At 31.8% G+C, this 43,746-nt stretch carries 50 protein-coding genes; 4 read left to right on the top strand and 46 right to left on the bottom strand.

Going from position 1 to position 43,746, the window contains the following annotated elements; genetic code table 11:
* Positions 1-377: 377 nt before the first annotated feature.
* The 6 genes from HMPREF2881_RS11315 to HMPREF2881_RS11290 form a co-directional block, all read right to left on the bottom strand.
* Positions 378-1,442, bottom strand: a complete 1,065-nt coding sequence (locus tag HMPREF2881_RS11315) for an Mrp/NBP35 family ATP-binding protein (protein ID WP_002448502.1) — start codon at positions 1,440-1,442, stop codon at positions 378-380.
* A 91-nt stretch (positions 1,443-1,533) separates the two neighbouring features.
* Entirely contained in the window at positions 1,534-2,001 is a 468-nt protein-coding gene (locus tag HMPREF2881_RS11310) for a SepA family multidrug efflux transporter (RefSeq protein ID WP_002448546.1), read from the bottom strand.
* Positions 2,002-2,078: 77 nt separating this feature from the next.
* On the bottom strand, positions 2,079-3,419 hold the full coding sequence (sdrM, locus tag HMPREF2881_RS11305; RefSeq protein WP_002488635.1) for a multidrug efflux MFS transporter SdrM: 1,341 nt from the start codon (positions 3,417-3,419) through the stop codon (positions 2,079-2,081).
* A gap of 187 nt (positions 3,420-3,606) precedes the next feature.
* The gene (locus tag HMPREF2881_RS11300) at positions 3,607-4,290 is read right to left on the bottom strand and encodes a PAQR family membrane homeostasis protein TrhA (protein WP_002448539.1); all 684 of its coding nucleotides are present in this window, start codon (positions 4,288-4,290) and stop codon (positions 3,607-3,609) included.
* A 16-nt stretch (positions 4,291-4,306) separates the two neighbouring features.
* A complete protein-coding gene (locus HMPREF2881_RS11295; RefSeq protein WP_002448545.1) occupies positions 4,307-5,494 on the bottom strand; it encodes a UTP--glucose-1-phosphate uridylyltransferase in 1,188 nt (395 codons plus the stop codon).
* 105 nt (positions 5,495-5,599) lie between these two features.
* Positions 5,600-6,118 (bottom strand): metal-dependent hydrolase, encoded by a 519-nt coding sequence (locus HMPREF2881_RS11290; protein ID WP_002448517.1) that lies wholly within the window; start codon positions 6,116-6,118, stop codon positions 5,600-5,602.
* 176 nt (positions 6,119-6,294) lie between these two features.
* Here HMPREF2881_RS11290 and HMPREF2881_RS11285 point away from each other — a divergent pair, with 176 nt between their 5' ends.
* On the top strand, positions 6,295-6,609 hold the full coding sequence (locus HMPREF2881_RS11285) for a heme oxygenase (protein WP_002448399.1): 315 nt from the start codon (positions 6,295-6,297) through the stop codon (positions 6,607-6,609).
* Between the two features lie 59 nt (positions 6,610-6,668).
* Here the strand turns inward: HMPREF2881_RS11285 and HMPREF2881_RS11280 are convergent, their stop codons facing one another.
* The 6 genes from HMPREF2881_RS11280 to HMPREF2881_RS11255 form a co-directional block, all read right to left on the bottom strand.
* The gene (locus HMPREF2881_RS11280) at positions 6,669-7,985 is read right to left on the bottom strand and encodes a YjiH family protein (protein WP_049417826.1); all 1,317 of its coding nucleotides are present in this window, start codon (positions 7,983-7,985) and stop codon (positions 6,669-6,671) included.
* Positions 7,986-8,273: 288 nt separating this feature from the next.
* Positions 8,274-9,239: a FecCD family ABC transporter permease gene (locus HMPREF2881_RS11275; protein WP_002448568.1), complete on the bottom strand. Its 966-nt coding sequence runs from the start codon at positions 9,237-9,239 to the stop codon at positions 8,274-8,276.
* The gene (locus tag HMPREF2881_RS11270) at positions 9,236-10,267 is read right to left on the bottom strand and encodes a FecCD family ABC transporter permease (protein WP_002448608.1); all 1,032 of its coding nucleotides are present in this window, start codon (positions 10,265-10,267) and stop codon (positions 9,236-9,238) included. Before HMPREF2881_RS11270 ends, HMPREF2881_RS11275 begins: the two co-directional genes overlap by 4 nt.
* A 12-nt stretch (positions 10,268-10,279) precedes the next feature.
* Positions 10,280-11,278, bottom strand: a complete 999-nt coding sequence (locus HMPREF2881_RS11265) for an ABC transporter substrate-binding protein (protein ID WP_002488632.1) — start codon at positions 11,276-11,278, stop codon at positions 10,280-10,282.
* Positions 11,279-11,469: 191 nt separating this feature from the next.
* A complete protein-coding gene (locus HMPREF2881_RS11260; protein WP_002448614.1) occupies positions 11,470-12,531 on the bottom strand; it encodes an alanine racemase in 1,062 nt (353 codons plus the stop codon).
* Complete coding sequence (locus HMPREF2881_RS11255; protein WP_002488626.1) at positions 12,532-14,289, bottom strand: IucA/IucC family protein; 1,758 nt, start codon at positions 14,287-14,289, stop codon at positions 12,532-12,534.
* 213 nt (positions 14,290-14,502) lie between these two features.
* Here HMPREF2881_RS11255 and HMPREF2881_RS11250 point away from each other — a divergent pair, with 213 nt between their 5' ends.
* Complete coding sequence (locus tag HMPREF2881_RS11250; RefSeq protein ID WP_002488622.1) at positions 14,503-16,446, top strand: IucA/IucC family protein; 1,944 nt, start codon at positions 14,503-14,505, stop codon at positions 16,444-16,446.
* 111 nt (positions 16,447-16,557) lie between these two features.
* Here the strand turns inward: HMPREF2881_RS11250 and HMPREF2881_RS11245 are convergent, their stop codons facing one another.
* The 6 genes from HMPREF2881_RS11245 to HMPREF2881_RS11220 all read right to left on the bottom strand — a co-directional run bounded on the left by HMPREF2881_RS11245 (position 16,558) and on the right by HMPREF2881_RS11220 (position 21,930).
* Positions 16,558-17,106, bottom strand: a complete 549-nt coding sequence (locus HMPREF2881_RS11245; RefSeq protein ID WP_002448598.1) for an Asp23/Gls24 family envelope stress response protein — start codon at positions 17,104-17,106, stop codon at positions 16,558-16,560.
* A 78-nt stretch (positions 17,107-17,184) separates the two neighbouring features.
* On the bottom strand, positions 17,185-17,421 hold the full coding sequence (locus HMPREF2881_RS11240; protein ID WP_002448488.1) for a DUF2273 domain-containing protein: 237 nt from the start codon (positions 17,419-17,421) through the stop codon (positions 17,185-17,187).
* Positions 17,422-17,433: 12 nt separating this feature from the next.
* Positions 17,434-17,970 carry an alkaline shock response membrane anchor protein AmaP gene (gene amaP / locus HMPREF2881_RS11235; protein WP_002448415.1) on the bottom strand — a complete coding sequence of 179 codons (537 nt, stop codon included), beginning with the start codon at positions 17,968-17,970 and terminating at the stop codon, positions 17,434-17,436.
* 168 nt (positions 17,971-18,138) lie between these two features.
* Positions 18,139-19,713: a BCCT family transporter gene (locus HMPREF2881_RS11230; protein ID WP_002488619.1), complete on the bottom strand. Its 1,575-nt coding sequence runs from the start codon at positions 19,711-19,713 to the stop codon at positions 18,139-18,141.
* A gap of 163 nt (positions 19,714-19,876) precedes the next feature.
* Positions 19,877-20,890, bottom strand: coding sequence for a zinc-binding alcohol dehydrogenase family protein (locus HMPREF2881_RS11225; RefSeq protein WP_002448522.1), 1,014 nt, complete (start codon positions 20,888-20,890; stop codon positions 19,877-19,879).
* A gap of 32 nt (positions 20,891-20,922) precedes the next feature.
* Positions 20,923-21,930 carry an NADP-dependent oxidoreductase gene (locus HMPREF2881_RS11220; protein ID WP_002448412.1) on the bottom strand — a complete coding sequence of 336 codons (1,008 nt, stop codon included), beginning with the start codon at positions 21,928-21,930 and terminating at the stop codon, positions 20,923-20,925.
* A gap of 139 nt (positions 21,931-22,069) precedes the next feature.
* Here HMPREF2881_RS11220 and HMPREF2881_RS11215 point away from each other — a divergent pair, with 139 nt between their 5' ends.
* A complete protein-coding gene (locus HMPREF2881_RS11215) occupies positions 22,070-23,071 on the top strand; it encodes an LLM class flavin-dependent oxidoreductase (RefSeq protein WP_002448346.1) in 1,002 nt (333 codons plus the stop codon).
* 278 nt (positions 23,072-23,349) lie between these two features.
* Here HMPREF2881_RS11215 and HMPREF2881_RS12125 read toward each other — a convergent pair whose 3' ends face one another.
* The 9 genes from HMPREF2881_RS12125 to HMPREF2881_RS11170 form a co-directional block, all read right to left on the bottom strand.
* Positions 23,350-23,586 carry an alpha/beta hydrolase gene (locus HMPREF2881_RS12125; protein WP_227945054.1) on the bottom strand — a complete coding sequence of 79 codons (237 nt, stop codon included), beginning with the start codon at positions 23,584-23,586 and terminating at the stop codon, positions 23,350-23,352.
* Positions 23,587-23,645: 59 nt separating this feature from the next.
* Positions 23,646-25,058, bottom strand: coding sequence for a 6-phospho-beta-galactosidase (gene lacG / locus HMPREF2881_RS11205; RefSeq protein WP_025987241.1), 1,413 nt, complete (start codon positions 25,056-25,058; stop codon positions 23,646-23,648).
* A gap of 15 nt (positions 25,059-25,073) precedes the next feature.
* Entirely contained in the window at positions 25,074-26,825 is a 1,752-nt protein-coding gene (locus HMPREF2881_RS11200; RefSeq protein WP_049420255.1) for a lactose-specific PTS transporter subunit EIIC, read from the bottom strand.
* 5 nt (positions 26,826-26,830) lie between these two features.
* The gene (locus HMPREF2881_RS11195; protein WP_002448512.1) at positions 26,831-27,145 is read right to left on the bottom strand and encodes a PTS lactose/cellobiose transporter subunit IIA; all 315 of its coding nucleotides are present in this window, start codon (positions 27,143-27,145) and stop codon (positions 26,831-26,833) included.
* Positions 27,146-27,164: 19 nt separating this feature from the next.
* Positions 27,165-28,142, bottom strand: a complete 978-nt coding sequence (gene lacD, locus HMPREF2881_RS11190; protein ID WP_002455020.1) for a tagatose-bisphosphate aldolase — start codon at positions 28,140-28,142, stop codon at positions 27,165-27,167.
* A gap of 3 nt (positions 28,143-28,145) precedes the next feature.
* The gene (locus HMPREF2881_RS11185; RefSeq protein ID WP_002488608.1) at positions 28,146-29,078 is read right to left on the bottom strand and encodes a tagatose-6-phosphate kinase; all 933 of its coding nucleotides are present in this window, start codon (positions 29,076-29,078) and stop codon (positions 28,146-28,148) included.
* 12 nt (positions 29,079-29,090) lie between these two features.
* Positions 29,091-29,606, bottom strand: a complete 516-nt coding sequence (gene lacB / locus HMPREF2881_RS11180; protein ID WP_002488633.1) for a galactose-6-phosphate isomerase subunit LacB — start codon at positions 29,604-29,606, stop codon at positions 29,091-29,093.
* 15 nt (positions 29,607-29,621) lie between these two features.
* The gene (lacA, locus tag HMPREF2881_RS11175) at positions 29,622-30,050 is read right to left on the bottom strand and encodes a galactose-6-phosphate isomerase subunit LacA (RefSeq protein ID WP_002455017.1); all 429 of its coding nucleotides are present in this window, start codon (positions 30,048-30,050) and stop codon (positions 29,622-29,624) included.
* Between the two features lie 231 nt (positions 30,051-30,281).
* Positions 30,282-31,037 carry a DeoR/GlpR family DNA-binding transcription regulator gene (locus tag HMPREF2881_RS11170; protein ID WP_002448463.1) on the bottom strand — a complete coding sequence of 252 codons (756 nt, stop codon included), beginning with the start codon at positions 31,035-31,037 and terminating at the stop codon, positions 30,282-30,284.
* A 205-nt stretch (positions 31,038-31,242) separates the two neighbouring features.
* Here HMPREF2881_RS11170 and HMPREF2881_RS11165 point away from each other — a divergent pair, with 205 nt between their 5' ends.
* Entirely contained in the window at positions 31,243-31,974 is a 732-nt protein-coding gene (locus HMPREF2881_RS11165) for an NAD-dependent protein deacylase (protein ID WP_002488646.1), read from the top strand.
* Between the two features lie 219 nt (positions 31,975-32,193).
* Here the strand turns inward: HMPREF2881_RS11165 and rpsI are convergent, their stop codons facing one another.
* The 19 genes from rpsI to rplF all read right to left on the bottom strand — a co-directional run bounded on the left by rpsI (position 32,194) and on the right by rplF (position 43,724).
* Positions 32,194-32,586 carry a 30S ribosomal protein S9 gene (rpsI, locus tag HMPREF2881_RS11160; RefSeq protein WP_002448344.1) on the bottom strand — a complete coding sequence of 131 codons (393 nt, stop codon included), beginning with the start codon at positions 32,584-32,586 and terminating at the stop codon, positions 32,194-32,196.
* A gap of 19 nt (positions 32,587-32,605) precedes the next feature.
* Positions 32,606-33,043, bottom strand: a complete 438-nt coding sequence (gene rplM, locus HMPREF2881_RS11155) for a 50S ribosomal protein L13 (protein WP_002448612.1) — start codon at positions 33,041-33,043, stop codon at positions 32,606-32,608.
* A gap of 250 nt (positions 33,044-33,293) precedes the next feature.
* The gene (gene truA / locus HMPREF2881_RS11150) at positions 33,294-34,097 is read right to left on the bottom strand and encodes a tRNA pseudouridine(38-40) synthase TruA (protein ID WP_002448347.1); all 804 of its coding nucleotides are present in this window, start codon (positions 34,095-34,097) and stop codon (positions 33,294-33,296) included.
* Positions 34,098-34,101: 4 nt separating this feature from the next.
* Entirely contained in the window at positions 34,102-34,908 is an 807-nt protein-coding gene (locus HMPREF2881_RS11145; RefSeq protein ID WP_002448411.1) for an energy-coupling factor transporter transmembrane component T family protein, read from the bottom strand.
* Entirely contained in the window at positions 34,898-35,761 is an 864-nt protein-coding gene (locus HMPREF2881_RS11140; RefSeq protein WP_002455011.1) for an energy-coupling factor transporter ATPase, read from the bottom strand. The genes HMPREF2881_RS11145 and HMPREF2881_RS11140 overlap by 11 nt, the downstream gene beginning before the upstream one ends.
* Positions 35,758-36,570, bottom strand: coding sequence for an energy-coupling factor transporter ATPase (locus tag HMPREF2881_RS11135; protein ID WP_002448370.1), 813 nt, complete (start codon positions 36,568-36,570; stop codon positions 35,758-35,760). Before HMPREF2881_RS11135 ends, HMPREF2881_RS11140 begins: the two co-directional genes overlap by 4 nt.
* 301 nt (positions 36,571-36,871) lie before the next feature.
* Positions 36,872-37,243: a 50S ribosomal protein L17 gene (rplQ, locus tag HMPREF2881_RS11130; RefSeq protein ID WP_002448491.1), complete on the bottom strand. Its 372-nt coding sequence runs from the start codon at positions 37,241-37,243 to the stop codon at positions 36,872-36,874.
* A gap of 21 nt (positions 37,244-37,264) precedes the next feature.
* Positions 37,265-38,209 (bottom strand): DNA-directed RNA polymerase subunit alpha, encoded by a 945-nt coding sequence (locus tag HMPREF2881_RS11125; RefSeq protein WP_002448356.1) that lies wholly within the window; start codon positions 38,207-38,209, stop codon positions 37,265-37,267.
* Between the two features lie 82 nt (positions 38,210-38,291).
* Positions 38,292-38,681, bottom strand: a complete 390-nt coding sequence (gene rpsK, locus HMPREF2881_RS11120; RefSeq protein WP_000101625.1) for a 30S ribosomal protein S11 — start codon at positions 38,679-38,681, stop codon at positions 38,292-38,294.
* Between the two features lie 23 nt (positions 38,682-38,704).
* A complete protein-coding gene (rpsM, locus tag HMPREF2881_RS11115; protein ID WP_002448629.1) occupies positions 38,705-39,070 on the bottom strand; it encodes a 30S ribosomal protein S13 in 366 nt (121 codons plus the stop codon).
* 22 nt (positions 39,071-39,092) lie between these two features.
* Entirely contained in the window at positions 39,093-39,206 is a 114-nt protein-coding gene (gene rpmJ, locus HMPREF2881_RS11110) for a 50S ribosomal protein L36 (RefSeq protein WP_001829709.1), read from the bottom strand.
* A gap of 31 nt (positions 39,207-39,237) precedes the next feature.
* Positions 39,238-39,456 carry a translation initiation factor IF-1 gene (gene infA, locus HMPREF2881_RS11105; RefSeq protein ID WP_001829792.1) on the bottom strand — a complete coding sequence of 73 codons (219 nt, stop codon included), beginning with the start codon at positions 39,454-39,456 and terminating at the stop codon, positions 39,238-39,240.
* A gap of 199 nt (positions 39,457-39,655) precedes the next feature.
* Positions 39,656-40,306: an adenylate kinase gene (locus tag HMPREF2881_RS11100; RefSeq protein WP_002448556.1), complete on the bottom strand. Its 651-nt coding sequence runs from the start codon at positions 40,304-40,306 to the stop codon at positions 39,656-39,658.
* An 18-nt stretch (positions 40,307-40,324) separates the two neighbouring features.
* Entirely contained in the window at positions 40,325-41,617 is a 1,293-nt protein-coding gene (secY, locus tag HMPREF2881_RS11095; protein WP_002448596.1) for a preprotein translocase subunit SecY, read from the bottom strand.
* Positions 41,617-42,057 carry a 50S ribosomal protein L15 gene (gene rplO, locus HMPREF2881_RS11090; protein ID WP_002448533.1) on the bottom strand — a complete coding sequence of 147 codons (441 nt, stop codon included), beginning with the start codon at positions 42,055-42,057 and terminating at the stop codon, positions 41,617-41,619. The genes secY and rplO overlap by 1 nt, the downstream gene beginning before the upstream one ends.
* A 19-nt stretch (positions 42,058-42,076) precedes the next feature.
* Positions 42,077-42,256, bottom strand: coding sequence for a 50S ribosomal protein L30 (rpmD, locus tag HMPREF2881_RS11085; RefSeq protein WP_001096576.1), 180 nt, complete (start codon positions 42,254-42,256; stop codon positions 42,077-42,079).
* 16 nt (positions 42,257-42,272) lie between these two features.
* Positions 42,273-42,773 carry a 30S ribosomal protein S5 gene (gene rpsE / locus HMPREF2881_RS11080; RefSeq protein WP_002448405.1) on the bottom strand — a complete coding sequence of 167 codons (501 nt, stop codon included), beginning with the start codon at positions 42,771-42,773 and terminating at the stop codon, positions 42,273-42,275.
* Between the two features lie 20 nt (positions 42,774-42,793).
* Positions 42,794-43,156 (bottom strand): 50S ribosomal protein L18, encoded by a 363-nt coding sequence (rplR, locus tag HMPREF2881_RS11075; protein WP_002488605.1) that lies wholly within the window; start codon positions 43,154-43,156, stop codon positions 42,794-42,796.
* 31 nt (positions 43,157-43,187) lie between these two features.
* Positions 43,188-43,724, bottom strand: coding sequence for a 50S ribosomal protein L6 (gene rplF / locus HMPREF2881_RS11070; protein WP_002448579.1), 537 nt, complete (start codon positions 43,722-43,724; stop codon positions 43,188-43,190).
* Positions 43,725-43,746: the final 22 nt, after the last annotated feature.

Below are 43,746 nucleotides of genomic sequence, written 5' to 3'. Positions count from 1 at the left end.
TGACATATTGTCATTCAGTTTTCAATGTTCATTTAAAATGTAATCTATCAAATTATATCAATTTCAATTTCGAAAGTCAATAACTAATTTTGATTACTTTTAATATTTTATATCGTTTTCCAAGATTTCGCAATGGTAAATTTTACACCGAATTTACATTTTTTAAAATGTATTAACATTTCTTGAAAACGACTTTTATATCTTATCAAACAATTCATTTAGTGTCAACAAATTATTTTAATAATTTTATTTTTGTTTTAAGCAATTCTTTTAACTTGCTCACAAAAAAATATTCTATCAGAATTTTTATATTTTGCAATAGAAAAAGCGCTCGAAATGATATTTTTTTCGAGCACTTTTACACTAATTTTTATTTATTATTTTATTGTTGCAGCAATTACTTTTTGCGCAATTGTTTTATAGATTTTTCCTAATCGATCTTCTTCTTGATAAATAGATGGTGAAAAGTCATTAGGATTCCAAGAAGGTTGTTCAAGAGGTAGTTCTCCTAACAATTGGGTATTTAGCTCGTCCGCAAGTTTACGTCCTCCACCTTTACCAAATACATACTCTTTTTTTCCAGTTTCTTTACTTTCGAAATAACTCATATTTTCAATAACACCTAAAATAGAATGCTCTGTATGCTTAGCCATAGCTCCAGCTCTTGCTGCTACAAATGCTGCTGTTGGATGTGGTGTGGTTACTATTATTTCTTTACTACTTGGTAACATTGAATGAACGTCAAGAGCTACATCCCCTGTTCCAGGAGGTAAATCAAGTAATAAGTAATCTAACTCTCCCCATTTAACTTCAACAAAGAAATTCGTCAACATTTTTCCTAACATAGGGCCACGCCAAATAACTGGTGCATTTTCTTCAACGAAAAATGCCATTGAAATCACTTTAACACCATGACGTTCTACAGGAATAATCTCTTTTCCTTGAACACCAGGCTTTTCATCTATACCCATCATATCTGGAACACTAAAACCATAAATGTCAGCATCTATGAGTCCTACTCTTTTACCTTCTCTTGCTAATGCTACTGCTAAGTTTACGGCTATAGTTGATTTTCCTACTCCCCCTTTACCAGAAGCAATTGCAATAAACTCCACTGGATTATTCTGTGACAATAATCCCTCAATTGTCTTAGGTTTTTCTTTTTCTTTTCCTGTATATTTTTCCACAACTTCAGCAGGTAGTTCCTCAAAACGAATGCCCACTGTATTTGCACCATTTTCTTTTAAAGCTTTAACCACTGACATTTGCAAATCAAGCTGTGGTTGTCCACCTAATTGAGCCATAGCAACTTTAACACTTACATGTTGAATTTCTTCTTTTATTTTTACTTCTACAATTCCCTTTGTTTCTTTTAAAGGCACATTAATAATTGGATCTTTTAAGTTTCCCACTATTTTTTCCACTTGTTCTACCGTTAACAACTCATTATCCCCCTTAAGTTTCTTTATATTCATATTTTAACAAATTTACTTACAATCTGTGCTGAATTTATCAAGAATTTATAACTTATATCTACTTCTTATCATTCAAGTCTTCGCTATCTGGATAAAAAATCATTTTACATAAATATAGTATTCCAATAATTAATGCAATAACCCAAAATTCAATTTTAATATATACGTAATGAATATGAATAACAAAATAGAATAGGATAGTCGTAATTACATATGAAATTAAATGAAATAGTGTTCCATTAAAATATGGATTATTAGGTAATTGTTTTCTAAAGTAATCCATTAAATGCTCAATAGCAAATAGCAAAAAGTATCCAAATACTATATAGCTACCGTAATATACTAAATTGCTGAATAAATCCCTATTGTATGTAAAAAATCCTAATTTTAAAAAAATAAGAATTCGACTTAATCCAAATAACCCAAATCCTAAAAATATTAAAAATATACAACCTGATAGAATAAAAATAATAAGAATAAGAAGAGCCGGAAAGATACCGTTAAATTTTTGATTAGAAAATTTCATTCCTCTCTTTCCTCCTCTTTTCATCAATAATACTTTATAATGATACTTTATCATTTATATATAGTAACTTAAAATTATTATTTTATACTTTCTTTATTCTCTTTAAATAAAAATACCCACATTAAAATTAATATAAGCGCAACAATTGTGATTACAGTTAATATATTATAAAAGTTACCTCCTAATAAACCAAATTGAAGTGCATATAATGACCCCATCAATGTAGATCCTATAGATGATCCTAAATTTTTAGTTAATGCATAGAATGACATCATTTTTTTCATATATTTAGGACTTGTTTCTTCTTGCACAATTACACTGTCTTTAGTATAAACGAAACCAAAACTCAATCCTGCAAGAATCACAGCTCCCGCAATAATAAGAGGAATATGAAGTCCAAATACTAAAATCATATTACTTAAAATTAATGATATGAAAGCTCCGATATATAATTTTTTTCTTGAAAATTTTGATTCTACCTTAGCTAAATTGAAGTTTAAAGCTAACCATGCAACAGAAAGTGGAAATATAACTAATCCACTTTGTATTGGAGATAATTTTAAATAATCTTGTAAATAAACAGGTATATATAAGTTATACCCCATTAGACATATTGCTATAAGTAAATCAGTTATAAATACCAGTGAAATTGATTTATTAAATTCACTTATTGGTAAAAAAGGCATATTTTTTTTATTTTCATATTTGAATAAAACGAATAATATAACTATTGCTAGTATAAATGCAATAATATTAAAAGTAACACCTGTTTTATTTAATAAACTAAACATAAGAAGTCCGATAAATATATAAAACAAAGATAATCCTTTTGCATCAAAGTGTATGTGTTGTACTTCCGCTTCTTCTGGAAAATGAAAAGTAAGAAAAGCTAAAACAATAGCTATCAATGCTATGGGTATGTTGATATAAAACAACCAATGCCATGTTGCAACTTCTAATATTCCACCACCTAATAACGGTCCAAGAATACTTGAAATTCCCCAGACACTTCCAACGATGCCCATTATTTTGTAACGAAGCGGAATTTCAAATGCTAGTTTTGGTACAATTTGAGTCAAAGACATCATAACTCCTGCGCCAAGTCCCTGTATGACTCTTGAAATAATTAACATTGTAAACGTTTCACTCATACCTGACATAAAACTTCCAATACCAAATAATAGTATGCCGACTACAGCTATATATAGAATCTTAAATCTTGTGAGAAGTTCACCCACAATAGGATTTGCTACAACAAGTGCTATAAAATAAACGGTAAAGACTAATGGCACTGCTGTACCAGCATTCAAATCTTTACGAATGGTAGGCAATGCTAGTGAAATAATTGAACTTTCAATTGCTGCCATAAACATTGTTAAAACCAAAGTCACTACAATACCTATTGATTTTAATTTCATCTTTGCCCTCCTATGTATTTAAAAAGTTCATAATATAGAATATTCTTAATTATATTCGTAAACAACTTTAATGTATTATTAAAAAAAGAAAAAACAGGGTAGAATTCTTTTTGAATTCATAGTCCTGTTTCTAAATAAGCACTTAATAAACTAAGTTATTCTCAATGATATGACCTTTCAGCTAGGTCTACATAAAATATACGATTCCTATAAAATGAAAGAGTGATGCGATAACAATAAAAATATGCCATATCATATGAAAATATGGACGGTTTTTTTGTGCATAAAACCATGCTCCAATGGTATAAGAAAGACCACCTAATACGATAAATAAAATAAATAACCAAGATGTTCTAATAATAATCACAGGTAAAAATATAATGCCAACCCATCCCATAACTAAGTATACGATTAAGCTTAATTTGGGATTTACATGAGTTGAAATTGACTTATATAGAATACCCCATATTGTTGTTCCCCATAATAACAAAAAGACCAGCCATCCTAACCAACCTCCAACAACTGTTAGTAAGACAGGTGTATACGTTCCAGAAATTGCTACATATATCATACTATGGTCAATAATTCTTAATATATACTTATGCGATGTATTATTTTTCATTGAATGATATACAGTAGAAGAAATAAACATCATGAAAATACTAATAACAAAGATAGAAACACTAATAGAACTTAGTGTTCCATACTCATTATAACTATGTACTGCTACATAAGGCAGTAAAAATAAAGTCATTAGTGCAGCAACACCATGTGAAGTTGCATTACCAATTTCCTCGCCAAAAGATAGTGGAATGATGTCTTTAAATGATTCAATTACATTATCTTTTGTATGCTGAGATGATTTAGACATCGTATTCCACCATCCTTTAAATTACATTCATTCGTTTTAAATCATCAGTTGCAGTTTCTACACTGTCTTTTCCCTCTTTATTTTTCAAAGGTGAAAATTCTTCTTTTCTTGGAACTTGTAATGTAATAAAGCTATTCGCATATCGGAAAATATCAAAATAAAATAGTTCAAATTTTAAAGATGTTTTTTCAATTAAACCAAAGTCATCATCCAGTTGTTTCAATTTTTTAATGGCTAAATGATATGGTAAATCATTATTTACCACTTGATTTATAAACGATAACTTAAATGCGTGAATGCCAATATTTGCATTATCAAATGTATTCGCTACATTTTCATCAAGTTCTGAGTATTCAAGTACAGTATCTTTATTATCTTTACTAACTAATCGTCCGACACTTTCACCCTTTTTAGGTTGAATAGATTTAGATGTGATATCTTTATCATTTACTACTGTAAACCCTACAAATACAGGATCAAGAACCTTTACTAACACATTATCAATATTATTTAAGAAAATGAACTTTACGCCATCTTTCTCCATTTTATCTAAATAACCATAATGCTCTAGCGATTTAAATATCCCGCCATTACCATTAGGTGTTTCCATAATATAGCCTTTTTCATTAAAAATAAGTCTACCATTTTCACTTAGAGCCACAATGTTGTCTTGTTTAAAAAAGTGAATACGTTCTGGGTTATAACCAAAATAATCATGGTTTTCAAAATAACGTAATGTTTCCTCATGATTAATATCACTAGTCATAATATACCAATTAATACAATGTCCTGTTTCATTTTTTAGATGCAATAGTTGTCTTGCTTGAAGTTCAAATAAGCTTATACCTTCAATTTCAAAAGAACCTTTAGGTCCCTTATAACCTAAACGTGTGCCCTGACCACCAGCCATAAGAACAACAGCAAATTCTCCATTTCTTATTGCTTCTATTCCTTTATGTTCATAATATTCACGATCTTGCTCCGTGAATGCTTCCTTAATTTTATAATCAACTTCAGAAACTGCAGTAACATCTGTAATTGTTTTACGATTAACATATAAACTTTGATAAAGTTCTTGAATAAATTCTAAATCTAATGAGTTCACTTTTTCATCTAATTGTTCTTTTTCATTACTACTCATCATTTTCTCATATTCAATTAAATGTTCTTGATTGTATTTTTCTAATTTACTTTGATCTAGCATTACTAACTCTCCTTATAGATAGTTCGTGTCATTCAAATATATTTATCATATTAATTATAAATTTGATATTAAGACAAGAAAGATGATCCATCATATTCATTGATATCATCCGGACAATGAATGGCTCACATATTTCAAGATTTCATTTATAAACTCTTGAAATATTATGTATATTGCTCCAATACTAAAAGCTGTTGATAAAGATGCATCTAAAAAACCACCAGTTTTGAAAGTAAAAGGAAACTTAATCGATAAAGGTATTGGATAAAGTAACTTTACCCCTCTAGGTGTCAACATATCTAGTATAACATGAGAAGCCATTGCACCGATAATAGTAACTAAATAATAAGTCGGAGTTTGAATTAAAATAAGTAAAAAACCTATCATACCTAAAAATAACAATGAATGCGTAAATGTTCGATGTCCGAAGATAGTACTAACGAGCAAACTAAGAATTTTAAATTGTCTTCCAATCTTACTTCTTGTATGACAAATATCTGGAAGTAAACTTCCTGATATTGCTAAACAAATTACTGTTACAGTAGAAAATAGATCTGTATGATAATGGTCAACTGTTATTGCTCCTACAAGCAAACCAGCAGCTACATGCGTTTTTCCTGTCATTTATCTTCTCCTTTATTAAAAATATGTTAACATAAATAGCCTTAAAATACGAACATATTTTCGGTATATAGATACTTTTCTTTAAACGTTTATTTTTCTTATTTATTACAAGTATTTTATTTGATATATCTTTGAATTTGTATATTATTAAAATAAATAAATAAGGAGGTCTGACTATGTTTGTTGTTACAAATCGTATTACTGTAAAAAAAGGATTTGCTGAAAAAATGGCACCACGTTTCACTAAAGGTGGTAAAATTGAACAACTAGAAGGTTTCAGGAAAATTGAAGTCTGGCAAATTGATAATACTAATGATACTGAAGATATGTATGTTAATACATGGTGGGACAGTGAAGAAAACTTCAAAGCTTGGACCCAAAGTGATGCGTTTAAAGAAGCGCATAAAAATACTGGAAAATCTTCAACAGAAGATTCACCAGTAGTAACAAGTGAAATTGTAAAAGCAAACGTACTATCAACTTTAGAATAGAAAAAAGAAGCAGGAAGGAATTGGAATTGCATTCATCAATCCTTACTCTGCTTCTTTTTTTATAGTAATAAATGTGCCATTAAAGCAATAATTGGTAATGTGATTGCAGTTCTGATTAAAAATATCATAAATAATTTTCCGAGACTGACCGGGATTTTAGAACCTAAAATCACACCGCCCACTTCAGATAGATAAATTAATTGAGATATACTTAAAGCACCAATCACAAATCGTGTCAATTCACTGTGTACCGTCGCTATTAAGATAGAAGGTAAAAACATATCTGCAAAACCAATAAGTAAAGTTTCAGACGCTTTTGCAGCTTCAGGAATTTGAAGTAATTGTAATATAGGAATAAATGGTTTTCCTATGATTTCAAATACTGGTGTATAATTTGCTATTATCGTGGCAATAGTCCCTATACTCATCACTACTGGTAAAATAACAAACCACATATCAATTACCGTTTTAATTCCCGTTTTAAAAAATTCTTTAACTCCTGGTGCTTTTAGCCCTACAATTGTAGCTTCATCAAAACCATGAGCTAATGCAGTTTTTCCTTCTGGAAGTTTTTCAAGTCGTGTACTTTCAGATACTTCTTTCGTAAAATCATCGGGAATTTGATTTAGTGGCCATATTCTTGGCATGATTATCGCTGCAACTAAGCAAGAAACGATCACTGTTAAATAAAATACAAAAAACTTTTGTTGTAATCCAATAGTTTGAGCAATAACAATAGCAAACGTGATTGATACAACACTAAAAGTTGTAGAAATTACTATTGATTCTCTTTTTGAATAAATACCTTTTTCATATTGACGACTTGTAATAAGCACGCCTACTGTTCCATCTCCTATAAATGAGGCTAAATTATCAACTGCTGATCGTCCTGGTAAAGTAAATAATGGTCTCATGATTGGTCTAAACAATGGTCCTAAAAATTCTAATAAACCGTATTCCATTAATAAAGGTAAAAATAAGGCAGCAAAAAGGAATACTGCTACTAATGTAGGTAATAAATCATTAAATACTAATCCGCCCGTATCTTCTGAATAGATCACTTTACTTCCAATTTTAAAATAAGTCATCCAGACAAATACAACTGCAAGTACTCTTAATATCATCCACACTGGGCCAACTTGAAATGCATTCGCGATAAGACCACCTGGTTTTACTTTATTCTTTAAAATTGTTGAAAATAAAATAGTCAAAATAGTCGATAACGTAATGATTGTAATAATGAGAATTGACATTGCAGGTCCTAATAAATCTTTTAACCAATTTGCCAAAAATGCCACTGGTAATGTTGTTTGTTTCTCCCCATCTTGTACAATTGGAACGGGTATTAAAAATAAAATAATACCAATGATTGACATCGATATAAATTTTATTCTTCCTTTTATTTTCTCCTGTTTGTTATAATTCTCCAATATTCACCCTTCTTTCTATTTGTATAGGTAATTGTATTTATTCATTTATTTTGTATTTTCATCGAAATTAACGCCCATTAATTATATAAATATAACTTTATATGTATTTTTATAAACAATATGTATTTTACTATATCTTATTTTCAAATAACTTGCAATATACAAAAGTTTAAAATTTCACAAAAAAATGTGAGATAGCATTCACTGTGAATACTATCTCATTCTTTTTAATATTTAAATTCTTCTAAGTAACAATAAAAAGTATGGAACACCAACAATGGCAATAACTATGCCTACTGGTATATCAAGTGGCGGATGAATACCTCTTGCTAATCCATCACTAAATAAAATGAGGATTGCTCCAATTAAACCAGACATCATTATGACGTGAACATGACGATATCCGACGATTTTTCGAGCTATGTGTGGCGCAATTAATCCAAGAAAACTGATTCCTCCAACTATTGAAATAGATGATCCTGCTAACATCACTGATAAAATCAACAGTATCATTTTAATACGTTTTATTCGTGTACCTAATGCTATCGCTATTGAATCTCCTAGGTTTAAGATATCGAGTTGATGACTTAAAGCAATGACGATTGGAATCGTAATAATAAACCAAGGTAAAATTGAATATACATTTTCTATCGTATGACCATAGAGACTACCTGTTAACCATATAAGCGCATTATTTGCATCCATGGGATTTCGTATTAGTAAAAATTGTACAATTGCTGTACATATAGCACCAATTGCTAAGCCAATTAATGCCAAGGTAGACCCTTTAATATTAAATTGAGATATTAAAAAAGATAAAATTAAACTGATTATTAGTGCACCAACAAATGAACCTATAGGTAAAATGATTAAAGGAGCATTAGGAAAAACCATAATAATAATAATCGCTGCTAAACTCGCACCTTTAGTCATTCCAATAACATCTGGAGAAGCGAGAGGATTTTTTACTACCCCTTGTATGATTGTTCCTGAAATAGCTAAACTACTTCCTACTATTAATCCTAAAAGTGTTCTAGGTATACGATATTCATTTAGAATAAAATCATCTTGTATCAATAAACTATTTATTACTTTAATGGGATGATACATTGTTGCGCCGACGCATAAGCTAATAAATATACTTATGATTAATATAGTAACGACAAGTGCATAACGAATAGCTAATGAGTGGTGTGTCATATTCGTTTCACTCTCCTTAAAGTAATAAATAAGAAATAAAATGCTCCTATAAATGAAGTAACAATTCCAACTGGTGATTCATAGGGATATGTAATTAAACGACTCAATGTATCAGATAATAACAATAAATTTGCGCCAACTATAAATGTTAACGGAATTAAAATGAAGTAATTATGCGGTGCATAACGTTTTACTATATGTGGCACGATTAATCCTATAAATCCAATAGGTCCTACAATAGAAACAGATGTCCCAGCAAATATAATAACAAGTAATCCGATAATGATTCTTATCACTTCAGTTTTTTGACCTAAACTTTTGGCTAGTGTATCACCTAATTCCATTATTGTAAGTTGTCTTGCAAATCCAATTAGTATGATAAGTCCCATAAGAACCCAAGGACAAATTATCATTACATCTTTCCATTTCATTCCATTTAAAGAGCCAACTAACCAAAACATAACAGTAGAATTAGAATCTTCATTAAGTAAAATAATACCTTGTGTAAGACTACTAAAAAACAAATGTACTGCCATTCCTGCTAAAGCTAATTTCACTGGTGTTATTTTTTTCGTAGAACCAGATAATAAATACACAGTTAACCCACCAATAAATGCCCCAATAAACGCTAAATAGGTTGCATAGTTTCCCATCGTAGGCATTAATACTGTCACTAATACGATAATAAATGAAGCACCCGCATTTACCCCAAATATTTGCGGAGATGCTAATGGATTTCTAGTTATAGATTGCATGAGTAAACCAGCTAGAGCTAAGGCTCCTCCCACAAGTATGCCAACAATCATCCTTGGCATTCTAACATTTTGAATGATAAACGTCTGCTTGTTTTCAATTGAAGTAAAAAAGTAATGATACATATCTTTAGTTTGAATATTTAAAGTTCCAGTGGCTAAATTAAGATAAGCAAAAATAAAAAGAAGGCAAACACTCACTGAAAAGGTGAGTGTCATACGCTTCTTGATTGACCTTTTATTAGTAGAAAGACGATTACTTTTTTGTATAGCCATTGTCAATCCACCCTATTTATTTCTGTCTTTTTTTGAAATTTCTACGATTTCTTTAGCCATTTCTTCTGAAGAGATTAAACCACGTGCGCGGGCCCATGTATCACGATCAACCACATCTATTTTATGATTTTTAACTGCATCAAGTTTGTTCCAAATAGGATCTTTTTTCAATTCTTGATAAGAAGATTCATTAGAACTTGCACCATTTGTCATAATAAACATGCGTTCTGGATTGATTTCAGATAATGTTTCTGAATTGAGTTGTAAATAAGGTCCTTGTAAATATTTACTTAATCCTTTCGTCACATCTTTATTTAATGCTTCTTTAAAACCTAATTCACCTAATAACTGTCCCACATAAGATTCGCTTGGATGCGCTAGTAATCCAGACTTAGAAGCTATAGCTGGAAGTACCTTTTCATTTTTATCAAATTGAATCTCTTGTTTATATTGAACTATTTTTTTCTTATGTTCGTCTAAACGTTTGTCACCTTGTTTCTCTTTATTGAGAGATTTAGCTATAACTTTAAACGCTTCGATATTTTCATTATAGTCGCCGTCAAAGCTTTTTAATTCTATTGTTGGAGCAATTTTACTTAATTCCTTATAAATTCCTTTATGTCGATTACTGTCGGCAATAATTAAATCAGGTTTTAATTTACTTATTTCTTCTAAATTTGGTTGTTTACGCGTACCAACAGATGTATAATTTCCAATTTTATCTCTTAACGGTTTAATCATTCTATTCTTTTTATTATCATCTGCTATTCCTACAGGCTTAACATTCAAAGCTGCTAATGCATCAACAAATGAGAATTCTAAAGCTACTATTCTCTTAGCACCTTTTGATACCTTAGTTGTACCTAAATCATGCTTAATTTCAATAGTATCTTTAGAAGATGATGTGTGATTAGATGATTTTGAACCATTGTTACTTACCTTTCCACATGCAGTTATTAATATTAAAGTCAATAATATTGAAATGATTCCAAAAATTGTTGTTTTTTTCATGATGACACTCCTTAATATGTATTGATGTATATTCTTATTTTAGTGATAACGATTATCATTGTCAATAAAAATAAAAAATAGGAATTGACACAGAATTCATTTTGAATTCGTTGTCTCATCCCGAAAACGTTGACAGCTAACGCATAAAAAAATCTGAGACACTATTGTTGTCTCAGATTCTATATAATGAATTATATATTGTTGGTATGTTTTGATTGATTCAAATTGTTAATACGTTGAGAAATAGCAAGTTCTTCACTATAATACTTTTCCATTCTCTGATGATACATTAGTTGTGATAGCGCTTCGTATTCTAATGAAAATAGTATGCAATCACCTACTTTGTAGTTAATTTCTTCTTTTAAATCTATCATTAAATGATCACTTGAAGCACCCATAATTTCTATTCGATGATTGAGTGGTTTTATTTTTTCAATCACAGTATCAATATATCCCACATCTACAATAGCTTGTAAGTAACTTTCTTTTGTCTTTGTATACCTAGGTTTAATTTCAATAATTTCCGCTTCAAGTAATATTGCATTTTGAAATAACTCAGGTATATTTTCATTAGTAGTTGTATCCACACCACGAAATAATGTTTCTCCTATTCTCAACTCATTAATACATCCTAAATCATATTGTTTTAACAATGGAAGCATACTTGAGTTACCTCCAGAAATAACTTCAAATGATACCCCTGTTTCGTATTGTACATGGTGAACAAATTGATTTATTTCGTCAATATCATTTAATGTTGGTGCTTTAGACTTAAAACACATGAAATTAAATGCAAGACCTAAAAGTTTTATATTATTCATTAGTTTTATTTCATTAATATATTCAACTATATCATAAGGTAATACACCTTCACGTTGATCTTTCCAATCAACCATCAATATAACTTGATGTTGATGACTCATTTCAGTTGCAATATGATTTAACTGACGTATTGTTACCATTTCTGTTTGAATACTTACGTAACTTTCTTTAATCAAATCTTCATACTGACGCTTTAAAGGAGATCTCAAAAGTAAAAATTGACAATCTTTTGTAAATTGCTGCGGTATATTTTCTAGTCGAGATTCTGCAAAGTAGTTAAATCCAACTTTCATTAATCGTTTAATGATATGTTCATCTCCAGCAATACTTTTTATCACAGGTATAATGGCTATATTTTTGCTGTCAAACAACATTTTTAATACATGTGCATTATATTCAATCTTTGATAAATTGATTACAATACGAGACACTTAATTCACCTCTCTTTTTATTGGATTATCTAAACTAATATTCAGATATTTTTTCACTTTCTTTTTCATTCTCATTTTCAACAATGCTTTTACTGTAATTGTAGGTCCAAATAAAACTTTTCTTAATGTATCTGCATGAGGCTTAGTATCATTAATTGCTACTTCTATTTCTTCTTGAATTATATTAAAAAGTTCTTCTTCTTTTATAAAGTCATACTTTTTAAAATGAAAAATTAATTCTGCCAGTTGATTTTGAACGACTGCGTGTTGAAATTTCATAATAACTTCTTCAATTGAGTCTGCAAGTAAACTTTTATTTTCCACTTCTATATGCTTTAATTTTTGACTTAGTGTTTTAATATCTATTCGAGAGCCACCGAGATCTCGCACTATAAATTGTATTTGATACTTTGGTCCTAAATGCACTAGTGTATTTTGCATATGTGCTTCTAAAGCTATACCATAATCTTGTATTAAAGCTAATAAAGGTGTTACCAGTTGACGAGTATAATTTCGCATAAACTGACGAATGGTATGTTGATTAATGTCATCATTAATCCATTTAAGGTAACTATCTACTGTGATTTCATTATCTACTACATTTTTATTTACTAATGCACCTGTAACTAATAAAATACCATCATCTTTTGTAAAAGGTTTTTCACGAATAATACAAGCAAGTTGTCTAGCATCGTCACTGTCTGTTTTAGCAAATAAACCATAGGGCTCAAGTGCAACATCTAATTGTGTATACTGATTTAATTCACGATGTAATGCTTGACTTAATTTGGGTCCATCAATTGTTGTTTCTGGGGACACTGTTCTAACTGCACTAGTAGCTTGAACATTGACTGGTAATTTCACATGATAAGGATGATTGATTAGCGACATTGTTCTAAAAGAAGATGTTGCTTTAGATGGAACCTGAAATGGAGTAGATATCAAAATATAATCTTGTAGCCACTCCTTATATTTATTACGAATAGTATGTTCATATTGCCATGGGTGAACTAAAATGACTTTATAGTCTTTAAGCAAACGTTCTCTATCATTCATGAATGTATGTAATTCGTCAATATATTCAGGAATAACCTCATTTAAAATGAACTGAGAATGATCAAGAATGGTTGTAACATTTACATACTCATTATGTATTAGCATCACTTTCAAATTAATAATCTTTTCAAATTCTGGCGAATAGGTTCTCACTTCTTCCATTGATAAAGGTAATTTTGTTTTAGTAAGTGGATGTGTAGGATGACCTTCAAATATTAAGCTTTCAGAATATAGTACGTCATCTATATCATTATCTTTTTTCAACTTTTCTAGCCAAGTAAAAAAATTTAAACGTTCTGAGGCATTTATATATTTATCATGTCTTTGAAGATACTCATGACGTGTATCGAATGCTTTATATACTTCAATGAAACTATCTCTGCTATGAATAAGTTCACTTTTTAAATGGAATGGTATATCAATATGAAAGTCTGTTACTAGTATGTCTAATAGTTTTTCTAGACTATCCACTGATTCTTTATGTTGATGATTTATATATATTATCGGCCCATCAAATTCATATCGAGATAATGCACTTTCGTATTTATAATGAACGTTTAGAAGCACTTGTTCAAACTCAATCGTTATATAATGATTTTCTTTAAAAATGGCAGTTGAATGAGTCCATATATTTTCCTTTATTAGAGCATTTATTACTCTGTATTGCATATTTCTATCTGCATGCTTCCACTCGTTTAACATTTTTAAATCCTCCGCCTTATCATTCGTTTTCATAATTAAGTTTAACTAGTTTAATAATTATAAATTTAATTAAGGGTACTAGCAATGACATGAACTTAGAATTTATTAAAATATTGTGTCTTAAATTTAAACTATCTTTTAAAAAGGTTTAATTTTAGAGTTAGATATTATACAAACTATTTATAATTTTGTAGAATGTGGATGAGGTGTTATATGAATCAAAATACAACCATTAATAATCATAACTTGCAACTTACTAATGAAGAATATGATGTTTATACATATTTAAATGAATTTTATCCTGATTTAATCGATTATTTTAAACAATATATTTTAATAGGTAGAGATAAAATTTCTCAACGTCTTATTACATCTTTATATCGTGAAAACTTAATACACGCTAAAGATAATAGTCAGATTATTAGACCTACCAAATTAACTGTCTCTATGTTTTCTAAAGATAAAGACGTATTATGTATTCATTTTCCAAAATCAAATATCGATATTTACAGTCAAATAAAAGGTAGATATGCCTTCGACCGGGTAGATGTGGAAGGCCCCTTTTATATCTTAAAACATCGTAATCACGAATATGAAAGAATCCAACATCCAAATGATATTCTAGATTTAATTTTAGCTGAAGCGCCAAAACTTGATAACGCTGCTAGTGAACAATTTAGAGAAGACTTAAATAATAGTGCTGCTAATATGATTCTGGCACTAAGTTATCAAGCTAAACATATGCATTCAAACTACGAATCCTTATGGGAATTGATTGCAAAAAGTGACGATAGTTATTTACGTTCGGAACAATCAGTTATAGAAGGTCATCCCCTTCATCCAGGCGCAAAGCTTCGTAAAGGGATGAGTGCTAAAGAGAATATTCATTATAGTTCAGAATACGGTCAAGAAATCCAATTAAAATGTGTATTCATACATAATAGTATAGCAAATGTTCAATCTTTATCTTCAACCTATAATGATATACTTCACCAATCTTTTCATAAATTATTTACTCACCTTTTAAATAACTATAATAATATAAGAATTGAAGATTATCATTTAATGGTGGTCCATCCTTGGCAATTCGAACATATTTTACTTAGTCAATATCAACAAGAACTAGATGAACAACTTATTATTCTTATTGATATGACCTTACCTTATTATGCTGGCTTATCATTCAGAACATTAATGCCAAAATATCCTAAACTATTCCCGCATATTAAACTTTCTACAAATGTTCATATTACTGGAGAAATACGGACGCTTTCTGAACAAACAACGCATAATGGACCTTTAGTTACTAAAATTGTGAATGATATTTTAAAAAACGACCCTGATTTTCAGCCTTATCGCATAGAAACATTAGATGAAATTGCTGGCATTCATTTTTATAATTCTAAAGATCATTCAACAATCCAAACTGAACGTAGTGAACAACTTGGAACATTATTTAGAGAAAATATTTATACATTAATCGAAGAAGATACAATACCTGTCATACCTTCTAGTCTGGTTGCTTATTATCCAAACAATACTGAACCGCCAATTGAAAGCTTAATAAAACGATATCAACTTACACGTCAATTTAAGTCATTTGAAAAAGCGGCTTATGCATGGATTCAAGATTATGCGACTCAATTATTAGGAATAGTTATGCCACTATATGTAAAATATGGAATCGCGCTAGAGGCACATTTACAAAATTCTATTGCTACATTTAATCAAGACGGTAGTTTAAGTAAAATCTATATTCGAGATTTCGAAGGATTACGTATTGATGAAACTCAATTAAACAAAATGGGGTATAAAACATCACATTTCCATAAGAAATCTAGAATTCTTACTCAATCCACTACATCTGTTTTTAATAAAGTATTCTATTCAACTGTTCAAAATCATCTAGCTGAATTAATATTAACAATTACTGAAAAAGTAGAAAATATGGATTTTGAAAAAATAATGTGGCATCATATCAGTCATATTATTCAAGATATATTAGCTAAGTTGACTGACGTTGATACAGGACGTATACAAAAGATTACTCATACTTTATTTGCTGCAACAATTGATTATAAGTGTGTAACCACTATGCGTTTAGAAGATGAAGCACATCATTACACTTATATTAAAGTTAATAATCCACTACATTAAAATTAAGAAGCGGAATAACATTAAAATTGAATGTTATTCCGTCTCTTGTTAAAAAATGATATTAACTATAAAAAAGACCTTGGAACATTCCAAGGTCTTTTTTCAATAAACTTATTGTAAATCTGATCTTTCGAAATTATTATTGTTGTTATTATTGTTATTGTTGTTGTTATTTTTTTGGTTTTTTTGTGCCCATTCTTTTTTAGTCATTACGTCATCAACTTGCATGTTAACTTCAACAACATCTAAACCAGTAATGTATTTAACTTGTTCTTTAACTAAGTCAGTTACTTTACGGAAGATTTTTGGAGCTGATTCACCGTATTCTAAGATTACTTTTAAGTCTACAGCCGCTTGTTTTTCACCAACTTCAACAGAAACACCTTGTGTTACGTTGTTACCGCTTGAGAATGCGCTAGAAATACTGTCAGTGAATCCGCCTTTCATATCTAAGATACCTCTTACTTCACGAGCAGCGATACCAGCAATTTTTTCGATAACTTCATCAGAGAACGTTAATTTATTTTCAAAATGTTGTTGATTATTTTGACGTTCTTCTCTGTATTGTTGTGCTTGTTCTTGACGTTCTTCTCTTTCTTTTTCATTTACTCCAGTTTGGTTATTATATGCTTGTTTAGCTTTGTTATTATCTACAGCCATGTGAATTCTCCTTTTTAAATAAAATTTAATTTTTAATACTTAATTTTTTAATTTATATGAATTCTTAAATAATGAATGTTAACTCCATCGATTTAAGAAGTTCATGAAATCTTGTGTACGGTCTTTCATATACCCAACGCCAATTCCGATTAAACATAAAACAATAATTAAAATTGTTTTCCAGAACCCTAAAGTCAGGAATAAGATTGCAATAATTAAGAATGCAAAGAAACCTATAATTCGCCATTTATACGACTTTAGGAAGTCGATAATTTGTTGAGTAGAATCTTGACTATTTTGATTATTATCAGCCATGTTATCCCTCCCTTATAGTACGCGTTGTCCGGCAGATTTTTGATCTCTAACATTAATTTCTAATTTTCTAACAGGCATTTCAGTAAAATGCTCAACATTATGTTTAATGTCAGATCTAATGCTCTCAGTTAATGATTTTACTTGCACATCATTAGGCACTAAGAAATCAGCTTTAATGTCAATGTAAGAATTGTTTTTCTTATTGTAAAGTTTAGTAACCACGTTTGGTTGTCTGATTTCATCGTATTTAGTTAATGTATCGTATGCAGACTTTTCGACTGCTTTACGTGATACATAAATATGTCCATCATTATAGTCTTTATAAAGACCTGGTTTTCTATATGTTGGTTTAAAGATGCTAAATACCAATATAATACCAATTAATACGAGTAAAGCAGATAAACCAATTAATAATGGTTGGAACCAATTGAATTGTAAGAAATAGTCTTGATAACGCTTAATACGACTATCATCTATGTACATAAACAATAAGAAACCAACAATCGCAACTATTAATAGGCCAAGGATAAAGTTTTTAAATCTATGCACCTCTAAACACACCTCCTTAGTCATTGTTGAAATTATTTAATTATAAAATTTAAGTACCCTTTAAAAATTTTTTAAAACGTTAACATTAAAATTTTTTATTTAATTTTTTTAAATTTATTAAAGTTTACCTTCTAGATTAAATATTCCCAAATTTAACACAATAAAAACCTATTTTCCATAATTATTTTCGTTTTTTATATTATTCGTTTTATTGTATTGTAAATTATCTTTTTTCATTAAAACATTTTTCTTTGATACCCGCGGATGATCTAAACTCAACGTTTTAAATAAAGACCATATCATAAGAATAATAACTACGGAAAATGGGAGTGCTGCAATAATTAATAAGTTCTGAATTGCTTGTGTTCCTCCGGTATAAATCATTATCATCGCAAATAAGGCCATAATAATCCCCCAACTTACTTTAACGAAAGAGCTAGGATTAATATTTCCTTTACTACTTAACATTCCAAGAACATAAGTAGCCGAATCTGCAGAAGTTACAAAGAAAATCATAATAACGATTAAACTAACAATACTTAATACAAATCCCAATGGAAAATGCTCTAAAGTGGCAAATGTTGCAGTCTCTGTTGCTTCTTTAGCAATATTAGCAATTCCACTATGCTGAAGATACACTGCTGCTCCTCCGAACACTGCAAAGAAAAAGAAAGATACAAGAGCTGGAGCAAATAACACTCCTAAAATAAATTCTTTAATTGTTCTACCACGTGATACACGTGCAATGAATATTCCTACAAATGGTGCCCAAGACACCCACCATGCCCAGTAAAATATAGTCCAATTTTGTACCCATTGAAATTTTGCGCCACCATCCATTGGAATACGCAAACTCATACTAAAGAAATTAAAAATATAATTTCCTAATCCGTTAGTAAATGTATTTAAAATATATAAAGTAGGTCCTACTAGAAATAATCCTATTAATACAATAAAAGCTAAAATCATATTAATATTACTTAAAGTTTTTATTCCCTTATCAATTCCGGACCATGCAGACCAACTAAATAAAATAGTTGCAATAATAATAATAATGACTTGTGTGCCGAAATGACTCGGTACTTTAAACAAGTAGTGAAGACCTTCATTAATTTGTAAAGCACCAAAACCTAAGGTAGCTGCTACACCTGTAACCGTTGCAATAACAGCTAAAACATCTATAGCACTTCCGATTGGTCCTCTCATTCTTTTTTCTCCAAAAATCGGAACAAGCGTTGCGCTTACTAAACCTGGATATCCTTTATGAAAATTAAAATAAGCAAAAACTAATGCAACAATGCCATACACTGCCCACGCATGAATTCCCCAATGGAAGAAAGCAAACTGGAACGCATCATTAATTGCTGCTTGTGTACCAATTTTATGTATAGGCGTCGCTTTATAGGCATGACTAACTGGCTCAGCTGTAGTCCAAAACACTAATCCTATTCCCATTCCTGCACTGAACAACATAGCAAACCAAGAAAGTAATGAAAATTCTGGCTCTTCTCCTTCCACACCTAACGTAATGGATGCATATCTTGAAAATAATAAGTATACGCAAATAAAAAATATAATTAAAACTAGTAAAAGATAATACCAAGAAAAATTAACTGCAATAAACGATGTAATATTTTGCGTGATTGCTTCTAATTGCTTGGGTAGTATCGCTCCATACACTACAAATAATGTACAGATAGCTAATGCAATCCAAAATACAATGCTTATAGATTTTTTTCGCATTATATTATTCTCCTTTCTGATAGTTAGAAATACTATACCCTATTCATGTTATATCTAACGATATATTGGAATTTTTATAATTAATCAAATTGATATATTATAAAATAATAAAAACGCCTCTTAATGTCTTATTTATAGACACTAAGAGGTGTTAAATCATTCTCTATTCTTCTACATTTATAACAAGTTTTCCTATCATTGAATTGGATTCTAATATTTGATGTGCTTCATATAAATGTTCTGCTGTTAAGCCATTGATGACTTTTGTCGTTGTATTTTGATACGTACCATTCTCAATTTTTTTAGCAATATCCTCTAAATAATAATGATGTTTAATCATGTCTTCTGTTTGAAAAATAGGTCTTGTAAACATAAATTCATGTGTAAAGGAAACACTTTTTGTTTTTAATAAATTTAAATCTTGTGATCCTTTAAAAGCTACAATCGTAGCAACATGTCCTCTTGGTTTCACTATATCTATCATTGTTTCATAATACATGTCTGTATCAAACGTGCAAAATACGAAATCTACCGCTTCAATGTGCTGTTGTTCTAATTGAGATTTTAAATCTTCTTTATGATTGAGTACGATATCTGCACCCATCTTTTTTGACCAATCGATTGTTTCTTGACGTGACGCAGTTGTAATGACTTTTAGACCATATGCCTTAGCAATTTGAGTCGTAATGCTTCCAACACCACCTGCGCCATTGATAATAAGTAATGATTTCCCTTTATTTTGATTTGGATCCTCTGAAATTTTGAACACATCAAATAAAGTTTCTGACGCTGTAATACCAGTTAACGGAAGACTAGCAGCTTGTTCTGCCGAAAGATTTTTAGGTGCTTTTGCGACTAATCGTTCATCAATAAGTTGATATTCCTGATTTGAACCATGTTGATTAGGCGCACCAGAATAAAATACAATATCGCCTTCCTTAAACATTGTAACCTCTGTTCCAGTTTTTTGAACCGTCCCTACTGCATCAAAACCTAAAATTCTCGGAGAACTTTTAACTTCAGTAAGGCGTTGTTTTGTATCAACCGGATTTACACTTATACTTTGTATTTTAACAAGCAACTCTCTAGAAGATGGCTGGGGCATATCTAATTCAAATGTTTCAAATACATTTCCTTCTTCTAATTTAAATGGTTGTTTAAATCCTATAGCTTTCATAATTATATACCTACCTTTTACTGAATTTTAAATTATACATTCTCTGACACTTTAACGATCTGTTTGCCAAAGTTTTCACCTGTAAATAAGTTTCTGAACGCTTTTGGTAAATATTCAAATCCTTCTTCTATAGATACTTTTGTTTTAATTTTTCCTTCTTGTATCCACGTTGCCAGTTCTTTACTTGCATGTTCAAAGTCATCGGCAAATTCCGCTACCAAGAAACCGCGCATCAGTGCTTGATGTTTAATTAATGTGCTTTGTACACGTGGACCTTTTTCTTGTTCAGTATTATTATAATTAGAAATCGTACCGCAAACAGGAATACGTGCATGACGGTTGAGATGTTTCATAACTTCATCGGCTATTGTGCCACCTACATTTTCAAAATAAACATCTACGCCATTCGGTACGGCTTTTGCTAATGCTTCTGCAAAATCATCCTTTTTATAATCAATACCTGCATCAAAACCCAATTCTTCTGTTAGATAATTCACTTTTTTATCTCCACCAGCTATACCTACTACTCTAGCACCTTTGATTTTAGCAATTTGACCAACCACAGCACCTACTGCACCAGAAGCTGCTGAAACTACTACAGTGTCGCCTTCTTTTGGTTGACCAATCTCTAATAAACCATGATAAGCTGTTTGGCCTGTCATACCTAACGTACTTAAATATAAATAAAGTGGTACATCTGTATTAGATATTTTACTTATTTTCTCTTCATTTACTGTATTAATACGCTTCCATGGCAACATACCTACAATAATGTCATCTTCATTAAATTTTTCAGAATTTGATTTAATAATTTTGCCTACAATGTGACTTTGAATAGGTTCGCCAATTTTAAAAGGCTCCACATAAGAATCGGCTTGAGTCATTCTTCCACGCATATATGGATCGACAGATATATATAAAGATTCAATTTGAATTTCATTTTCTTTCGGATCAACTATGTCAATATTTTCATATTTAAATGTATCATCTTGGGGCATACCTTTAGGATATTTTGCTAATAAAACTTGCTCATTATTCATTATAAAAGACTCCTTTCAGTATTCAAAAACAGTGTCATATCACAAACAATTTTATCGCAATTCAACTGCTTTCACTTTATAATGTCTAGTATGATAACACTTAATACTTTATTATACCAAGCAAAGTGAGGTCTTAAACTTGAAATTAAGTATCTTAGACTATGTACCACTCTTTGAAGGTGATACACCACAAGAAGCTTTAAATCATTCAATTGAACTTGCTCAACTATCAGAGAAACTTGGTTATGCACGTTATTGGGTAGCAGAACATCATCAAGTTCCTTCTGTTGTATCAAGCGCTCCTGAAATCGTAATGGCTATGTTACTTGAACATACACACTCTATTCATATTGGAAGTGGCGGTGTTATGCTCCCCCATTATAGTGCTTACAAAGTTGCAGAACAATTTAAAATTATGGAAGTCAAACATCCTGGCCGAATTGATATGGGAATTGGGCGATCTCCTAGCTTCAAAAATGTAAACGAAGCGCTAAATGAATTTAAAACTCAAAAACCCAAACTATCTCAACAAGTAGATGATTTGAACAAATACTTTACGAATGACACTATTCATTCACATCGTTTCAAAACTTTAGAAGCCACTCCATACACAGAGCATTCACCTGAGATGTTTATTTTAGGAATGAGTGAACAAAGTGCTGAGCTTGCCGCAAAAAAAGGCTTACCTTTTGTGATTGCTCATATGGGTCAATCGCACGCAAATTTAACACATGTCATTCAACATTATAAATCGCGTTTTACAGAGTATCATGGTCATTCGCATTCACCCTATATTATTTTAGCTACTTTTGTCGTTACGGCAGAAAATGAATTAACGATTAAGCAATTATTAGATGCATTAAATTTGTGGTTAATACGTATTAACTATCTTAAACAACCTAAAGTATATCCTTCTATTGAAACAGCACAACAACGCCATTATTCTGAAAGAGATCAAGAAAAAATAGAAAAAAATAAACGTCGAATGATTAGTGGCTTACCACATGAAGTAGCTCAGCAGTTAATACAATTACAAAACGAATTTGAAGTCGATGAAATCATGATTCTTCCTAATGTATACGGACATACTCATCGTACTAAATTAATTGAACTTATAGCTCATGCTTGTCTAGATAATTAGGAGAGTCAGTATTATGAACGCTCCTAATTTTTATTTGTTTCATAAACTTTAATGTTTTCATTTGCAACATCTTTATTTTCATGAAGTTGGCTATGTTGAGTCGTTGATTCTATATATTAAGAATTTTTATACGTTTTTGGACTTGCTTCTAACAAAGATTTTAATGGCCGAGACGAGCTATTAGATACTTTAACGTCAAAATGCATACCATTTTAATTATCTTCATAAATGTTTAAATCTTCTATTTGTTTACCTTTATAAATATTTTTTAATCCAAGTCACTTTTTATCATCTTCACTCATTTTGTTTGGTTTGCCATTTTGATCAACTTGAATTTCATTCACCTTTTCATTTAAATTAAGAACGCCATTATATGTTCTAACAATATTGACTTCTTTTTTATTTAGTGTCGGAAATGGTGGATGATGATCATCACTTTTCATAAAATACGTGAAAGATAAATTCCCCATAGAATGTGCGACAAAATTATACTCCTTATTTTTTAATACTAGTATCTCAATAAAATAAGAAACAGGACAGAAAATTTCATTTCTGTCCTGTCAAATTTATAAAATTACTTAATTTCTTTAGATTCAGCTAATGCTTTATACCAATATGCACTTTTTTTCGGATAACGTTCTTGTGTGTCAAAATCAACGTAGAATAGACCATAACGTTTTTCATAACCATTAGACCATGAGAACACATCCATAAGTGACCATAAGAAATAGCCTTTTACATTGGCACCATCACGTATCGCATCAGCAATGACTTCAAGATGTTTTTTAACATAGTCGATACGTGCATCATCATCAACTGTCTTACGTTCTTCGTCGAATTCATCTTTATACCCAAGCCCATTTTCAGTAACATAAATTTTATGATAGTTAGGATAATCTTTTATAACACGCATAATTTGATCATAAAGACCTTGTGGATAAATCATCCAATCCCAATCAGTACGAGGAACATCTATGTCAAATTCACGTTGTCCTACACCTTTAAGTTGATACTTAGAGCCACCTTTATCTCCAGTAGCATTGTGTGTAATTTCTGATTCTCCTTCATATCCTCTCATCCAATCACTCATATAGTAATTGATACCTAGGAAGTCATTTAAATCTTTTGCAGCATCTAATGTAGCATAGTCTTCATCGGTAATATCTAATTTACCGCCATTGACAGAAAGAATATGTTGTACACCTTCCATAGTTTCACGAGAATATTTTCCTAAATACGTTGCATCTAAGATAAATTTGTTATGAATAATATCTTCAAGTTCTGCTGCTCTTACATCTTCCGGATTTGAAGGATCGTATGGATACTTAGTTGGTAATGCATGAACGACTCCAATTTCCCCATTATATCCATTGTCTTTAAATAGTTTAACCGCTTTCGCATGTGCGACCATCATATTATGATGAGATTGGAATACTTTTGCAAAATCATACTTAATACCTGGTGGGAATTTACCGACCAAATACTGGCCATCACCAATAGGACCAATTTCATTAAAAGTAGTCCAATAGTTGACTTCAGTAAATTCTTCAAAGCAGAATTTTGCATAGTCTACAAAATAATCAATCGTTTTACGGTTTAAGAAATCTCCATCACTGTGAAGTGTTTCTGGAGTATCAAAATGATGTAATGTAACAAACGGTTCAACGTGTCGTTTATGACACTCTTTAAATAAATTGTGATAGAATTCTACACCTTTTTGATTAACTTCTCCATAACCTGTTGGAAAAATTCTTGACCACGCGATAGATATACGAATACCATTAACACCAAATTTCTCACTTAATTCTAAATCAACTGGATATTTATGATAAAAGTCACTTGCAGGTTCAGCTGTATACCAATAGTTTTCTTCTAGATAAGTGTCCCAGGCTACACGACCTTTTCCGTCTGTTTGAGTCGCACCTTCTGCTTGATAAGCTGCTGTTGCACCACCAAAAATAAAATCTTCTGGTAATTTTTTCATTATACTTTCATCTCCTAATTATTTTTCAAATTGTTGTTGAACGAAGTCTAATGCTGCTTTGCCATCACGAGTTAAGTTAATGTATTCAACACCTTGAGTTTTTGCTAATTTAATACCTAATCGATCTGTATCTTGTTTTATATCTTCATAGTTAGAAGCAACTTGAGGCGCTAAAATAATTAATTGATAGTCTTTCATAATATCCATATGTGCACCATAACCACCAGCTGCCGCTTTTACAGGTACCTGATATTCTTCAGCAGCCTTGTTTAACGCATTTGCAAGTAATCCACTTGTACCGCCACCGGCACATAAGACTAAAACGTTAGTTTGTTCGTTAATTGAATTTGATGACTCTTTAGCCGATACTTCCTCATCGGAAGGTGCTGGTTCAGTTGTTGTCGCTTCATTTGCACCAGCAGTTGCTAAAATTGCATCTGCTTTTTTCGTATCAAAGTTTGCGGATACTTTTTCTTTTAATTCATTATTTACTTCTTTGTTACCTCGTTCTTCTTCAAGAATTTGTTCATCATATACTTTTAAAAATGGATAATAAATCATAACGTCAACTACGATTAATACAATTGCTAACACAAATGACCAAAATGCAAATCCTGTACCCATCACAATACCAAGAGGCCCTGGTGTCGTCCATGGTAAGAAGATGCTAAAACTATTCATTTTAAGTACATCAACAAAGAATTTAAAGATCCATACGTTTACTATTGGTGCAAAAATAAATGGTATGAAAAATACTGGGTTTAATACGAGTGGTGCACCAAATAAAATTGGTTCATTTACTCCAAAGAATGTTGGTACAACTGATGCTCTACCAATGGCTTTATTTCTTTTTGATTTAGTTAACCACATAAACATAAATGGAACGACTAATGTAGCACCGGTACCCCCCATAGTTGCAACGAACATTTGTGTACCAGGTGTAATAATTTTATCTGCATGTTCTCCTGCTTGAATCAAATTTAAGTTTGTTTCAAGATTTGCATAAGTAATTGCAGCGATTGCTGGTTCAACAATAGATGGACCATGTATACCTACAAACCAGAAGAATGCGAAAGCACCGAAGATAAGTGTGACACCAATCCAGCCATCTGCCGCAGTAAATAATGGTTCAAAGATTTTTAATACGGCGTTCGCTACATTTGTATGAATAAATGTTCTTGATAATAAATCTAATGCATAAATAATGATAATAACCGCTGACAACGGGAAGATATCTTTAAATACCTGAGAAATATTTGGTGGTACTTCTTTAGGCATTTTTATTGTAATATTTCTTTTAATAAAGAAATTATAAACAATTACGGTAATAAAGGCTGAAATAAAAGCTGTTAATAATCCTTTTGTGCCCATAAATGCACTTAAAAATCCACCCTCTTTAATAGGATCTGCTGCTAAGAATAAAAATCCACTCATCGCAGCCATCATTGTAGAAATAAAGTTAATTTGATTGGTTTTATCTAATTTCCTGTTGTAGGAATCGGTTAAAGACTTAGCTGTTGTTCCAGCTACAATCAAACCAACTATTCCCATGGTATAGTTATATGGTTTCATCAATATACCTTCCATCGTTTTACTCCAAGTAAAGCCAAACACGTTAGGTACATATGTGATTAAAATAAATATACTTGAGAACAAGATAATTGGAATTGCTGCAATAAATCCATCACGAATCGCTCTTAAATAAATATTACGAGATATTTTTTCAAAGAACGGCTTTCCTTTTTCTATCCATGCTATTAACTTATTCATAGGGGTCAGCTCCCTTTTTTGTATAATTCAATTAAATGCTTCATTAAATCTTTTAATAATAACGTTGTCATTAAATGGTCTTGACCGTGAATCATTGTAATACTAAATGCAATGTCATCACCTTGCGCTTCTTGAGCTAATAAGTTTGTTTGAGCTTTATGTGCATTTGCAATACATTCATTTGCTTCCTCCGTAAGTTGTTCAGCTTTATCAAAATCACCTTCATTAGCAGCGTTTAATGCTTCTAATAATTTTGAACGTGCATCTCCTGCATATGCGACAATTTCAAAACCAAGTAATTGTACTTCTTCTCTGTTCATATGAATAACCTCCCCTAAGTTATTTTGCTTTCCAAGATGTTGCAGTTGTTTTTAGTACTTTATTTAAATCATCAATGTTTTTATAACCAGTTGTACGTAACCATTCTCTTGCAGCTTGTTCTCCTTGTTCAATATAAACTTTAACTGCACCAGACCATGTCGCACGTCCACATAACACGCCATTGAAATGTGCACCTGCATCATGTGCAAATGTTAATGTGTCTTGGAATAATTCAGCTGATACACCAGCACTTAAATAAATATAAGGTAAATGTGTCGCTGCTTCTTGATCACGGAAATGTTGTGCTGCTTCTTCTTTTGTGTATACAACTTCACCCTCTGTAAATCCTTCGACAAAATTCATATTTACGGGTACTTCAACTTTAAGCACGTCAACATTGAATCGATCTTCAGAGAATAACTTCATTGCTTCATTTACTTTACGAGGTTTTACTTTTGCAAATTCAGCACTTTTATTATCTGGAATATTATCATCATAAGTTAACACTTCTAAGAAAAATGGAATGTCTTCAGCAACACATTCTGAACCAATTCGTTCAATATAAGCTTTCTTTTGAATGTTAATCTCTTCTGAATCATCTACATCATAATAAAGTAAGAATTTAACTGCATTGGCCCCCTGTTCTTTTAAACGTTTAGCAGACCATTCTACTAAGCAATCTGGTAAACGACCTTTTGCATTCACGTCATATCCAGTTTTTTCATATGCAAGTAATAAACCACACTCTTTATTACGTGCATCAGAAGCAGGTAAGCCATATTCAGGATCTAAAAGAATAGAAGATGCATATTGTGTTAACTCTTCTGATACAAGTACTTTTAATTGTTCGATTTGTTCAACTGTAGGAGGTTCTGTTTGATGTTCAGCCATCATTCTTTTTAATGCCCCACGTTGATCAAATGCTAAAGCTGAAATAATCCCATCTTGATTACTTAATTGTTCGATTGATGCTAGTTTTTGTTGTGATTTTGTCATGAATTACACCTCTATAACTTCAATTTGTTTGAATAGTTCTTTAAATTTATCTACATTGATATGACCTGTTTGATGCTCCATTGCATTTAACATTCCAAATGCATTAGCTTTTTTCAGTAAATCTTCATCGGATTGTTGATGAACAAGACCTGATGCAATACCTGCCACTGTAGAATCACCAGACCCTACAGGATTAACAACTTCTATTTTGGGAATGTTTACTTTATAAAATGTTTGATGATGTTTAGCGAAAGCGCCATCGCCACCTAAAGAAACAATAATCCATTCAATACCTTTGAAAATGGGTTGAGTAACCGCTTCTTTTAAACTATCGATATCTGTAGTGACAGTAGTGTGTAATAATTGAGATAATTCATCAATATTAGGTTTTATCACTGAAGGCTTACTTTCGCTCAACAATACATCCATTAATGATTGACCAGAACTATCTACAATCGTAGGTAGACCTTGTTTATTTGCTAATTTCACAATATCAGCGTAGTAATTTGTATTAAGACCTTTAGGTAAACTTCCAGACATCGCTATAACATTAGCTCTTTTAAATAGTTCTAAAAGATGTGTTTTATAGCTCTCTGCTTCTTCCTTGCCAATAGTTGGTCCTTGTTCAAGTATTTCAGTTTGTTGTCCTTCATGTAGAATAGCGATACAATTTCGTGTTTCTCCTTTTATTTTGAAGAAAGACTGTTCAATTTGAGCATCCGTTAATTGTTCTTCAATAAATTGACCCAATGCGCCACCTAAAAAGCCACTTGCTAATACATTTTCGCCAAATTCTGATAATACACGTGTTACATTTAATCCTTTTCCTCCAGCAGTTTTACTCGTTTTTTTAACTCTATTCACAGTATCTAGATGAAACTGTTCTAATGGGTAAGAAATATCAACTGAAGGATTTAAAGTTAATGTTAGAATCATTTCACATCTTCCTTAATCGTGATATTCACCTTTGTCCCATTTTTCTAAGAATTCATCAAAGAAGTGAGGATTAGATTGATTATCATTATGTGCTTCTAAATGATTAATTTTAGCAATTAATTTTTTATTTTCTTCAGTAGGTTTGTATTCTGCTTCGATAAATGCATCAACGATATCGAAAATAAATAATTCGCCTGCTACTTTACCGCCGAAACTAACAACATTAGCATTTAATTCTTCTTTTGAATAAAGTGCTGATGTCATATCACGTACTAATGCTGTTCTTACCCCTGGGACTTTGTTTGCTGCATTACTAATACCAACACCAGTACCGCAGATACATACGCCTAAGTCTGCTTCTCCACTAGCAACTTTTTCTCCTACTTTTTTACCGAAGATAGGATAATGTGTACGTGTAAAATCATACGTACCTACATCAATAACTTCGTGTCCTTGAGCTTTTAAATGTTGTGAAACTTCCATTTTTGTATCAGTTACAATGTGATCGCAACCTATAGCAATTTTCATTATTTATTCCTCCAATTAGCACATTTTATTTAACATATCTACACGGATTTGGTGACGTCCGCCATCATAGTGTCCATTTACAAATTCTTTAGCAATATTTTTTGCTAATGTATCGCCTACAATTTCAGAACCCATTGTAATCATGCGTGCATTGTTATGACTACGTGTCATATATGCTGAACGTTCATCTGATACTTCAGCAGCAATCATTCCTTTTACTTTTGTAGCGACAATAAAACTACCTGCGCCATAAGCATCCACTGCAATTCCTAAATTATCATCGTTCTTTTGTACTTCGTGTACAACTGCTAATGTTGAATCAACAAAGTCTAATTCTTTTCCTTCTGTTACATCTACTACATCATGGTTATTTTCTTTTAAAAATGTTTTTATAACATCTTTAAGACGTTGACCAGCGACATCTGAACCAATAAAAATTGTCATAATGATTCTCCTTTGAAAATAAGATAATTAAACACATGTGTTTGAAAAAGCGCTTTCAAATCTTTACACCTAAATTATAAACATAAATAAACAAATAATCAACAATAAATGTTCGAATATTGTTTGAAGTTTCATTTTTTAAACAAAATATTTTATTTTTATGTTTAATTGCATTCAATTATCTAAAAAAATACCAAGATTGTTTAAATAAACAATCTTGGTATCATTCAATTAATGTATCACTTCTGTGTAAGCTTTTAATTTTTGTACATTATCTTCATCATTTTTATCTACAACTACTGCCGTTAAATCTTCTAAATGACATAATTGAGTAAAATCTTCTTTTCCAATTTTTGAAGTATCAATTAATAAGTATTTTTCAAGTGAACGATGAAGTGCAAGTTGTTGTGTATACGCTTCGTCAATTGTAGAAGTGAGTACATCTGCATCTTTTACTCCATTACAACTAAAAAACATTTTACTAAATCGTTTTGTTTTAAGGAGCGTATTTGTCATTTCACCTACAAATGATTCAGTAAGTTCTCTCATTTCTCCACCTAATAAGTAAACTTTAAAATTTAGCGAACGCTTTTCAAATAATATTTGAAATACTGGAAAACAATTCGTAATCACAGTTAATGACTCTCGTTCTATTAATTGAGCTAGTAACTCGATTGTTGTTCCAGGTCCTAAAAAAATCGTATCGTTTTCTTCAATTAAGTTAACAGCTTTCCTTGCGACAGCACGTTTTTCTTCAATATTCTCTGTGTGCTTTTCTTGATGAGACTTTTCTTTAATTTGAAAAGCTGAATTACTACGTGCACCACCATGTATTTTAGTTAGTAATCCTTTTTCTTCTAGTTCAGCTAAATCACGACGTACTGTCATGTCAGATACATTAAGATCCTCAACGATTTCATTTGTCCTAACTGTTCCTTTTTGATTTACGAGTTTAGTAATTTCTTCTAAACGATCGTATTTATTCATTCAAATTCTCACATCCAACTTATTTTATTAAACATGTCCATATAAAATGAACACATATATCTCATAAAGATTTTAAGCGCAATTTCATTCTATACTATTACTTGTTTTAAAACTAGAAAATAAAGGTAAAAATATGTTGTAATAATAGTATAAAATTCATTTTAAAAAAGTTATATTAGTCATTATTATAAACGAGGTGCTCAGATTGAGTAATAAAATTGAAAAATTAAAAGAAATTGTTGATAAATCAAACAAAATTGTATTTTTTACTGGTGCAGGTGTATCGGTTGCAAGTGGTATACCTGATTTTCGTTCCATGGGTGGATTATTTGATGAAATTTCAAAAGAGGGTTATTCACCTGAATATTTATTAAGTATTGATCATTTAAATGATAATAAAGAAAGCTTTATCGACTTTTATCATAAACGACTACTAGTAGCAGATAAAAAACCTAATATCGTCCATGAATGGATTGCAGAGTTAGAAAAAGAAGGCAAATCTTTAGGTGTGATTACCCAAAATATCGATGGGTTACATGAAGATGCTGGAAGTGAACATATTGATGAAATTCATGGTACACTGAATCGCTTTTATTGCATCAATTGTGGAAAAGAATATACGAAATCATATGTTATGGAACACAAATTAAGATATTGTGAGAACTGCGGTGATGTCATTCGCCCTGATATCGTATTATACGGTGAAATGCTCGATCAGCCTACTGTCTTTAGAGCATTAGATAAAATCCAAAAAGCAGATACTGTCATTGTGTTAGGTTCATCCTTGGTCGTACAACCTGCTGCTGGCTTTATTTCTAACTTTACAGGAGACAATCTTGTAATTATTAATAGAGACGCTACACCATATGATAGGAAAGCTAATTTAGTTATTCACAGTGATATGACCGAAGTTGTTGAAGAAGTGATGAAAAAATAAAAAGATATATCAGCCTAAGACATCTGTCTTAGACGTTTTTAACATGTTAAGTAGTCGATAACTGTATTAAATATGACTATTGCTCCATTAGTTTTTCCTATGTATAAAAAAGCACTTCTCAAAGTTGAGAAGTGCTTTAATCGTTCTAATGGAACACAAATTGCTGACGCAATTTGCATACTGAACTTGTAAGCAAACAAGTTTGCAACAATTCCAATATTAACGTTTTGAGAATTGTGGAGAACGACGTGCTTTTTTAAGACCTGGTTTTTTACGTTCTTTCATACGTGGGTCACGAGTTAATAAACCTGCGCGTTTTAAAGAACCTCTGTATTCTGGATCAGCTTCTAATAATGCACGAGCGATACCATGACGGATAGCTTGAGCTTGTCCAGTGAAACCACCACCGTATACGTTAACTAATACATCATAGTTACCTTTAGTTTCTGTAACATCGAATGGTTGGTTTAAGTCTAAGATTAATGATTCGAATGGTAAGTATTCGCGTACGTCACGATCGTTAACAGTGATATTACCTTCACCTGGTACTAAACGTACACGTGCTACTGAGTTTTTACGACGGCCTGTGCCTCTATATTCAACTTGTGCCAATGTAATTTCCTCCTTCTAATTAACCACGTAATTCGTAGTTTTCTGGTTGTTGTGCAGCGTGTGGGTGTTCAGCGCCACTATATACAAATAATTTTTTACCTTGTTTTTCACCTAAACGTGAACTTGGTAACATTCCTTTGATAGAAGTTTCAAGTAAACGAGCAGGGTTATTACGTTTTAATTCACCAGCAGTCACTGATTTAATACCACCTGGGTGATTTGAATGACGGTAGTAAACTTTATCTTGTTCTTTTTTACCAGTTAATTCGATTTTTTCAGCGTTGATGATGATTACATAGTCACCAGTATCAACGTGTGGTGTATAAGTTACTTTATTTTTACCGCGTAAGATAGATGCTACTTCTGATGATAAACGACCTAATGTTTGGCCTTCAGCATCGATAACATACCATTTGCGCTCAATGTTTGATTCATTTGCCATAAATGTTTGACGCATAATAATTATCCTCCTAAAAATAAATGCTTCGTCTTAGATTACAGGTACTCATCGCAGTCGAACCTACGAACGAGGCCTGCAATCTAGGTCATTCTGTTACGATTTCAAAGCGTAATGTTCATTTATTTTATTCCTGTCTAATCTGCTTATATATCTTGTAACACAATAAGTTTCCGGGGCTTATCGTGGGATGATATAAAACAATACCGTTAACTATCTTATATTTTATAAACCCATTTGTCAATGCATATTAGTCATTTTGTAATGATTTTTTATAATGTATTTTTACATCCTCACCAAAGTCATTTTTAAGTGCTTCTGGATCTAAATATATCTTTTCAAGATATAATCCTTCAGCGGGTGCTGTAAAAGGCACATTATCTCTATTTTTAGCTTTAAGCAGCTCAGGAACTTCGTTAGGTTGTCGCTTCCCTTTACCTACTTCTACTAAAAAAGCTACAAGTACACGCACCATATTATATAAGAAACCAGAACCTGTGACGATATAGTCAAAACCTTCGTCCGTTTTTACAACTTCACTTTGGTATAGTGTACGTTCTTTACTTTCAACTTCAGTCTTTTGTGAACAAAATCCAGTAAAATCATGAGTTCCAATAAAGTGTTTAGCCGCTTCATTCATCTTATCTAAATCTAAGTCATCTTTTATAAATGTCTTAAGACCACTTTCAAATGGATTGCGATGTTCCGCTTGATACACTTTATAGCGATATCTCTTACCTACACAATCATAACGACAATGAAACGTGTCATCTACTTGTTTTACACTATTCACGTAAATATCCTCAGGTAACGCACTATTCATCGCATATTTCCATTGTTTAGGCTCAATATTCAATTCTGTGTCAAAATGAAAATACTGTTCATAAGCATGCACACCACGATCTGTGCGACTTGATGGATGTATACGCACATGTCGGCGATGCATACGTTTTAAAATTTTTTCAAATTGTTGTTGAACAGTTCTACCTTGTTGTTGAATTTGAAAACCAAGAAATCCATGTCCTTGATACGCAATATTTACTAGTATGCGCAATGTCTTACACTCCCATATATTTTAATATAAATAATATCATTCCAATAGGTATCAGACTGAATAGACTCAAAGTATCTCTCTTATGCCATGACAACTTACGATAACTTGTACGTTGTACATTAGCATCATATCCTCTAACTTCCATTGCAATGGCTAATTCATCAGCTCTTTGAAAGGCAGAAATAAATAGCGGTATCATTAATGGGATGAAAGCTTTAATTCTTGTCATTAAACTCCCCGAACTGATTTCAGAACCTCTTGATTTTTGAGCAAGGATAATTTTATCTAATTCATCCATCAATGTTGGAATAAACCTTAAAGCAATTGACATAATCATACTTAATTGATGCACAGGAATTTTAAATAGTTTCAATGGGGCCATTAACTTTTCAAAAGCATCAGTCAAGTCAATTGGACTTGTTGATAATGTCATAATTGTCGCAACCATAACAATCGTTATTAATCTTAAAGAAATAAAAATACCTTCTAATACCCCTGTACTATCAATTTTAATAAAACCTATTTCTAATAGCGTAGTCCCGCCGTGAGTAAAGAATATGTGCATTACAAACGTAAAGATTAAGAAGAAAAATATCGGTGTTAATCCTTTAATTAAAAACCAAAATTGAATTTTAGCCATTTTCATAAAACATAGAATTAATAATATTACCCAAGCGAATGTAGCAAAAGAATGAGCAAAAAAGATAAAAATAATAAATACAAATACAAAAATTAACTTTGCTCTAGGATCAAGACGATGTATCACAGAGTTATTAGGTAAATAACGTCCTATAATAAGTTTATTTTTCATGTTCTTGCCACTCCTGATACAATGTTACAAACTCATCTTCATTTAAGGCAATATCATTAAACATGGTTTGATATTTATCTTCAAAATCATATTGCAGTTGTACTACATCAGGCAATGCAATATGCCAATCTTTCAGTTTTTTGTGTTGTCTGAATAATGATTTAGGAGAGCACTGTTCTATTACTTTCCCTTGTCTCATTACAATGATTTCTTCTGCATATCGCGCCACATCATTCATATCGTGTGACACTAATATGACTGTTTTATGATGATTGACTTGAATTGATTTTATTAATTCCATCACTTGCTGACGACTTTTTGGGTCAAGTCCAGCAGTAGGCTCATCAAGAATAATTATATTCGGTTTCATTGCAAGGATAGAAACTAATGCAATTTTACGCATCTGACCACCTGACATTTCAAATGGCGATTGTTCCATAATATGATGATCAAAACCTAAATCTAAGAGTAACTGATACGCATAAGACTTAACTTGTTCCACATTCATCTTAAAATTTTTAGGACCAAATGCTACTTCTCTTTCCACACTATCTTCAAACAATTGTGATTCAGGAAATTGAAAAACCAAACCTACTTGTTGTCTTAATTCTCGTAGATGCTTGTCTTTTGTTTTATGAGTAATCTCCTTATTATCAAACGTAATACTACCTTTTGTTGGTTTTAATAGCCCATTAAAATGTTGGATGAGTGTGGATTTACCACTTCCTGTTTGACCAACAATCGCATAGTATTTACCTTGCTCAATTTTGAGATTGATATCATTTAAGGCTTGATATTCATAAGGAGTGCCTTTTTGATAAATATATGAAACATGATTAAATTGAATGGTCATAATTTATCAACCAGCCCTTCATATGTAGTGAATTCATCTTTAAAGCCTAGCTTTTGATTCATTTTCATTGCAAATGGTAAATCTAAGCCAATCTCTACTAAATACTGTGTATTTAAAAAAATAAAGTTTGGCTTACCTTCTTTGTAAACTTTGCCTTTATTCATAATGACGACATGATCGCTTTCTAACGCTTCACTTAAATCATGAGTAATAGAAATAATCGTTAAATTTTTTTCTTGTTTAACTTGTTTAATTAATGAAAGTAAAGACTGTTTACCTTGGGGATCTAACATAGAGGTTGCTTCATCAAGAATGATGACATCTGGACTTAGTGCTAAGACTCCTGCAATAGCCACGCGTTGCTTTTGGCCTCCCGATAAAGAATGTGGTTCATATTCCATATATTCTTTCATATCTACATTATCTAAAGATTGAATGACGATTGCTTTCATTTTGTCATGAGATACTGCGTGATTCTCGAGTCCAAAAGCTACATCATATTCCACAATTGAACCTACAAATTGATTTTCTGGATTTTGAAAGACAATACCAATATGGCGTCTAACCTCTCTTAAATAATCAGGAGTAACTAAATGATTGTTATAAAAAATTTCTCCTTCAGTTGCTTGTTCTATACCTACTATAAGTTTTGCAATTGTAGATTTCCCTGAACCATTATGTCCTACAATGGATGTCCATTGATGTTTTGGTATATTAAATGACACATCTTCTAAAGTGAAGGCCGCATCGTTTTGATATTGAAAATGTACATGTTTAAGTTCGATGATATTGTTATTATCAGTTTTCACAGCCTTCCTCCTTTATTAATAGTTACTACAATAGTTTACATGAATAAAAACTAGATGTACATGAGTAAATGTCTTTCATATATAAAAAGAGTCATGCCTCAAAAGCACGACTCTTTTTAATCAGTATAGATTCATTAAAATTAAAAAAGCGCGCACCCCATCACATTTTAGTTGAGTTCACGCTTTATATTAGTATTTAGTTGATGGGGTACTCTGAGCTAGACAATATTTGTATGTGGCAAACATTATCGTTGCACTCATTTGCTTTAAATACAAGTAGTTAGTGTATTTATATATAAAATTAATCTACTAATTCGATGATAACTGATTCAGCACCGTCACCACGACGAGGACCTACTTTAAGAATACGAGTATATCCACCTTGACGTTCTGCATAACGTTCAGCAATTTCACCAAATAATTTTTGAAGTGCAGTTTGTGTAGTTTCATCTTCATTTAAGATTTCAACATTACGTAATGTTTTTGCAGCATTACGACGAGATGCTAAGTCACCTTTTTTACCTAAAGTGATTAATTTCTCAACAACACTACGAACTTCTTTTGCACGAGCTTCTGTAGTTTCAATACGTTCACTTACGATAAGTGATGTAGCTAAGTCACGTAACATAGCTTTACGTTGATCAGAAGTACGACCTAATTTTCTGTAACCCATGAGTTAACCTCCTTTAACCTATTAATCTTCTTTTCTTAAACCTAATCCTAAATCTTCTAATTTATATTTAACTTCTTCAAGAGATTTACGACCTAAATTACGCACTTTCATCATATCAGCTTCAGACTTGTCAGCTAATTCTTGAACAGAATTGATACCTGCACGTTTTAAACAGTTGTATGAACGTACTGATAAGTCTAATTCTTCGATAGACATTTCAAGTACTTTTTCTTTTTGATCTTCTTCTTTTTCAATCATGATTTCAGCATTTTGCGCTTCATCTGTAAGACCAACGAAAATATTTAAATGTTCAGTCATAATTTTAGCAGCTAATGAAACAGACTCTTGTGGAGTAATTGAACCATTAGTCCAAACATCTAAAGTTAATTTATCAAAATCACTACTTTGACCTACACGTGTATTTTCAACTGTATAGTTTACACGTTCAACAGGTGAATATAGTGAATCTACAGGAATTACACCAATTGGTAAATCACTAGTATTATTTTGTTCTGCTAATGCGTAACCTCTACCCTTATTAGCAACAAGACGAATTTTTAAATGTCCACCTTTAGACACTGTCGCAATTTTAAGTTCTGGATTTAGAACTTCAACATCACTATCGTGAGTAATATCACTTGCTGTTACTTCGCCTTCATCTCTCACATCAATTTCTAATGTTTTATCTTCTTCAGAATAGATTTTCAATGCTAATTTTTTGATGTTCATAATAATTGTAGAAACATCTTCAACAACATTGTCTATAGCTGAAAATTCGTGTAAAACACCTTCAATTTCGATGTACTTAACCGCTGCACCTGGTAATGAAGATAGTAGGATACGACGTAAGGAGTTTCCTAGTGTAGTACCGTAGCCACGTTCAAGTGGTTCAACAACGAACTTACCGAATTTAGCATCTTCACTAATTTCAATTGTCTCAATTCTAGGTTTTTCAATTTCTATCATTTACAAAATCCTCCTTAATAACGTCGAATTAATTTTAAAATTGTTTCGCTCAGTGATTTGTAATCATAACAATCAATAAAAATTATACGCGACGACGTTTTGGTGGACGACAACCGTTGTGAGGTACTGGAGTAACGTCTCTGATTGCTGTTACTTCTAAACCAGCTGATTGTAATGCACGAATCGCTGATTCACGACCTGGTCCAGGTCCTTTTACTGTTACTTCAACAGTTTTCAAACCATGTTCCATTGCTGATTTTGAAGCAGTTTCAGATGCCATTTGAGCAGCGAATGGTGTTGATTTTTTTGATCCTTTGAAACCTAATGCACCAGCTGATGACCAAGATAAAGCATTACCAAATTCATCAGTGATAGTTACGATTGTATTGTTGAATGTTGAACGGATGTGTGCTACACCATTTTCAATATTCTTTTTAACTCTACGTTTACGAGATACTTGTTTACGTGCCATTTATATTTTGCCTCCTTTACCTATTATTTTTTCTTATTAGCTACAGTTTTAACTGGGCCTTTACGAGTACGAGCATTGTTTTTAGTTTTTTGACCACGAACTGGTAAACCACGACGGTGGCGAATACCACGGTATGATGAAATTTCCATTAAACGTTTAATGTTTAAGTTTTGTTCACGGCGTAAGTCACCTTCTACTTTATAACCGTCAACTACTTCACGGATACGACCTAATTCGTCATCTGTTAAATCTTTTACACGTGTATCAGCTGATACGTTAGCTTCTTCAACAATTTTTTTAGCTGTTGAAGTACCGATACCATATACGTAAGTTAATGAAATAACTACGCGTTTTTCACGTGGAATATCTACTCCTGCAATACGTGCCATATATTTTTACACCTCTCTTTTATTAACCTTGTCTTTGTTTGTGCTTAGGATTGTCACAAATTACCATAACTTTACCTTTACGTTTAATGACTTTACATTTTTCGCAAATAGGTTTTACTGATGGTCTTACTTTCATTTTTATACCTCCCTATATTATGGAGTGACGATTATTTATAACGATACGTAATTCTACCGCGTGATAAATCATACGGAGACATTTCTACTGTTACTTTGTCGCCAGGTAGAATACGAATATAATTCATTCTAATTTTACCACTTACATGTGCTAAAATTTCATGACCATTTTCTAATTCTACTTTAAACATAGCATTTGGTAAAGTATCAAGTACTGTACCTTCTAATTCTATTACATCTTGTTTCGCCATTGATTAACTTCCCCCTTTTTACAATAGTAAGGTAATCGTCAATAGACAACTTCAACGATACGAATCTAATATAGTGAATAGTTATTATAAGTTTAACAAAATGCGGGAATTATGATCGTCATACGACACTCAAAAAATAAATTCTTGCCAGAGAAACCTAATCAAAGTTCACATAAATCTAGATCGCACATTAGTTGATCTATTTTAATTGATCTAAGATATCAATGACATCTTTGGTTACTTCGTCAATATCTTTCGCGCCATCAATATTTTTCAATACGCCTTTTTCATCGTAATACTCTAAAATTGGCTTAGATTGTTTAACATTAACGCTTAAACGATTAGATACTGTTTCTGGATTATCATCTTTACGTTGATAAAGTTTTCCACCATCGATATCACAAACACCATCAACCTTTGGAGGATTAAATACAAGATGATAAGTTGTACCACATTTCTCACAGATACGACGACCTGTAAGACGATTCATTAGCTCTTCCTCAGGAACTTCAATATTGATAACAGCATCAATATTTCTGTCAAGCTCAGACATAATGTTGTTTAATGCCTCAGCTTGCTCAATCGTTCTAGGGAATCCATCTAATAAGAAACCTTTTTTTGCATCGTCTTCAGAAATTCTTTCTTTAACGATACCTACAGTAACTTCATCAGGGACTAATTCTCCACGATCCATGTATGATTTAGCTTCTTTACCTAAATCAGTTTCATCTTTAATCGCTTTTCTGAACATGTCACCAGTAGATATATGTGGTATTGGGAATTTCTTAACAATTTCACTCGCTTGAGTACCTTTACCAGCTCCAGGTAAACCCATTAAAATGATATTCATAAATTGCCCTCCTACAAATTATCTACCACCAAAGCCTTTATATTCTTTTTGACTCACTTGTGCTTCAAGTGATTTCATAGTTTCAATTGCTACACCAATAACGATTAATAAACTTGTACCACCAATTTGAATTGATTGAGGTAAATTCATAAATTTTGTCGCTATAATTGGAAGAATAGCAATAACTGCTAAGAAAATAGAGCCTACAAAAGTTAAGCGATAAAGTACTTTAGTAATATATTTTTTTGTTTGTTCCCCAGGTCTAATTCCTGGTACATAACTACCTTGTTTTTTCAAGTTATCAGCCATTTTTTCAGGATTAACTTGAACAAAAGCATAAAAATATGCAAATGCAATAATTAATATGACATAAACAATCATACCATAAGTGTTTGAAGGGTTAGCATATTCTGCAATATTTTGCGCCCAATCAGCTTTAGGGAAGAACAATGTTAATGTTCTTGGCAATAAGAAGAATGCCATCGCAAAGATGACTGGAATAACCCCTGCAGAGTTTACTTTTAAAGGTAGATATGTTGCTTGTGATCCTAAACGTTGTGCAGATTGTTTTTTAGCATATTGAATTGGAATTTTACGTTTCGCTTCCAATACATAAATCGCTCCAATTGTTAATAAAATTAATCCAACAATTAAACCAATAACTTTTAACCATGCTAACGTTGTATCGTCATTACCAACAAATGCTTGTTGCACAAATTGGATAATTGATGATGGCAACGTCGATAAAATACCTGCAAAGATAATGATTGAAATACCATTACCTACACCAAATTGTGTAATTTGATCACCAAGCCAAATTAAAAATGCAGTTCCAGTTGTTAAAACTACAGCAATCAATAAATAACTCATGACAGATTGATGAATAATCAATTTACCGCCTAAATAGTTATTAAATTGAAATGCCATACCAATTGATTGTATAAATGCCAATATAATAGCGAAATAACGTGTTACATTGCTAAGTTTTCTTTTACCTACTTCACCTTGTTTAGCCCATTCAGTAAATTTAGGGACAATGTCCATTTGTAATAATTGCATTACGATAGAAGCAGTGATGTACGGCATTATACCCATAGCAAAGATAGAAAAGTTCTTTAAGGCTCCGCCACCAAACGTATTAAGAAGAGCAGCGACACCTTGATCAGAACCTTGCTGTTCAAAAGGCTCAGGATTAACTCCAGGAGCCGGAATATAAGTTCCTATTTTGAATATTACTAACATTGCTAATGTGAAGAAAATCTTGTTTCGAACTTCTTTAGTTTTAAAGAAGCTCATAAACGTTTGAAACATTAGATCACCTCGTGTGCTCCACCTTTAGCATCGATAGCTTCAACCGCTGAAGCTGAGAATTTGTGAGCTTTCACTGTCAATTTTTTATCAAGTGAACCGTTGCCTAGTACTTTAATACCAGATTTTTCATTCTTAACCACACCAGTTTCAACTAATAAAGCTGGAGTTACTTCAGTACCATCTTCAAATTGATTAAGTTGGTCTAAATTAACAATAGCATATTCTTTACGATTAATGTTAGTGAAACCTCGTTTTGGTAAACGACGGAATAAAGGTAATTGTCCACCTTCAAATCCTGGTCTTACGCTACCACCTGAACGTGCTTTTTGACCTTTTTGACCGCGAGCACTAGTTTTACCATTACCTGAACCAGCACCACGACCTACACGGTTACGTACACGACGTGAACCTTCAGCTGATTTTAACTCATGTAATTTCATTATTTAGGCACCTCCTTAATTATTTTTCTTCAACTGTTAATAAGTGTTTAACTTTGTTGATTTGCCCACGAATTGCAGGGTTATCTTCAACAACTACTGAACTATTAGTCTTTTTAAGACCTAACGCTTCAACAGTTTTACGTTGTGTTTCAGGACGACCAATAACACTACGAGTGAGGGTAATTTGTAATTTAGCCATTATTTATTTTCCCTCCTTAATTATATAATTCTTCTACTGATTTGCCACGTAATTTCGCAACATCTTCAGCGTTTTTAAGGTTTTGTAAACCATTTAATGTCGCACGTACCATGTTGATAGGTGTATTTGAACCTAATGATTTACTTAAGATATCAGTGATACCTGCTAATTCTAATACGGCACGTACTGGACCACCAGCGATAACTCCTGTACCAGGTGCAGCTGGTTTCATAAATACGCTACCAGAACCATAACGGCCAGTGATAGTGTGAGGAGTTGTTCCTTCTACACGTGGAACTACTACTAAATCTTTTTTAGCTGCTTCTACAGCTTTTTTAATAGCTTCTGGTACCTCTTGAGCTTTACCAGTACCGAAACCTACACGACCATTTTTATCTCCTACTACTACTAATGCAGTGAAACGGAAACGACGTCCACCTTTAACAACTTTAGCAACACGATTAATTGTAACAACGCGTTCTTCAAATTCTTTCGTTTCTTCTTCTCTACGAGCCATGTATTTGTCCCTCCTTTAAATTAAAATTCTAATCCGTTTTCTCTCGCAGCTTCAGCTAACGCTTTAACGCGACCATGATATAAATAACCACCACGATCAAATACGATTTCTTTGATACCTTTATCTGAAGCTTTTTTAGCGATTACTTCACCAACTTTAGTTGATAAATCAACTTTAGAAGTAGAATCACTAGCGATATCTTTATCTTGAGATGAAGCTTGTACTAAAGTTTCACCTTTAGCATCATCAATAATTTGTGCGTAAATGTGTTTGTTTGAACGATATACATTTAAACGTGGTTTTTCAGATGTACCTGATAATTTAGTACGCACACGAGCATGTCTTTTCAAACGCACTTTGTTTTTATCAATTTTACTGATCATTGTATTACTCCTTTCTTTAGAGAGTTATCTATTATTTACCAGTTTTACCTTCTTTACGGCGAACATATTCACCTTGGTAACGAATACCTTTTCCTTTATAAGGTTCTGGAGGTCTTACTGAACGAATATTAGAAGCGATAGCTCCAACTTGTTCTTTAGATACACCAGATACTGTAACAGTTGTATTTTTCTCTACTGCGAAAGTAATGCCATCTTCAGCTTTAATTTCAACAGGATGAGAGTAACCAACGTTTAATACTAAGTCATTACCTTGCATTTGAGCACGGTAACCTACACCAACAAGTTCAAGAGTTTTTACAAAACCTTGAGAAACACCTTGTACCATATTATTTAATAACGCACGAGTTGTACCGTGAACTGTTCTATCTTCTTTAGAATCAGTAGGTCTTACAACTTCTAGAGTGTTTTCATCTTGTTTAAAAGTCATTCTTTCATCAAAAGTTCTAGTTAATTCACCTTTAGGACCTTTTACAGTAGCAGTTTGTCCGTCAAAAGTTACTGTAACGTCACTAGGGATGTCAATAATTTTCTTACCAACACGACTCATGTTATGGCACCTCCTTATTTAT

This window comes from Staphylococcus sp. HMSC057A08 (assembly GCF_001812925.1).
Lineage (GTDB): Bacteria > Bacillota > Bacilli > Staphylococcales > Staphylococcaceae > Staphylococcus > Staphylococcus hominis.
The sequence above is the reverse complement of the archived record's forward strand: the minus strand, read 5'-3'. Positions and strand labels throughout refer to the sequence as shown.

Excerpts from the sequence above, each read along its gene's own strand:
- HMPREF2881_RS11310 (WP_002448546.1), bottom strand. The coding sequence starts at position 2,001 with ATGAAATTTTCTAATCAAAAATTTAACGGTATCTTTCCGGCTCTTCTT.
- sdrM (WP_002488635.1), bottom strand. The coding sequence starts at position 3,419 with ATGAAATTAAAATCAATAGGTATTGTAGTGACTTTGGTTTTAACAATG.
- HMPREF2881_RS11300 (WP_002448539.1), bottom strand. The coding sequence starts at position 4,290 with ATGTCTAAATCATCTCAGCATACAAAAGATAATGTAATTGAATCATTT.
- HMPREF2881_RS11295 (WP_002448545.1), bottom strand. The coding sequence starts at position 5,494 with ATGCTAGATCAAAGTAAATTAGAAAAATACAATCAAGAACATTTAATT.
- HMPREF2881_RS11290 (WP_002448517.1), bottom strand. The coding sequence starts at position 6,118 with ATGACAGGAAAAACGCATGTAGCTGCTGGTTTGCTTGTAGGAGCAATA.
- HMPREF2881_RS11285 (WP_002448399.1), top strand. The coding sequence starts at position 6,295 with ATGTTTGTTGTTACAAATCGTATTACTGTAAAAAAAGGATTTGCTGAA.
- HMPREF2881_RS11280 (WP_049417826.1), bottom strand. The coding sequence starts at position 7,985 with ATGTCAATCATTGGTATTATTTTATTTTTAATACCCGTTCCAATTGTA.
- HMPREF2881_RS11275 (WP_002448568.1), bottom strand. The coding sequence starts at position 9,239 with ATGACACACCACTCATTAGCTATTCGTTATGCACTTGTCGTTACTATA.
- HMPREF2881_RS11270 (WP_002448608.1), bottom strand. The coding sequence starts at position 10,267 with ATGGCTATACAAAAAAGTAATCGTCTTTCTACTAATAAAAGGTCAATC.
- HMPREF2881_RS11265 (WP_002488632.1), bottom strand. The coding sequence starts at position 11,278 with ATGAAAAAAACAACAATTTTTGGAATCATTTCAATATTATTGACTTTA.
- HMPREF2881_RS11255 (WP_002488626.1), bottom strand. The coding sequence starts at position 14,289 with ATGTTAAACGAGTGGAAGCATGCAGATAGAAATATGCAATACAGAGTA.
- HMPREF2881_RS11250 (WP_002488622.1), top strand. The coding sequence starts at position 14,503 with ATGAATCAAAATACAACCATTAATAATCATAACTTGCAACTTACTAAT.
- HMPREF2881_RS11245 (WP_002448598.1), bottom strand. The coding sequence starts at position 17,106 with ATGGCTGTAGATAATAACAAAGCTAAACAAGCATATAATAACCAAACT.
- HMPREF2881_RS11240 (WP_002448488.1), bottom strand. The coding sequence starts at position 17,421 with ATGGCTGATAATAATCAAAATAGTCAAGATTCTACTCAACAAATTATC.
- HMPREF2881_RS11230 (WP_002488619.1), bottom strand. The coding sequence starts at position 19,713 with ATGCGAAAAAAATCTATAAGCATTGTATTTTGGATTGCATTAGCTATC.
- HMPREF2881_RS11225 (WP_002448522.1), bottom strand. The coding sequence starts at position 20,890 with ATGAAAGCTATAGGATTTAAACAACCATTTAAATTAGAAGAAGGAAAT.
- HMPREF2881_RS11220 (WP_002448412.1), bottom strand. The coding sequence starts at position 21,930 with ATGAATAATGAGCAAGTTTTATTAGCAAAATATCCTAAAGGTATGCCC.
- HMPREF2881_RS11200 (WP_049420255.1), bottom strand. The coding sequence starts at position 26,825 with ATGAATAAGTTAATAGCATGGATAGAAAAAGGAAAGCCGTTCTTTGAA.
- HMPREF2881_RS11195 (WP_002448512.1), bottom strand. The coding sequence starts at position 27,145 with ATGAACAGAGAAGAAGTACAATTACTTGGTTTTGAAATTGTCGCATAT.
- lacD (WP_002455020.1), bottom strand. The coding sequence starts at position 28,142 with ATGACAAAATCACAACAAAAACTAGCATCAATCGAACAATTAAGTAAT.
- HMPREF2881_RS11185 (WP_002488608.1), bottom strand. The coding sequence starts at position 29,078 with ATGATTCTAACATTAACTTTAAATCCTTCAGTTGATATTTCTTACCCA.
- lacB (WP_002488633.1), bottom strand. The coding sequence starts at position 29,606 with ATGAAAATTGCTATAGGTTGCGATCACATTGTAACTGATACAAAAATG.
- lacA (WP_002455017.1), bottom strand. The coding sequence starts at position 30,050 with ATGACAATTTTTATTGGTTCAGATGTCGCTGGTCAACGTCTTAAAGAT.
- HMPREF2881_RS11170 (WP_002448463.1), bottom strand. The coding sequence starts at position 31,037 with ATGAATAAATACGATCGTTTAGAAGAAATTACTAAACTCGTAAATCAA.
- rplM (WP_002448612.1), bottom strand. The coding sequence starts at position 33,043 with ATGCGTCAAACATTTATGGCAAATGAATCAAACATTGAGCGCAAATGG.
- HMPREF2881_RS11145 (WP_002448411.1), bottom strand. The coding sequence starts at position 34,908 with ATGAAAAATAAACTTATTATAGGACGTTATTTACCTAATAACTCTGTG.
- HMPREF2881_RS11140 (WP_002455011.1), bottom strand. The coding sequence starts at position 35,761 with ATGACCATTCAATTTAATCATGTTTCATATATTTATCAAAAAGGCACT.
- rplQ (WP_002448491.1), bottom strand. The coding sequence starts at position 37,243 with ATGGGTTACAGAAAATTAGGTCGTACTTCTGATCAACGTAAAGCTATG.
- HMPREF2881_RS11125 (WP_002448356.1), bottom strand. The coding sequence starts at position 38,209 with ATGATAGAAATTGAAAAACCTAGAATTGAGACAATTGAAATTAGTGAA.
- rpsK (WP_000101625.1), bottom strand. The coding sequence starts at position 38,681 with ATGGCACGTAAACAAGTATCTCGTAAACGTAGAGTTAAAAAGAATATT.
- rpsM (WP_002448629.1), bottom strand. The coding sequence starts at position 39,070 with ATGGCACGTATTGCAGGAGTAGATATTCCACGTGAAAAACGCGTAGTT.
- rpmJ (WP_001829709.1), bottom strand. The coding sequence starts at position 39,206 with ATGAAAGTAAGACCATCAGTAAAACCTATTTGCGAAAAATGTAAAGTC.
- infA (WP_001829792.1), bottom strand. The coding sequence starts at position 39,456 with ATGGCGAAACAAGATGTAATAGAATTAGAAGGTACAGTACTTGATACT.
- HMPREF2881_RS11100 (WP_002448556.1), bottom strand. The coding sequence starts at position 40,306 with ATGAATATCATTTTAATGGGTTTACCTGGAGCTGGTAAAGGTACTCAA.
- secY (WP_002448596.1), bottom strand. The coding sequence starts at position 41,617 with ATGTTTCAAACGTTTATGAGCTTCTTTAAAACTAAAGAAGTTCGAAAC.
- rplO (WP_002448533.1), bottom strand. The coding sequence starts at position 42,057 with ATGAAATTACATGAGTTAAAATCAGCTGAAGGTTCACGTCGTGTACGT.
- rpmD (WP_001096576.1), bottom strand. The coding sequence starts at position 42,256 with ATGGCTAAATTACAAATTACCCTCACTCGTAGTGTTATTGGTCGTCCT.
- rpsE (WP_002448405.1), bottom strand. The coding sequence starts at position 42,773 with ATGGCTCGTAGAGAAGAAGAAACGAAAGAATTTGAAGAACGCGTTGTT.
- rplR (WP_002488605.1), bottom strand. The coding sequence starts at position 43,156 with ATGATCAGTAAAATTGATAAAAACAAAGTGCGTTTGAAAAGACATGCT.
- rplF (WP_002448579.1), bottom strand. The coding sequence starts at position 43,724 with ATGAGTCGTGTTGGTAAGAAAATTATTGACATCCCTAGTGACGTTACA.